We start from the raw sequence: 57435 nt of genomic DNA on the forward strand, positions 1-57435 counted from the left end.
GAGGCGTTGGACGAAGGTGGTGGGGTCTTTTAGCGGCACGCCTTCTAGTAGCAGCGCCTGGTCGAAGAGGAGCCAGGCGGCGTCGGCTACCTTGGTCTCTTCGGGGTTGGCTAGTAGCTTGCGGATGATCTCGTGGTCGGGGTTGATCTCGAGGGTGGGTTGCAGGTCGGGCAGGTTCTTCTGTCCCATGGCCTGCATCATCTGGCGCATGCGGGCGGAGGGTTCGTCTTCGTCCGACACGATGACCGAGGGGCTGTCGGCGAGGCGGGAGGAGGCGCGGACCTCCTTGACGCTGTCGCCGAGGGTGGCCTTGATCTTTTCGAGCAGGGGCTTGAGGGCCTCGGCCTTTTCGGCGGCCTGCTCGGGTGTGGAGTCGTCCTTGAGGTCGTCGGAGGTGGTGGACTTGTTGACGGCCTTGAGGTCGATGTCGCCGTACTTGGGGACGCTGGAGAAGACGATCTCGTCGATGTCGTCGTCGAGGATGAGGACTTCGATGCCCTTCTTCTTATAGACCTCGAGGAGGGGCGAGTTGCGGAGCAGGCTCTCGTTGCCGCCGGTGATGTAGTAGAGCGCCTTCTGTTCGGGCTGCATGCGCTCCCGGGCCTCGGCGAGCGAGGTGAGGCCTTCGACACTGGAGGACTTGAAGCGCACGAGGTCGAGGAGCGTCTCGCGGTTGGCGAAGTCGCCGTAGACGCCTTCCTTGAGGGGGCGGTTGTACTCGGCGATGAACTGCGCGTACTTGTCCTTGTCGTTGGCCGCGATGTTCTTCAGCTCGGAGAGAATCTTTTTGACGCTGGCGGTCTTGATGGTGTTGAGGACCTTGTTCTGCTGCAGGATCTCGCGGGAGACGTTGAGCGGAAGGTCTTCGGAGTCGATGATGCCGCGGACGAAGCGGAGGTACTGCGGGAGGAGCTCCTTGGAGTCGTCCATGATGAAGACGCGCTTGACGTAGAGCTTGATGCCGCCCTTGTACTCGGCCTGGTAGAGGTCCATGGGGGCCTTGGCCGGGATGTAGAAGAGGGTGGTGTATTCGAGGGTGCCTTCGGCGCGGGTGTGGAACCAGAAGAGGGGGTCTTCCCAGTCGCCGGTGATGGACTTGTAGAACTCCTTGTAGTCGTCGTCGGTGAGCTCGGACTTGGAGCGCTGCCACATGGCGGAGGCGGCGTTGACCTGCTCGGTGACGCGGGACTTGGTGGACTCCTTCTTCTCGGCGTCCCAGTCGCTCTTGTCGTAGGTGAGGAAGATGGGGAAGGCGATGTGGTTGGAGTACTTCTTGACGATCTCCTGCAGGCGCCAGGAGTTGGCGTAGGGCGCGCCCTCTTCGTTGAAGTGGATGAGGACGGTGGTACCGGCGGTGGCGCGGGCGTTGGAGCCGGTGGCCTCTTCGATCTCGAAGCCGGTCTTGCCGTCGGAGGTCCAGCGATACGTCTTGTCTTCACCGGCCTTGCGAGAGAAGACTTCGACCTTGTCGGCGACCATGAAGACGGAGTAGAAGCCGACACCGAACTGTCCGATGAGGTTGGAGTCCTTCTTGGCGTCGCCGGAGAGCTGGGAGAGGAAGTTCTTGGTGCCGGAGCGGGCGATGGTGCCGAGGTGAGCGATGAGGTCTTCCTCGTTCATGCCGATGCCGGTGTCGGAGATGGTGAGGGCCTTGGCCTCCTCGTTGAGGTCGAGGTCGATGCGCGGGGAGGCGATGGTGGAGCCGAGGAGCGCCTTGTAGGTGTCGTCGGTGAGGGTGAGGTGGCGCAGCTTGTCGAGCGCATCGGAGGAGTTGGAGATCAGCTCGCGCAGGAAGATCTCGGGGTGCGAGTAAAGGGAATGGACGATCAGCTGGAGCAGCTGGGAGACTTCGGTCTGGAATTGTTGCTTGGACATAGCTCTCTTATTTTGCCAAAACATGGAGATTGGCGTTTGGGGCGGGGTCTGTGGGCAGGGAGGCTGTGGTGGGGCTGGCCTTTTTGGTGGAGAAGCGGGTCTCTTCCACCCCAATGAGCAAAGCTCGCTGGGGACCAGCGGTCTCTCCGCTGCGCGGCGCTTTGCGCCTTCGGTCGAGATGACTTTTTAGAGGTAGTGGCGGGCCCACTCATGTCATGAATGGGGCACCCGGGTAGTGGCGGCGGTAGGATGAAGGGCGATGAACATGATGGCGGATGTTGAACCGGCAGTGACGTTTTATCCTGCGCGGCTTGCGGTTCTGGATGCGGCGTACAAGCGTTACTTCTCGCGGACGGACGCTCTGCAGAAGGCGATGATCGCGGGCTTTGTGCTGGCGGGCGTGTTGCTGTACCTGTTGCTGCGCGGCGTGGTGACGGGAACGCCACTGCTGGTGGTGCTGGCGGCGACGGTGGCGGTGATTCCGCTGTACCTGCACATGATGCGTCTGCGCGATCGCACGCTGCGGCTGTTTGTGCACTATGAGCTGGCGGTGGGGCGCATCGACGGGACGAAGACGCAGTCGGGCAATACAGGCGAGGAGTTTCGCGTGGAGGGCCACCTGTATGAGCGCGATCTGAATGTGCTGGGCGCGGACTCGTTGTTTGGCATGCTGGATACGGTGAGGACGGGCGTGGGGCAGCGGGGGCTGGCGAAGCTGCTGCTGTATCGCGATGCGGGGAAGGCGCGCGGGGCGGGTGGTGCTCGTGATGCGGGCGACATTCGGGATGCGATTCTGGCGCGGCGGGCGGCGATCGAGGAGCTGACGGGGAGGAACGATCTGCGCGAGCGGATTGCGATGCTTGGGCCGTCGCGATTTCAGCAGGTGCCGGCGGCGTTCTTCGACAAGTGGCTGGATGAGCCTGCGCCGGTGTTTCATCGGGCAGGCCGTGTGGGCATGGTGGCGACGACGACGGTGGTGGCGCTGCTGACGATCCTGGGGCTGGCGCATGTGCTGCCGTGGGATGTGGCGCGGCCGAATATTGTCTGCGCGCTGGCGATCCAGGCGACGATTGCGCTGACGCTGCGCAAGAGGGTGCTGCCGCTGCTGGAGTCGTCGAAGAGTATCTCGGCGCAGATGCAGCTGTTTCGCGATGGACTGGAGCTGGTGCAGGGCGAGAACTTCACGTCGCAGCGTCTGCGCGAGCTGAAGCAGGTGATGGCGACGCCGGGCGATGCGGTGCGGCTGCTGAAGAAGATTCAGCAGCAGTTCGTGATCGTGGAGCAGAGGACGAAGGAGTGGTTCCTGATTCCTTCGCTGCTGCTGTGCGCGGGGACGCATGCGGCCATCTCGATTGCGATGTGGAAGCGGAGAAACGCGGCGGCGATGATGTTGTGGCTGACGGCGTGGGCGGAGTTCGAGGCGCTGAGCGCGCTGGCGACGTATGCGTATGAGCATCCGGAGAACACGTATCCGGAGATTCTCGACGAAGGCACGGCGGTCTTCGAGGCGACGACGCTGGCGCATCCTCTATTGCCTGCGAACGCGGTGGCGAACGATGTGGCGTTGAACGCGGAGACGAGGGTGTATCTGATCAGCGGATCGAACATGGCGGGCAAGTCGACGCTGCTGCGGTCGGTGGGAGCGAATGCGGTGCTGGCTGCGACGGGCGCGCCGATTCGCGCGACACGGGCGAGGATGTCGCCGCTGGTGATTGGAGCGTCGATTGCGCTGAGCGATTCGCTGGCGGAGGGCAGGAGCAAGTTTCTTGCAGAGGTGGAGCGTCTGCATGCGATCCTCGAGGCCGCTCGCAGCGCGGGCGAGGTGCGGGTGCTGTTTCTGATCGACGAGATCTTCAGCGGAACGAACTCGCTGGACCGTAAGGTTGCGGCGGAGGCGGTGACGCGGGCGCTGGTGGGTCACGGCGCGGTGGGCGCTCTGTCGACACATGACCTGACGCTGACGGAGATGGGAGAGTTTGCCGAGCTGCGTGCAGTGAACGTGCATATGGCGAGTGCGGACGCGAGCGATCCGCTGGCGTTTGATTACCGGCTGAAGCCAGGGGTAAATCAGAGCTCGAATGCGCTGGCGATTGTGCGGATGATGGGGATTGGGGTTTAGTGGCTGGGGAAGCCGGCATACCGTCTGGGAAGCCGACTTATCGTTACCAATCCGGCTCGATGCGTGACTTGGCGATAACGCGCTCGTTAACGGAGTCTCTTTACAAGGCAGTAACTTCCGGGCGGGTGACCACCCCCAGAACACCGGGCATGAAATCATCAGGCTTTAGAATGCCCTGTGTGAACTCCCTGGGAGCTCGCATAGGGCATTCCTGAGGAGCCTTTGGATGAGTCCAACGACGAAGATCTCTCCTGATTCAACGAAATCCGCGGCTTCCGCCAACATCAATCGGGAGGAGACTCCTTTAGAGTCGTTGTCCAGCACCTGCACAGTCTTGGTGGTGGGCCTGTTCATTCTGACCTTCTTAGCCCAGAACTACCTCATTCCGTCGGGCTCGATGAAGAACACTTTGCTTATTGGTGATCATCTGGTGGTCGACCGGATCACGCTCATGTCACCCGCTTCGTGGATGCCGCTACCTAGGTATCGCGAGCCGAAGCGCGGCGATATAGTGGTGTTCTACAAGCCTGTTTATCAGCCTGGAATTGATCAGCCCAATGCGGATGGGACACCTCAATATACGACCCTAGTCAAGAGATTGATTGGTGTACCGGGTGATCATATTCATTTGCGCAACGGCATTGTGACGATCAACGGTGTCGCACAGCCTGTAGGATCCGCGCAGCCTACGACGCCGGATAATTTCAACAAGTTCCTCGATGATTTCCCCGCAGTGCCTCCAACCGGGGTGCCTGGGACAACTGAGTCGTGGGCCGTGAGCTTCTCGAATAGCGCCCAGGGCGGCGATCTGGTGGTTCCGCCCGGCATGTACTTCATGATGGGCGACAACCGGCACAACAGCCTGGACTCGCGTTTCTGGGGCTTCGTACCGCGTGCCAACATAATTGGCCGTCCTCTATTTAACTATTGGTCGTTCAATGCTACAGATGGGCAAATTGAACAAATAGGACTGGGTCGCGAACTCGTGTGGATTGGCCACGTTCTGATGCATTTCTTCCCAGACACTCGGTGGAAACGCACTTTCCATGTTGTTCGTTGAACCGAAATCGTAAGATCGCAATTCGGCTTTTCTGCGTTTAGGTCGAGTGACCACCGCGTCGGCAGAAACCTGATGCCAGGCCGGTCATGCGCCAGCAATCCGTCATGGCGAGCTTCTTGGTTGACGCAAAACAGGCCAATACCCCCATGAAGCGACGGGTTGAGCAGACTGGGCAACATGAGTCCTGTGAAACGCCTCTCGCGTCATCGACGATCGCACCCACAAGCCAACCTCCCGCTCCTTATGCAGAAGAACTCTTCAACGTTTCGAACGCCGGGTGTTCGGAGATGCTGAGAATATTCCCATCGGGATCGCGGAACCATGCGACCTTTGCCCCGGTAGGGGAAGACCAGATCCCCTGTTCGTCCTGGACGAGCCCATCGAAGCGTTCCAACGAAACTCCCGCCTTCTGCAGCTCCTCCACCACCACCTTGATTTGAGGAACCTGCCAGCCGAGCACGGTTCCATGGGCCTCGGGCAGCTTCTTCGCCATCCCCAGGCGCACCATCGTGCCGTTTGCGTCGAAGACCAGCGCGAAGGGCGGCTCTTCGTTCACCAGCGTCAGGCCTAACGTGTCGCGGTAGAAACGTTTTGCCCGCTCCACATCCACGATCGTGGCAAAAGCGATGAGTTGGCATGCGGCCAGCGGTCCGGTGCTTTTCATGCCAAGGATTTTCCATCTCGCACGCCGGATGGCGCAAGAAGATTAACGCGACATACCGCGCCATCCACGTGAGAGCGGACCAGGCTCATTGATCCAGCCCCACACAAGGTCCTTTCTGCACATCGTCGAACGCATCCGCCCAGGCAGACGATGCACCGGCAGCTCCGGCGCGTTCAAAAGCCGAGAGCCAAGGTCCCCGGTCAATCTCCCACCACCACACCACACCCCGCTCTACTCCCGCGTCAGCACAAACGCCGCAGCCTGAAAATCCCCTTTCAACATCACATCCACGCCATGATGCATCCAGTACCCGCCCGTCGCCTTCACCGGCGTCTCCTCGCTCGCCTTCCCCGCAATCGGCTTCAGCGAATACACCGCATCCTCCTCCAGCCCGCGCAGCTTCACCCGCGGAAACGGATAGTTCTTCGTGCTCGAGTGCAGAAACGCGAACAGCACCGCCTGCTTTCCATCTCTTGCAACCGATTCGGTTACAGATTGCTCGCCCGTCTCCGGCTCCATCAGCCGGTACAGCTCTCCGCGCTGCACCGTCTCACGAATCTCCTTGTACGCCGCAATCATCTTCGAGGCCGTCGCAAAGTCCTCATCCTTCCAGTGGTTCAGGTTCGCCCCCACGCCCAGCGAACCCTGCATCGACGACAGGAACCTGTACTCCAGGCTCAGCGTGCGATTGTTCACCCACGTCGGCGAATCCGTCACCCACGCCATCATCGCCGCCGGCGTGTACGCATACGTGAAGCCGTTCTGAATCGTCAGCCGGTCGTACGCGTCCGTGTTGTCCGACGTCCACACCTCGTCCGTCAGCTTCATCACGCCAAGATCCACGCGCCCGCCGCCGCCCGAGCAGCTCTCGATCTCTACCCCGGGATGCCGCTTTCGCAGCTGCTCCAGGATGTCGTAGTAGTTGCGGATGAAGTCCACATACACATTCTTCTGCTCCTCAGGCGAGACCGCAGGCCATCCCGGCTCCGCCCAGTTGCGGTTGTAGTCCCACTTCAGAAACGCAATCCTGTTCTCCGTCAGCAGCTTGTCCAGCCACTCCAGCGTGTAGTCGTGTACATCCTTGCGCGCCAGGTTCAGCACCAGCTGGTTGCGTCCCTCCGTGCGTGGACGGCCGGTAAAGTTCAACACCCAGTCAGGATGCTTCCGGTAGAGATCGCTGTCCGGGTTCACCATCTCCGGCTCCACCCAGATGCCGAAGTCCATGCCCAGTCCATGCACCTTGTCGATCAGCGGCTTCAGCCCCTGCGGAAACTTCTCCTTGTTTACATACCAGTCGCCCAGCCCGGCGTGATCGTCCTTGCGCTGACCGAACCATCCATCATCGATGACAAACCGCTCCACGCCCATCTTCGCGGCCTTCTCCGCCAGCGCCATCTGGCCCTCGGCCGTCACCGCAAACGTCGTCGCCTCCCACGAGTTGTAGAGCACCGGCCTGATCTTCTCGTGCGGATGATTCGGCAGAATGTTGTCCACCTCAAACCGATGCAACAACCGCGAAGCTCCACCAACACCAGCATGCGAGTAGCCGCCATAGAACCACGGCGTCTCGAACGTCTCTCCCGCCTTCAACTGGTAGCCGAAATCGAATGCATTCGACCCGCCCGTCACGCGGACATCCTTCACAACGTTCTGCTCGATCGCAATCTGCCACGACCCGCTCCACCCCAGCGCGCCGAACCAAACCTCGCCCGCATCCTGGTCCTCGCTTGTGCCGTCGTCGATCATGAACCACGGATTGTTCTGCGCCCCCGTCGTTCCTCTCCTGCTCTCCAGCACCGTCTTGCCGCCCTGCACCGGCTGCACCTTCAGGCTGTCCTCACCCGCCCAGCGGCCCGTCACATAGTGCAGACGATAGTGATCGCCGCGCGGCAGATTCCACGTCGCCGCCTGCACCTGCTCCAGCCGGATCGGCCCCTTCGTCTCGTTCTCCACCACCGCCTCGCGCGCCAGCACGCCCGTCGCCGCATCCATGCGATACACCAGCGTCACAAACACTGCGCGCTCGATGTCCTTCATCCGCACGCTGATCTCGTTCGCCTTCGCCTCGCTCGACACGTACTGCAACACCAGGTCGCGATTGCCGTCGGGAAACGTCACCTTCAGATCCGGCTCGACATACAGCACACCGCCCCAACCGATGTACTCATGCGGCGTCACCGTCACGGGCCCGTCGAACGACGCGACCTCCTTGCCCTGCTTCGGCGCGGCAAACTCCTGCGACGCAGGCAGACGATGCCCCCAGTACATCGCCTGCAGCTCCCTTGTGATCGTTCACGCCAAACACATACGTCACATCGCCGCCATCCAGGCGAAAGACCTTCGCCTCCTCACCCCTCGCAGCAACAACGCCCACCACACCCGCAAGCAACACCACCATGCCACGAAGACCAAACCCCATCGAACAACCCCTTTCACCACAAAGAAAAGCAGACAACATCACGCTGCCATCCTAATTCGGCGCAACAGGCATTGTCGTTCCGCCGCCACCAGCACTCCCCAACTCCACCCCACATGCACTACCCTGTCATCCAACAACCCATGAGCTTCGCCACCTATCCCTCCCTCCGCGACCGTATCGTCCTCATCACCGGCGGCGCCACCGGCATCGGCGCCGCGCTGGTCGAAGCCTTCGCCCAGCAGCACGCCCGTGTCGCCTTCCTCGACATCGACCAGGACGCCGGCATCGCCCTCGTCGAACGCCTCGCCACTGCCAACCTTCCCCAGCCCCTCTTCCTCGCCTGCGACCTCACCGACATCGACGCCCTCCGCGCCGCCATCGCCACCGCCGAACAGCGCCTCGGCGGCCTCGACGTCCTCGTCAACAACGCCGCCAACGATCAGCGCCACACCCTCGAAGACCTCACCCCCGAGGCCTTCGACCAGGGCATCGCTGTCAATCTCCGCCACCAGCTCTTCGCCGTCCAGGCCGTCGCGCCCGTCATGAAGGCCGCAAACCGCGGCTCCATCATCAACATGAGCTCCATCAGCTGGATCATCCCCAGCACCGGACTCCCCGTTTACATCGCCGCCAAAGCCGCCATCGTCGGCCTCACCCGCACCCTCGCCCACGAGCTCGGCCCGCACAACATCCGCGTCAACGCCGTCCTCCCCGGAGCCATCCTCACCGAAAAGCAGCAGCGCCTCTGGCTCACCGACGACTACAAGCGCGAGATCCTCGCCCGCCAGGCCCTCAAACGCCACCTCGACCCCGAAGATGTCGCCCGCCTCGTCCTCTTCCTCGCCGCCGACGACTCCTCCGCGATTACCAATCAGAGCCACGTCATCGACGGAGGTTGGGTCTAACCTCGCCCAGACTCTGGTCATCACAAACCAGAGCTATGTTGTCGATGGAGGATGGGTCTAGCCATCCCGACCATCAGTCATCACTGCTCAAGCAGCAGGCGACAGGTGTACGCTTTCTGGCAACGAGGAAGTACACGGTGACCAACAAGATCGTCTCTGCACTCATCTGGCTCTACGCCATCGCCTGCGCCCTGGTTCTGTTCCTGGTTCCCCCCACCCGCGAAGACCGGTTCGGCATCCTCCGCCATCCCCACGGCGGCGTCCCCGGCCTCATCCTCGCCCTGCCCTGGAGCCTCGCCATGCGCCTGCTCCACTACCACGGCACCGCCTACACCACCACGCTGGTCGTCTTTGCCATGGCCATGAACATCTACCTCTTCATCAGCCTCTACCGCTGGCTCACCAGCCGCCGCTCCAATCCATAGCCGCACAGCCCCTCGCCGCCAGCACTCCTTCCGTCCACCCAGGGCTCAGCCACCGAGCCCCCCAAAACCGCGCCTCCAGCATGGTTCACGCCAATTTATTCCCCGCAATACAACGAACGATGTAGTATCTTGCACTCAACACAGGGCCCACTTAAAGGAGATCTGCCATGCGTTCCAAACTCCTCGGCCTCTCTCTAGCAACCCTCGCCACCACAGCGCTATCAGCCGCCACATCGCTCTCAGCCGCAACGCTGAGCTCAAGCACCACGGCGTTCTCAGTCCCAACACACTCCACCACCGCCACCTCCGTCGTCTACGACAGGGGAGCCGGCTTCGGCGGAGGCCAGAGCTCCGTCATGATGAAGGGCACGCTCCGCGGCAGTAACGACGTCAGCTATCTCGTCGGCGCACACACCGGCCAGACCCTCACCGTCACCCTCAAAGGCAGCACCTGGGCCTACTTCGACGTCTACGCTCCCGGAGACGCCGACGCGGCCATCTATACCTCCGACTCCGCACCCACCCGCAACCACGCCACCCTCCGCCTGCCCGCCAACGGCAACTACATCGTCCACGTCTACCGCTATCGCAACGAGATGCTCCGCAAACCCACCAGCCCCTACACCGTCACCATCGGGGTCCAGTAGCGCAACTCAGCTACAAACAGGAGATCCCACGCCTCACCCTGGGACGTGGGATCTCCAAACATCTCCGCCACCACCGCGACCTACCCCCTCATCTCCCGCAGCTGATCCTCCACATCGCCGATCTTGTCCGTAATCAGGTTCAGCTTCCGGCTCAGCGCCTGGATCTCCGCCTCCGCCCTGCGGTTCACATCGAAGTCCAGCTCACTCCGCAGACGATCCTTCGTATCCTGCCGGTTCTGACTCATCATGATCACCGGGGCCTGGATCGCCGCCAGCATCGACAGGAACAGGTTCAGCAGAATAAACGGGTACGGGTCCCACATCCTCTGCTTCAGAAAGATGTTGATGCACGTGTACACCACCAGCACCACGAGAAACGTGATGATGAAGTTCCACGATCCCCCGAACCGCGCCACCCCATCCGCGATCCTCTCCCCAAACGTCTCCGCATCGTCGATCATCTCGTTCGCATTGCGCGACGCCCGCAGCTGGATCAGCCGCTGCGACGCATGAAACTGCCGCCCCAGCATCGTCAGCATATCCAGCCCGGCCATCGGCTTCCGCTTCAGCAGCTCCGTAATGTCATGGCGATCCAGCTCCAGGCACTCGCTCGCCTCCACCGCCATCGCATTCGACTGGTGCGGCGTCTCGTCCAGCATCGACGCGAAGCCGAAGAACCCGCCATGCCCCGGCTCCTCGATCAGCACCTCCTGCTGGTCCTCGTCCACCGTCGTCACCCGCACCACGCCCGACAGCATCACAAACGCCTTGTTCCCCGGATCGCCGATCTTGAAGATCCTCTGCCGCGCCGCAAACCGGCGGATCTCCACCTGCCCCGCCAGCACCGCCAGCTCCTCGTCATCCAACAGCTCAAACAGTGGAATATGCTTCAACTCTTCCGGCGCACACGGCATAACAGACCTCTCCTTCAGACACGCTGCAAAATCAACATTCGCGAACCGCAGATTAGCAGACGGCTCTTAAACCCGATCACTGCCCGACCATAGAAAATTCTTCTTGCCACCTCTGCCCGCACAACCATACGTTGTCGGCATGGCACAAAATGTGAAGGGCCGTTACGAAGGCCGCGCCGCGCTCGAGCTGCTCGACGACGGCCGCATCGCACGCCTGCTCGAGGCCTACGCCTACATCGACTGCTTCGACCAGCGCTGGGATGTCCCGGCCCTCGCCCAGGTCGACGGCGCCTCCATCCCCCGCGCCCTCTGGACCCTCATCGGCGGCCCCTTCGAAGGCCGCTACCGCAACGCCTCCATCATCCACGACTGGTTCTGCGACCGCCGCACCCGCCCCTGGCAGCGCGTCCATCGCATGTTCTACGAGGCCATGCTCACCTCCGGCGTCTCCGCCACCAAGGCCCGCATCCTCTACACCGGCGTCTTCCTCGGCGGCCCGCGCTGGTCCCAGACCGTCATCGACAACAACCAGCTCGCCGATGGCATCTCCGGCGCAAACAAGGCCGAGCTCAGCCGCGCCATGGCCGAAAAACTCGACCTCACCGCGCCCCAGACCTCAGCTCTCCTCGACCTGCTCGCCACCACCGCGGTCAAAGAGACAAAGACGACCGGCGAGTTCACCATCCCCGGCATCGGCAAGCTGGTCAAAGCCGAGCAGAAGGCCCGCATGGGCCGCAACCCTCAAACCGGCGAAGCCATCAAGATCAAGTCCAAGACCGCCGTAAAGTTCCGCGTCTCCCGCGCCGCACTCGACTCCGTCAATACACCCGCAAAGCCCATCGGCAAAGCAGCCAGGCCCGCCAGCTATCGCTACGAGTTCAAGCCAGACGACCTCGACACCATCCAGGCCATCGCCAAACAAACCGACGACCTCGCCGAGATCGAACGCCTCGTCGACCAGCAGCTCAAAGGCCGCAAGCGCAGGTAATCCCGCAGCATGTGGGTCTAAAGCTGGACATCAAACCGTAAGCGCCAGCCGTTCGCTCTGGCCGCTCTCCCACGCCGGCTTCACCTCGCTCAGAGGCCTCGCAGCCATCCCAGCGAACAAAGCAGCAGCAGCCCTACTCCACCACGGACGTCTTAATCTCGCGCGGCTTCCACCCCGCCGCCTCTTGCACCAGCCGCGTAAAGATCGCACGGCTCGCCGCCGAGATACCCCGGCTGCGCTCCGGATGCCACTGCACCCCCAGCACAAAGTGCGACTCCGGCCGATGCGGGTCCTGCCCGCCCTCCACCGCCTCAATCACGCCATCCTGCGGACACCGCGCCACCACCCGCAGACCGTCCCCCGGAATCCCGATCGCCTGATGATGCGACGAGTTGATCGGCAGCGACAGAAACGCATCCGCCTCCACCGCCTCCGGCGCGCCATCCGCCGCCTTGGCATCCGCCACAATCTCGCCCAGCGTCGACTGCGGAGCCACCAGCGCGTTATGCGCCACCGCCACCGTCTTGCCCGCCGGATGATTCACCGGCATCGGCGCCAGATGCTGCACCAGCGTCCCGCCCCGCCACACATTCAGCGACTGCGTCCCGAAGCAGATCCCCAGCAGCGGCTTGTAAAGATTGTGCGCATCCTGGATCAGCAGCTCGTCCACATTCTCCCGCGCCGGGTCCGCAGGCGAGGTCTCAGGCGCCGCCTCGTGCCCGAACTTCTGCGGATTCACATCCGCCGGCGACCCCGGCAGCAGAACCCCCTGGCACGTATTGATCAGGTCCGCGATCTCGCGCGGCGAAAGATCCAGCCGGATCTCCACCGGCTCCCCGCCCGCCTCCCGCACCGCCTCCGCATACTGCGGCCAGGACTTCGCGTTGTACTCAACATTCGTGCTCGTCGGCACCGGGATGGCAATTCGCGGACTCATCTTCGTTCAAACCCCACTCTCAACATGATAAGCCGCACCGCAACGAAGCCGGGTGCCCCATTCATGGCGCAAAGCGACATGAGTGGGCTCATTCGCGCGAAAGCGCGAACCCCACCCAAAACAAAAGAGGCACAGCCAAAGGCCGTGCCTCTCCAATCCAACCAAGAAATTTACCCCAGCACCCGCGCCGCATCCTTGGCAAAGTACGTCACGATAAAGTCCGCGCCAGCCCTGCGCAGCCCCAGCAGCGACTCCATCATCGTCCGCTCCGGCTCCAGCCAGCCGCGCTCAAACGCTGCATGCAGCATCGAGTACTCGCCCGACACCTGGTACGCGCCCATCGGCAGCTCAAACCGCTCCCGCGCCTCGCGGATGATGTCCATGTACGGCATCGCAGGCTTCATCAGCAGCATGTCCGCACCCTCGGCCAGGTCCAGCTCGATCTCCCGCATCGCCTCGCGACGATTCGCTCCATCCATCTGGTAGCTGCGCCTGTCGCCAAACTGCGGCGCCGAGTCCGCCGCCTCGCGGAACGGCCCATAGAACGCGCTGGAAAACTTCGCCGCGTAGCTCATGATCGGTGTCTCCTGCATGCCCGCCGCATCCATCGCCTCGCGCATCGCCGCCACGCGGCCATCCATCATGTCGCTGGGAGCGACAATGTCCGCGCCCGCCTTCGCCAGCGACGCCGCCGTCTTCGCCAGCAGCTCCAGCGACGAATCATTCTCCACATGCGCATGATCGCCATCGCGCGTCACAATTCCGCAGTGGCCATGCGACGTGTACTCGCACAGGCAGACGTCCGCAATCTGCACCAGACCATCCAGCGCGCGGTTGCTCTTCATCGCACGCAGCGACTGCTGCACGATGCCGTCCTCCGCCCACGCGCCCGTCCCCTGCTCATCCTTCTCCTCCGGAAGACCGAACAGCAACAGGCCGCCAAGGCCCAGCTTCGCGCACTCTTCGGCTTCCTTCAGCGCCTCGTCGATCGAGAGATTGAAGACACCCGGCATCGAGCCGATCGGCTTACGCACGCCCTCACCCGGGCAGATAAACAGCGGATAGATCAGTTGCGAAGGAGCCAGCGACGTCTCGCGCACCAGCGTACGCATGGCGGCCGTGCGGCGTAACCGGCGCATTCTTACAGCAGGAAAGTTCATGTCTTAAGTGTACGCAACATGGACATGCAACATGGACACGCTCATCGGACCCACAAACCGTACACACAAACTGGACGCCCGATTAAAGTCAAAACACACAAACAGATACGCTGAAGCGGACACGCGAAGTCGACACACAAATCAATGCCCTCCGCTACAACCATCGCTCAGTGTCGTCCATCAGGCAGAAGTCGTCCGCCCCCCAAAGACTCTTGGCAGCACACGTAGTCTGGCAGGGCAGAAACATCGTCAGGCTAAGTAACAACGACCACCGGTATTGGACGTCCTCCCGGGACGCTGAAAGCCGGCTGCCTGCCGCCATGCTCCCTGTCCCCCCAGACAGGTCGAGCCGGCGGCAGACAAACTCAATCCCAAATCGAATCGGCCGAGAACGTCACGCCCTGCACGCAGCGGAAGGAATCTGCTTTCGACCACGAATGCCCGAGCCACCCAACCCGTCACACCCCTTACCCCGGCTCCGCCATCGCGTCGTACTCCAGCGCCGAAGCCGCCGGCAGCAGCACCCACAGCGTATAGATCCCCACCGCCGTCCCCAGCGGCATCTTGAACAGCATCAGCACCGCGGCCACAATCGCCAGCACACGCCCATACGACCGCCGCGTCAGCAGGCTCCAGCCCACGAACGCCGTAAACAGTGCAGCCGCCACGGCAAAGCCCATGATCACCGGCAGCAGGTGCATCCACGGCGGCATAAATCCCATCCGATCCGGCCAGTCGCCGTGCCAGTGCCGGAAGACGAACACCTTCACGAAGAACATCCCCAGCAGCCCTTCAATCACGCGCCACACCGCCAGCACACACCACAACGTGCCCAGCGTCTGCAGATGCCGCTGCACCCTCACCGGAGGGGTATAGCTCATCGGCGGCGCATACATCGGGTACGCCGCATACTGCTGCGGAGGGGCAGCCGTCGGAGGCACAGCAATCACCTGCGCCCCGCACAGTGAGCAGAACCTCACCTCGGGAGTTACCGGACCGCCGCATGCCTGACAAACCATCTCGCACCTCCAACCGTCTCAGGGGCCCTGTTGCCGCACACTCTTCCTTACGCACACACGTCCACCAAGGTTCCATGCCTCCCTCCAAAACCGCCATTTCAACGAAAGCCGCGCAGCGGAGAGACCGACTCCTCGGCGAGAACACTCACTGGGGCGATAGAAACCCGTTGCCCTCCACCGCCAACACCCCCGCAGGTTTAAACTGAACCCGTGCCCCCACAAGAACTCACCGCGCACATCCCCGCGCCGCTCGCCGAATCCTCCTCCACCGCGCTCGAGTGGCCGCGCCTCCGCGAGGCCATCGCCGCCCGCACCTTCAGCCCCCTCGGCCGCGCCTGGACCCTCGCCCTCGAGCCCTCCGCCAACCTCCCCTGGATCGAGGCCCAGCACCAGCGCACCCACGAGATGCGCGCCCTCTACACCTCCGGCGGCAGCTTCGACTTCCACGGCCTCTTCGACCCCACCAGCCTCCTCGAAAAGGCACGCATCGAAGGCTCCGCCCTCGAAGCCCTCGAGATCCTCGCCCTCGTCACCGTCGTCGAACGCATCGCCGCCTGGCGCAAGCTGATCACGACCCCCGGCGAAAACGCCTTCCTCAACACACCGTCACCCCAATCGCCTGTCATCTCGACCGAAGCGAAGCGCAGTGGAGAGACCCGCCTCTCTACTGCGAATGTTCCCGCGCCACGCGAAGCAAGTTACACCCACTCCAACACCAACGGCATCGCCATCCTCTCCACCCCCATCCGCGACGCCTCCCTCGAACCCCTCCTCCGCAATCTCTCCGGCAAGATCGAGCCCGACGGCTCCCTCTCCGACGACGCCTCTCCCGAGCTCCGCCGCATCCGCCGCGCCATGGAGCAGCAGCACCGCGCCATCGAGGAGAGCCTCCGCCGCTCGCTGAACCGCCTCGCCGCCGAAGGCGCCACGCAGGACGCCGTCATCACCATCCGCGGCGAGCGCTTCGTCATCCCCGTCCGCGCCGAGTTCAAGCGCCGCATCCCCGGCGTCGTCCACGGCTCCTCCTCCTCCGGTCAGACCGTCTTCGTCGAACCCCTCGAAACCATCGAGCAGAACAACGAACTCGTCCGCCTCCTCGACGAAGAGCAGTCCGAGATCCACCGCATCCTCGTCGCCATGACCCGAGCCCTCGCCGCCGACGCCCCCACCATCCTCGCCGGCGCGCGCATCCTCGCCGAGATCGAGTCCCACGCCGCCCGCGCACGCTTCGCCAACGACCTCAACTGCTCCCGCCCACACTTCACCACCGCAGCCTCTACGTTCCCACCTGCAGCCTCTGCGTCGTCATCCAAAACACCCTGGTTGTCATCCCGCAACACAGCGTCATCACCCGACGTTCCTTCGCTGTCATTCCAAGGTGCAGCATCATTTCAAGGCGCAGCCGAGGAATCCGCTTTTCCTTCTTACCCACCCAAAAATCCAGTCATCTCGACCGAAGGCGCGCAGCGCCGCAGTGGAGAGACCCGCTTCTCTACCTCCACCCTCTCCCAGCCAAGCGAAGCCCACAGCCAACAATCCCACCTCTCCCTCACCGCCGCCCGCCACCCGCTCCTCGAACTCCGCATGATCGCCGAAGCCCGCGCCGCAGGCACCGAGCCCAAGGCCCCCACACCCCTCACCGTCGCCCTCGCCGACGACGCGCGCCAGCTCATCATCAGCGGCCCCAACACCGGCGGCAAGACCGTCTCCCTCAAGACCATCGGCCTGCTGTCGTTGATGGCCCAGGCAGGCGTCCCCGTCCCCGCCGACGAGGCCGTCCTCCCCCTCTTCACCGCCATCTACGCCGACATCGGCGACGCCCAGTCCATCGAGCGCAACCTCTCCAGCTTCTCCGCCCACGTCGTCAACCTCGACCGCATCTCCCGCGAGGCCACCTCCTCCTCGCTCGTCCTGCTCGACGAGCTGGGCTCCGCCACCGATCCCGAAGAGGGCGCCGCCCTCGCCGTCGCCGTCTCCCAGCACTTCCTCGACGCACGCGTCTGGTCCTGCATCACCACCCACCTCACCTCGCTCAAGATCTACGCAGCCAACCGCCCCGGCGTGCTCAACGCCGCCGTCGGCTTCGATCAGGAGACCCTCACTCCCACCTACCAGCTCCGTCTCGGCGTCCCCGGAGCCTCCGCCGGACTCAACATCGCCGCACGCCTCGGCCTCTCACCCGACATCATCGCCGCCGCCCGCGCGCAGCTGTCGACACAGACCGCCGACATCGCCGCCTTCCTCGACCGCCTCCATCAACAACTCGAAGCCGTCACCGAAGAGCGTGCCTCGCTACGCGAAAAAGAAGAGCAGCTACGCAAAGACAAGATCCTCCTCGACCTCGAAGGCCGCGCCGAGATCAAGCAGCGCACCCGCGATCTCGAAAAGAAGCTCGACTCCCTGCTCAACGACTTCGACTACCAGCTTCGCGAGTCCGTCAAAGCCATCGGCGACAAGGCCGTCGCAAAAAAGATCCAGCGCGACTCCGCCACCACCATGGCCCGCGCCCGCCGCGAGTTCGGCGAACAGTTCAAGTCCACCGTCGTCGCCCACATGACCGGCGCCGACAAGAACGACCCCAACGCCCAGCCCCACATCGTCAAAGGAGCCGAGGTCGGCGATCTCGTCAAACTCAAATCCCTCGGCCGCCAGGCCCGCGTCGAACGCATCCTCGACCGCACTCCCACCGGCGCAGCCAAAACGCTTGAAGTCTCCATGGGCGCGATGAAGATGAAGATCGCCGCCGAAGACATCGCCGACGTCGAAAAGGTCAAGGTCGTCACCCCGCTCGAAGCCGCACGCAAAAAGGGCGGCATCACCGTCTCCACCAACGAAGACCCCGACACCATCAGCTCCGAGATCAACGTCATCGGCCGCACCGCCGACGAGGCCCACGAGCAGGTCGCCCGCTTCCTCGACCGCGCCTTCCTCGCCGGACTACCCCGCATCCGCATCGTCCACGGAACCGGCATGGGCATCCTGCGCCGCACCCTGCGCGACTACCTCCGCTCCCACCCGCACGTAGCCAACATCACCGAACCCCCGCCAAACCTCGGCGGCCAGGGAGCCACCGAAGTCGAACTGCGGCAGTGATCCACCCCCAAAAACTGTCATCTCGACCGAAGCGAAGCGCAGCGGAGAGACCCGCTTCTCGACCGAAGCCCTCTCCCAGCCGCGCGAAGCCACGTGCCACAAACCGGGTGCCCCATTCATGACGCGACAGCGGCATGAGTGGGTCCATTCGCGCGAAGCGCGAACCACCCAGCCACACCTATAAAGCAGGCTCCCGCAGCATCTCCACCTCCAGCCGCTTCCTCTCCCTGTGATCCCGCAGCCAAAGAAACGGCCGCTCCACCCCCACATGCAACACCCACGCCGCAGCAAAACAAGTCACCGCATACAGCGCCCACGACGCAGGCCCATGCGCCGTCGTCACCCGCGAAAACCGCTGCATGACGAAATGCCCCACCGACTTATGCGTCAGATACAGCGCGAACGCCAGCGACGCCATCATCTCCGCGCCCGGCACCCGCACCCGCGACAGCACACCATCGCGGCTCACACTCGAAGCCACCACCATCCCCAGCCCCAGCGACAACACCGGCAGCCCGAAGATCATCCCCCACTTCGCCGGACCCTCGCTGCTGCCCACATCCAGCCCGCGAAACATCCATGCCACCGCGCCGACACACACCACGCCCGCGACCATCAACCCATGGCCGCGCTGCATCAGCCGCTCCCACCACAGCGGACGAAACACACGCACCACCGCCAGCGCCACGCCCACCGTCAGACCATCCAGCCGCGTATAGCTCGTGTAATAGACCTGCGCATACACCTCATCCGGAAACCTCCAGATCAGCCACGCGCGCAGCGCCACGCCCAGCACCACCACCGCCGCAAACATCGCTGCCGTCTTCTTCGCCGAAGGCCGACGCATCAGCCACGTCACCAGCAGCGGCAGCACAAGATAGAAGTGCTCCTCCACGCACAGCGACCACGCATGCGAGAACGCCCGCCGATCGAAGTTGAACCCGAAGTTCATCGTGAACGTCAGAAACTTCCAAAGCGGCGCCAGCCGCGGAGCCTCCCTCCACACCGGCACAAACACATACAGCGCCAGCACGACGAGATACGCCGGAAGAATGCGATACGCTCGTCTCCGATAAAACTCCGCAATCGAGTGCCGCTCGCCGCGCAGATACGGCTTCAACACCTGCTGGCCGATCAAAAATCCGCTCAGCACAAAGAAAAGATCGACGCCCATCCATCCGTGGTACGTCACCGGCAGCCAACGCATCGGCAGCTCGCCAAAGATCGTCAGGTGATACAGCATCACCGCCATCACCGCGAACGCGCGCAGGGTATCCAGGCCATGCAGCCTGATAGGTGCAGCAACAGTTTTCATGATTTGAAATTGCGAAGAAGGGAGCGAGAGCCAGCACAGACTACTACAGCACTCGCATCGCGCTGTTGTGCAAATCACAAACGCGCACAAAAAATTCGCGCAGCGTTCCAACCATTTCATTTCGACCGAAGCGGCAAAGCCGCGCAGTGGAGAAACCCGCTTCTCGACCTAAGGCGTCATCAAGCCAAGCACCACACTCCGCCACATTTGATACCCACCACCCCAATGCGCGATCATGGCCCACCATGCGTGTGCTGCCTCTCCTCGTCGCCATCCTCCTCGCCGCCGCCCTTCCCACCCACGCACAAACCTCCGGCTACGAGCAGCCCCTTCGCCCGCAGGTCCACTTCTCCCCACAACACAACTGGACCAACGACCCCAACGGCCTCGTCTACTTCCACGGCGAGTACCACCTCTTCTTCCAGTACAACCCCTTCGGCGACCAGTGGGGACACATGAGCTGGGGCCACGCCGTCAGCCGCGATCTCCTCCACTGGAAAGAGCTCCCCGTCGCCATCCCCGAGCTCAAAACCCCGCAAGGCACCGAGATGGCCTTCACCGGCAGCATCGTCGTCGACGAGCACAACACCAGCGGCCTCTGCACCGGCAACAAGCCCTGCATGGTTGCCGTCTACACCGGGCACCATCTCTCGCCCAACCCCGCAGACAAGACCACCCTCCAGAACCAGAACCTCGCCGTCTCCAACGACGACGGCCGCACCTGGCAGCGCTACTCCGGCAATCCCGTCCTCGACCTCCACCTCTCCGACTTCCGCGATCCCTCCGTCTTCCGCGACGAAGAACGCAACCGCTGGGTCATGGCCGTCGCCCTCTCCCTCGAGCACAAGGTCCGCCTCTACGCCTCCGCCGACCTCAAGCAGTGGACCCCCCTCAGCGACTTCGGCCCAACCGATACCACCGGCGGCGCGTGGGAGTGTCCCGACCTCGTCCGCGTTCCCGCCGAACGCAGCGAGGCCACCATGTGGGCCCTCAAAGTCGGCCTTGGATCCAACACCCCCCACGGCGGCTCCGGCGAGCAGTACTTCCTCGGCACCTTCGACGGCACGCGCTTCACCCCCTCCACCCTCCCCGGCGCCCACGGCTGGACCAACTACGGCAAGGACGACTACTGCGCCATCAGCTTCAACCACCTGCCGCCCGACAAGGAACCGCGCCCCATCCTCCTCGGCTGGATGAGCAACCTGCAATACGCGTCCAAGCTCCCCACCGCACCCTGGCGCGGCCAGATGAGCCTTCCCCGCCGCCTCTCCTACATCAGCGACGAGGACGGCATCGCCCTCCGTCAGCAGCCCATCACCGAGCCCCTCCGCGGCGCGCGCAGCACCATCTCCTCCGCACGCGACCTCAACCGCCTCCCACCCTTCGAGCTGTCATTGACCTTCGACGAGAAGGCCCCCGGTACCACCGGCCTCCGCCTCTACACCGACGACACCCACTACACCGAGATCGCCTACGACAACACCAGCCACGTGTTCTACACCGACCGCACCCGCTCCGGCGCCGACGTCGCACCCGGCTTCCCCGCACGCACCACCGCGCCCCTCGCCCCCAACCGCGCCCACGACCTCCGCCTCATCGTCGACCGCATCTCCGTCGAGTCCTTCGCCCAGCAAGGCACCATCGCCATGACCGACCTCATCTTCCCCACCGAAAAGAAGAGCCGCATCGTCTTCTTCACCACCACCGAACCAACAACTCCGGCAACCTCAACCAACGCCGCCAAACCAGCACCGGAAGCCACAGCCAAACCCACCGTCAAAGGCGACCTCTGGATCCTCAGATCCATCTGGCAGCAGCCATCACCACAGTCGTCGCAACCATAGCCGCTGTGGCAGGAAGCGGAATCTGCTTTCCTTCAGCCCCAAATCGCGTCATCTCGACCGAAGCATCGCTCGCGATGCGCAGTGGAGAGACCCGCTTCTCCACCGCAGACCATCCCCGCCACAACCAAACCTCATGCCGCAGGCATGAGCCTTCGCGCAAAACCGCGAACTCGCTTAAGGGCGCGGCTTCGTCCACTCGCTCAACCCTACTTCTTCGCCAATCCGCCGCTCACCTTGCAGACCCAGCTCGAAGCCTCCACCGCATTTCCTTTACCCGAGTACACCGCCATCTGCGGATACGGGCACAGCGGCCGCGACCGGTCCAGCACGCCCTCCGTATAGTGCGACGCCACAATCTTCTCCGGTGCCGTTCCCTCATCCACCCAGCGTTGAATCGCCGCCACTGCGTCGAATGCATCCGGCCCGGGGCCGCCGCCGCAGTGCTGCATCCCCGGCGCCAGAAACAGGCGAGCGAACCCCGGCGTCTGCGGCCCCACAATCTCCGTCACCCGCTGGTAGAAGTTGATCGTGTTCACCGCCGAAATATCCGGGTCGCTCAGCCCGTGATACAGAATCAGCTTTCCGCCACGCTTCATAAACGGCCGCAGATCCGCATCATCCGCGTTCAGCATCGGCGCCAGCCTGTCCAGCATCTTCCTGTCGTGCTCGCGGTTGTAATCGAAGTCCAGGGCGTCATAACTCTCATCGCCCATCACCATGTAGCGAAAGAAGCTGTCCGCCGCTCTCCAGTGCGTGCCATGGTACGGAGCCGAGCCCGTCACCCACGCCTGCCATCCATTCGCTCCACCCTCGCCGCCCGGCAGCAGCCCCGGAAAGAACTGTTTCCCGTTCTCCTCCTTCGAGCCCGCCCAGATCTTCTTCACCACCTCAATCTGCTTCGGCGTAAAGCAGCCGCCAACGTCCTCGCCCTCCTTGCACGCGATCTGGCTCAGATCCACCTTGCACGAGAACGGATCGTTCACCACGCCATCCGCAAACCCATCCTTGCCATCGCACGCGCGGTTCACCGCATCGGCCAGAATCTTTACCTTCGCCGGCTGAATATAGCTCTCCGGGTCCTTCAGCACTGCCTGCGAGTAGTACAGGTGCGCGCCCGCATAAAGATGCGTCCAGTTGTAAGCCGGGTCTCCCGCCACAATCCCGTCAAAGTCGTTCGGGTAGCGCTCCGCCTCCATCAGCCCCTGGCCGCCGCCCTTCGAGCAGCCCACATAAATCGAGTGCTTCGCCGGACGCCCATAGAACTCCCGCGTCAGTCGTTTCCCATTCACCGTCGTCAGGTGCAGCGCGCGATGCCCGAAGTCCTCCACCAGCTCCGGCTTGTCCATCGACCAGCTCGCATCGAATCCCTCGCCCGGCAGATTCGCATGACCCGTATTCGTCGAAGCCGTCGCATTGCCACGCCGCAGCCCACCCGCCAGCGAGCTGTAGTTGACCACGCCCGCCATGCCGCCGTTCCCCACCACCTCGTACCGCCCCGACCAATGCTCCATCGGCAGCCACACCTCAAACCGGATCGCAGGCCGCGTCACACCCACCACGCGACAGAAACGCGGCAGGTTGCGATACACCGCCGTCGAGTTCGGCACATTAAACCGCGGCGTGTCCACCACACCCGCCGCCTCAATCGCCGTATCCTCAATCTTCAGCGACCGCAGCCCCTCGCAGGCCTCCTTCGTGCCGGTCATCGGCCCCATCATCGTCATCACCGGAGGCAGCGGAGGAGCCGCAACCGTTGGAATCGTCTGCTGACTGGGCGGCACATTCACCGGAGCCATCGGTACCTTCGGCTGCTGCGCCCCACCCGAGGCACCAGCCTGCGCCTTCGTCGTCACCTTCGGCGAACCCAGCGCCACCCCGCCACCCAGCAGGAACACCAGCGCGAAAGCGCACACCCTCTCTCCGAGTTCAGCAGCCCAACGCGAGTTCATCGTCCTCCCATTGCGTTGCAGCCGATTGTATCGAATCAACTTCCTCTCCCCACCTACTTCATCAACGCCGCCATCGTCCTGGTAAACCGCTCCGGTGCGCCCATCGCCTCCAGAATCAGCGGATACAGCTTCTTTCCGTTCTCCCCGTTCGTCAGGATCACCGCGCCGCTCCCGTCCTCGCGCACCAGGTACGCCAGCGTATGCACCCCGGGATCGTGCCCCCCATGCATCATCACCGTCGTTCCGCCAAAGCGCATCAGCTGCCAGCTCAGTCCGCTGCCCGCAGCATCCGGACAAAGTCCCGCCGCCAGCCGCGAGCACATCTCCTCCCGCACATCGATCTGCATCCTGTCCCGCTCCGCCGCGACCTCCCGCGTGATGCCCGTGTTCGCCATCACCGCCTTCAGCAGCAACGCATAGTCATGCGCCGTCGTGTAGACCATATCGGCGGAGATGGGCTTGTCCGCGAATCGCGGCATCATCCACACGCCCTTATCGTCCGCAGGCACCGCTACCCTCCCGATAAAGAACGGCTGCGGCGTAAACGCCGTCTCCTTCATCCCCAGCGGATCGAAGACCAGCCGCTTTGCATTCCTGTCCAGCGGCACGCCCGTCTTCTTCTCCATAAACCGCGCCAGGTACTCAAAGCCCTCGCCCGAGTAGCCATACCGCGTCCCCGGCTCGAACTGAAACGTCAATTTGCCGCCCGTCATCGAACGCCAGTTCGCAAACCCCGTCTGATGCGTCAGCGCCATTCGCGGCGTCAGCAGATTCCTCCGTGCATCGTCCGCAATATCCGGGTCCGTCCACACCGGCGCCATCGGCTCATCCAGCGTGAACACCCCCTGCGAGAGCAGCCGCATCGCCACCTGCGCCGTAATCGGCTTCGTCAACGAGGCGATGTTGTACAGCGTGCGCGGCGTCGCCTTCGTCGTCGCATCCTGCATCCCATACGCCCGCTCCATCACAATCCGCCCATGCCGCAGTACAGCAATCGAGACGCCCGGCACATGGTTCTCCGCGAGCAGCCGGGGCACCTCGCGATCCAGCCGCTCCGCCACCCCGGCAGACTGCGCCATCGCCAGCACCCGCACCAACAGACAAAACAAAACCACCACCACGCGGCGAGCCAATATCCATCTCATGCCGCCGTTAGACAACCGCACCCCACCGAAGTTTCACCGGGCAACACTTTGTGACGAACGTCCGCGCCCTCAATACCGAAAACACCGGCCGGAATCCTGGGTGCCCCATTCATGGCGCGAAGCGACATGAGTAGACCAGCGACAAACTCTCAGGAAATCGTAGTCATCTCGACCGAAGCGAACCGGTCCCCGGCGAGTTTGCTCGCTGGGTCAGGAAGCGCTGTGGAGAGACCCGCTCTGAACCACCAAAGCCCCCCACACACACCATGTACCCTGATGGAAGGAGCCGCACCATGCCGCACACCGACCCCGCCATCGAACTCACCAAAGAGCAGCGCGCCGATGCCATCGACTCCCTGCAGCGCTACTTCGAAGAGAACCTCCCCGAGCCCATCGGCGAGATGCCCGCAGGCCACCTCCTCGACTACTTCCTCGAAGAGATCGGCTCCGTCATCTACAACCGCGCCGTCGCCGATGCACAATCCCGCCTCCACCTCCGCCTGGAAGACCTCACCGGCGAACTCCACACCCCCGAATTCACCTACTGGCAGCGCATCGACAACAAACGCCGCACCCGCCGCTGACCGGCTTTTCACCTGCAAGCATCCTCCTGGATGCGCGGGTGCCCCGCGTCCCGCCTCTGAGACGTAGGTTCACACCCATCACCACTTTGTGACAGAATGCAGCATCCCCCGGGCACACCCTCATCTCATACCTGCGAATCCATCGCATCGGGCCGCGCACCACCGAACCTCCACAGGAGTTCACCCGATATGAGCGCCACCACAGCAACACCTCCCCGGACCAACGTCTCCCCCGAACGCATCCTGCAGTTCGCCTGGGGATACGCCCCCACCCTCGCCATCGAAGCCGCCATCCACCACCGCGTCTTCGACGTCCTCAACGACACCCCACGCACCCTCGCTGAGACCGCCGCCGCCACCGGCGCCTCCGAGCGCGGCCTCCGCGCCATCATGAACCTCCTCACCGGCCTCGGCCTGCTCGCCCGCGAAGGCACACGCTACGCCCTCACCCCCGAGAGCGCCGCCTTCCTCGTCAGCACCAAACCCGGCTTCCAGGGGGGCTTCTTCAAACACACCTCGCAACAGCTACTGCCAAAGTGGCTAAAGCTCAATGAGATCGTCGCCACCGGCCACCCCGCGCGTTCCGTCAACACCGAAGGCGACGGCAGCGCTTTCTTCCAGCGCTTCGTCCACGACATCTTTCCCCTCAGCTACCCCGCCGCCACCACCCTCGCGAAACACCTCGCGCTCGGCGACAGGCAGGGAAGCATCCGCGCCCTCGACCTCGCCGCCGGCTCCGGCGTCTGGGGCATCGCCCTCGCCGAGCAGGCCCCCAACGTCACCGTCACCGCCTTCGACTGGGAGGGCGTCCTCCCCGCCACCGTCAACATGGTCGAGCGCTTCGGCCTCTCCCCGCGCTTCGAGTTCATCGCCGGCGACCTCAACATCACGCCCTTTGGCGGGGACTACGACGTCGTCACCCTCGGCCACATCCTGCACAGCGAAGGCGCCGCCCAGAGCAGGGAGCTGCTCAAAAAAACCTTCGCCGCACTCAACCCCGGCGGCACCGTCGCCATCGCCGAGTTCCTCGTCAACCAGGACCGCACCGGCCCCCCGGGCTCACTCATCTTCGCCGCCAACATGCTCGTCAACACCGACGACGGAGACACCTTCAGCTTCGAAGAGATCAGCCAGTGGCTCACCGCCGCAGGCTTCACCAAACCCCGCACCCTGGAAGCCCCCGGCCCCTCACCCCTCATCCTCGCCACCAAAGTCTGACACCACGCGAAGCGCATCAGCACCAACACACCAACCGGGTCCGGGTGCGGGTGCCGGGTGCCGGGTGCCCCATTCATGACGCGACAGCGGCATGAGTGGGCATTCGAGCGAAGCTCGAACCGTCCCGCTTAAGCGCACGACTTCAGCCGTGCCACAAACTCACCACAAAAGAAAGCGGTTTCAGCCGCCGAGGACACCGCACCCCGACCACTCCCTCTCTCGAAAAAATAAGCTCCTGAAACAGTTACAAATCCCCCACCCGCTTCTGCACCACCTTCACAAACCCCTCCACCGAACACCCATACCCTGGCGCACCTTCACTGCACCCCGGCACATACACCGGCGACACCGAAGGCCCATCGCCCTCGGTCAACACCGCAAGCGAACGGATCTGATCCAGCGTCTGCGCCACAAACCGCACCCGTACCACGTCGCCCTTCGCGCCGTGCCACAGCTCAAACACCATCGCCGACCCCGGAGGCGTCGCATTCTGCGTCTCGTCGCTCACCTTCCAGTCCATCTGCAACAACCCGCCCAGCCACCCCAGGTTCGCATCATGCGCCGAAAGATATGCCACCTTCGCACTCCCATCGCCCTTCGCCTGCACTTGCAGCAGCTGCGCAATCTTCAACGCCAGCGGCCCCGCCGCAGCCTTCGACCAGTACGGCGTCCGCAACATGAAGTCGTGATAGCGCGTATTCATCTCCATCAGCTCATCCAGCTTCGCGCGATCCACCCGCCCCCAGCCCACATCCTTCATGGGCATCCCTTCGATGTACTGCAGCAGAAAGTTCTCCGCGAAGTCCGCACCCGGCGCCACCGCATTCTCTCTGCGCGCATCGCGAGCGACCACCTTCACCGCAGCATCACGCGCCGCCTCGCCATGCATCATCGCAGGCACCTCTCCCTCGATCATCATCGTGCGAAAGTCCGGCACCGTCCTGCATCCCGCACACTGCGTCAGCACGTCATGCATCGTCTCCAGCGGTCGCGCGTACGTGCCCGTGAACCACAACGGATCGTCGCCCATGCGGCCATTCACCGCATCCCCCAGCTTGCCCTTATCCAGATCCGGAGGGTCAGTCGTCAGAGACATTTCAATACTGTGCGCATCGCACTGCGGCATCTCGTGGAACAGCTCCCCAATCACCACTACCGCCGATGCAAACGCCCGCGGTGATTTCGTCGAATACGCCAGCACACTATGGCAGTTCGTAATCAGCCCGCCATACTGCTGCCTGTAGTACTCACCCATTTGCTTCAGCGCATCGATGCCATGCGGCGTCAATAGCCCCGCCTGCACCGGCCACTTCGGCCACGGCTGCGCGTTGAACACGCCGCTTCGCATCTCGCTCTCGATCGGCGCCCTCAATCCATGCCGCGCCACAATCACCACACCGCGCAGCTCTTCCTTCGCAGCAGGAGCCGCACCCTGCGCCCGAACATCGCCAGCTGCGCACGCAGCCAGCAACAGAAGCATCAAACTTCGTCGCAACATCGTCGACCTCACCCGCTACCCGTCAAAAACTGATGCCGTACGCAACATGTGCGCATGCTCGTCCTGAGGCACCGCACGCCGCAGGTGGATACTCGTTGCTGCTGCGCGGTAAACCCGGTTTTCGGTGCCCACATCATACAGACGTAACGATCAAAGGATGATGCCCTCCATGCGCGCAGTGCCTCAACACCTAGCCTCTTCCTCACGATGTGCAACGCCCTGCGCGACCATCTCCCTCCGCACAACTCTCTGCCTCTGCACCTCACTCTTCTTCCGCACAACGCTCTGCCTCTGCGCAGCTCTCTGCCTAAGCACCGCAGCTGCCGCACAGGCGAAGCAGGCATCCGCACAACAGCATTCCGCACAGCTGATCTCTGCGCAACAAACATCACCATCGGCACAACAGCCGCCATCCTCCGCCACGCAACAACCCGCCGGACCACCGCCCGTCAAGATGGGCCTCTGGAACTCCACCACCGTCACCACCATCAGCGGCCTGCAGCTGCCGCCCGCGGTGCTCGATCAGCTCAAGTCCATGGGCCGACCCGACCCCACCGCGCCAAGAACCATCAACTCGCAGTCCTGCCTCACCCCCGAGAAGTGGAAGGAGATGTTCACCGCCGCACAGGACCGCAAAAACTGTACCGTCGCCAACCTGCACCAGGACGACCATGGCATGTCCGGCGACATCACCTGCCAGTCCGGCAGCGGAGGCACCGGCAACGCCAAAGGCCATCTCGAGATGACCTTCCTCAACCCCGAAAAGGTCCACGGCACCATGCACATGGAGGCCGTCACCTCCCGTCAGACGCAGCCCATCATCGTCGACATGCTCATCGACTCCGCCTACCAGGGCGCCGACTGCCAGGGCATCTCCCCCGACACCCCTAAAGTCATCATGAAGTAGCCAAATCTAACTCGGCCTCACGCTTGCTCTTTTGGCTTGTCATTCCGTAGCGAACCGGATCCCCGGCGAGCTTGCTCGGGGCAGGAAGCGCCGTGGAGAGATCCGCGTCTCGAACCAAACACCGACCACCGGGTGTCGGTGTCCGGGTGTCGGGTGCCCGGGTGTCGGGTGCCCCATTCATGGCGCAAAGCGACATGAGTGGGCCAGCCACAACCCCCTCAAGCAAAGCCCCTCTCTCAATAGCTCAGATAAACACCCTTCCGCACCCACTCCCGTCCTTCCACCTGCCGCATCATGAACTCCGCCACATCCTCCCGCGAGATCCACCCTCCATTGCGCGGCAACGCCTCCCCATCCACCCGGTAGCTCCCCTTCGCCCTCCCATTCGTCAGCATCGGAGGCATCACCATCGTCCAGTCCAGCCCGCTCGACGACAGCCGCAGATACTGCACCGTCTGCTCATGCACCGGCCACTTCAGCGCCGTCCGGTAGACCACCCTCTCCACCAGCCACCGCCGCCACGCCGGCTGCAACTTCAGCGAATCCCCCCGCGCCCCCGCCGAGCCCAGCGCGATCACCCGCCCTGGACCCTTCTCCCGCATCACCGCCACCAGCACCGGAATCGCCCTCGGCAGCACATTCTCATTCCGCAGCGGAGAGTGCGCCCCCAGCGCGCTCAGCACCACCTCCGACCCCTCCAGCGCCCTCGCCACATCCTCCGGCTCGAACACGCTGCCCTGCACCACACGAACTTTTTCTTTAAATCGAAGCTCCGCCGGACGCCGAACCAGGGCCGTTACCTCGTACCCGGCCGCCAGCGACCGCTCCGTCAACAGGCCTCCGGTCGCGCCGTTAGCCCCCAGGATCGTCACACGCACGCGATCTCTCCCTTTTCACCTGTAACCGGATATTGGACGAGTTATCCTCGGTTTCCGCATGCCGCTGTTGAAAAATAGCTTTATATAAATCCCTCTAGAAAAACCGCTTGACCGCTTAATTCATTAAGCGCGGGTAGATTTCCGCACCGGTTTTCCGCACCGCCTGTGGAAACCGTGGATAATTTCGGACGCTTTTCCGGGTTTCCCTCCCACTTTCCCCTTAATGCTTTCGGGGGGGCCACGTTTTCTAAAACGGGACACGAACCTTAAGTGCTTTAAATAAAAGACATTGGCACGTTATCCACTTTTCAGCAGACAACGGTTACGGAGACGATCTCTATATCCCCTTTTAAAGTCTTTTCTTCTTAATCTTCCCTCGCGCTGCGCTTCCGTTTTCCTCGCCGCTTCGCTCAGCCGCGCCCCGCACCCCATCCCGGCCCTTCACACATCGTCAAACGCCTTCCTTATAAGAGGAGCGGATCTCCTCAGTTTCCGCATTGGGCCTCCGTTTTGCACATCGCAGCGCACCCTTCCCGCGCCCTAGAATCAGCAAGGCAATCAAACACACTCCTGCCCACCCGATCCGCGCTCTGCCCGGCCTGTTTCGGTGTTACATTTTGGGCAGGTACTGCTTTTCAACAGCCTGCGATGGGGGATCACGTGACGACAGCAACCCAGGACTCCGAGATGAACGCCAACACTGCCGCTACCGGCAACCTCGAGATCACCGTCTCCCGCGCCGAGCTCCTCCGCGAGCTCACGGCAGCCCAGTCCGTCGTCGAGCGCAAGACCACCATCCCCATCCTCTCCAACTTCCTCTTCGAAGCCACCGAGGAAGGTACCCTCACCATCACCGCCACCGACCTCGACCAGTCGCTCAAGACCTCCTGCGCCGCCAAGGTCAAGAAGCCCGGTGCCTGCACCATCCCCGCGCGCAAGCTTTACGACTACATCAAGCTCCTGCCCGAAGGCGACATCTCCATCAAGCTGATGGACAACCACTGGGTCCAGATCCGCGCCGGCCGTTCCAACACCAAGATGGTCGGCATGGCCCGCGCCAACTACCCCCAGGTGCCCGAGTTTCCCGCCGCCGGCTTCGTCAAGCTGCCCACCGCCAGCCTCAAGAACATGGTCTCGAAGACCATCTTTTCCATCTCCAGCGAAGAGTCGCGCTACACCCTCAACGGCGCCCTGCTGGTCCTCAAGGCCGAGTCCATGGCCATGGTCGCCACCGACGGACACCGCCTCGCCCACATCGAAAAGCTCGGCGAGAACCTAGAAGGTATCCAGGGCGAAAAGAAGACCCTCATCCCCCGCAAGGCGCTCGGCGAGCTGCAGGGCCTGCTCAACAACACCGAGTCCACCGACATCGACTTTGCCGACGACGACCAGACCCTCTTCTTCAAGGTCGGCGGCCGCGTCCTCACCAGCCGCAAGCTCACCGGCCAGTTCCCCAACTACGAGGCCGTTCTTCCGCGCGACAACAACAAGTTCGTCATCGTCCGCAGCGAAGACCTCATGAGCGCCATCCAGCGCGTCGCCCAGTTCGCCGACGAGCGCTCCGGAGCCATCAAGATCCGCCTCGAGCAGAACGAGCTCAAGCTCAGCTCCTCCTCCACCGACGCCGGTGAGTCCGAGGACTCCATCGAGACCCCCTACAACTACGACCCCCTCGTCGTCGGCTTCAACAGCCAGTACCTCATCGACTTCCTCAAGGCCATCGGCAACACCGGCGAGGTCCGCCTCGAGTTCAAGGACGCCCAGTCCGCCGGCCAGATGCGCCCCGAAGACGGCAACGAAGAGGTCCGCTACCGCTACATCCTCATGCCCATGCGCATCTGATTCCTCCGTGGAGGACGGTAAACAACATTTCAAGGCGCGCCAAACGGCGCGCTTTTTCCTTCGATAAATCGGCACTTCCTGTTGTCATTTCGCCGCGCAGCGAAGAAATCTGCTTTCTTCCACCCAACCCAAAATCCTGTCATCCCGACCGAAGCGAAGCGTTGGGGTTGAAAGAAACGGTTTTTCGAACTTCGGACTCCTCCCTGACCCTCAATCCCGGAAAATCTCCCCGGAAGAAGATTAAAATCAATAAGTAACCCTCATGATCACGACCCCGGAAATCGTCTCCTCCCCCGAACAAACAGTCGCGTACATCCACCTCCTCATCCCCGGCCAGGAGATCGCCACCGCCCTCCCCGCCGCGCTCAACGAGCTCCGCGACACCCTCCACGACCAGCAGATCGCCATCACCGGCCCCTGGTACTCCTGGCATCTCCGCTGCCCCCGCGAGACCTTCGACGTCCGCATCACCATGCCCATCGCGCGCGCCGTCCAGCCCACCGGACGTGTCGAAGCAGGCACCCGCGAAGCCGCCACAGTCCTCCGCACCACCTATACCGGCAACTACACCAGCCTCCCCGGCGCCTGGGGCGAGTTCCACGACTGGATCGACAAAAACTCCTCCCACCAGAAGCTCCGTGCCGACCTCTGGGAGGTCTACCTCGTCTGCCCCGACACCAGCCCCAGCCCCACCGACTGGCTCACCGAGATGAACCGCCCCATAGCCTGACCGGGCACCCCGGCACAAATTCCCGTAACGGTCCGTATCCCCCAAAAAGGTAACTAACCCAGCAGGGTACTGTCGGTTACAATTCATTCAATGTAAATGGCGATCGTTGAATCCCATTCGCGTCCCCGCATCACCCGTTCGTGAATCCACCCCAGGAGACCGTCAATTTTGGCCTTGACGCCTTCATCTCTTCGTTCCTTTGTCTGCACCCGCAGACTCGCCGTCCTGTGCGCCGTCCTCCTCATGGGAGTGCTCCCCTCCTCGGCTGCCACGCGCAAGTCTTCCGCCCGCAGACACCCCGGACTGCACCGCCTGACGCATGCCTTCGTCAACGTGGCGCTCCCCGGCGCAGGGCTCCTCCCGGACGAGGAAGATGATCTCCCCACCGACGGCCAGCAGTATGAGCTCAAGCTCGTCCGCGCCTACACCGGCGAGGTCATCGACGTGGTCTACCGCATCGGCGACACCTACATCCCCGACGCCCTCGACAAGCTCAACCAGTTCCTGCGCGACAGCCACAACGAGGAGGTCACCTCCTTCGATCCGCGCACCTTCGACGTCCTGCACACCATGCTCGCCAAGGTCGGCAAGGCCGGCAGCAGCGTCAACATCCTCTCCGCCTACCGCACCCAGGAGACGAACGACACGCTGCGCGAGAGCGGCAGCACCAACGCCGCCCTGCACTCCCAGCACATTGAGGCCAAGGCGCTCGACATCCGCGTCCCCGGCGTCTCCGCGCCCACCCTGCGCGACGCCGCTCTCTCCCTCGACGCCGGCGGAGTCGGCTACTACCCCCGCAGCCAGTTCATCCACGTCGACGTAGGCCCCGTCCGCCAGTGGACCTACTCCCCCCACGCCCACCGCGTCTCCCGCCACACCCATCGCCGCTCCAGCCACTCCAAAAGCAGCTAGGTAAGCCAGAAGCAACCAGGTAAGCGAGAGCAGCCAGGCAAGGCACGCCCAAAACTAACCCACCCTCACCATTCAGCCGATAAATCCCGCAGCAATGCCTGCGACCCCACGAGAACGCCGCCGCTCCCCGCGCCACCGCGCCCAGGGCCCGGTCGAATTCCGCATCGAGAACTGGCACCTCCGCCGCGGCCGCATCCTGAACCTCTGCCTCCAGGGCTGCCTCATCGAACCGCAGCACGCCACCGACTGCATCCCCGGCGACACGCTCGATCTGCGCTTCGAGATCCATCGCCTGGCCTTCCGCGCGCGAGCCATCGTGCGCAGCCATCACCCCGGCGGCCGCCTCGGCGTCGAGATCACGGAACTCAGCCCACGCAGCCACGTCCGCCTGCAGCAGCTCATCGCTGAACTCGCCGAAGCGAAGCAGAACAATCCTGGTTAGGAACCGTCAGCCTCCCACTGGAAGGCCTCATTTAAAGGCACATGGAACACATGGGCTATACGAAACGCAGCCTCCAGCGAAGGCGAGTCCTGTCACTCCACAGCGTAGAGGTGGAATCTGCTTTCTTCGACCAAGCCCCCCTGCGGTATCCCACCCGCACCGGCAAAGCGTTTAAACTCAAAGCATGACCCCGCTCATCTTCCGCCTGCGCAAACACGCCGACTACCAGCGCGTCTACCAGGCCAGCCGTAAGCAGTTCTCCAAACAGATGAGCTTCTTCGTCGCCGCACGTCCGGCCGACTGCACCTTCACCGAGCCCAGCCCCCGCATCGGCCTCACCGTCGGCAAGGTTATGGGCAAGGCCCACGACCGCAACCGCATCAAGCGCCGCATGCGCGAGGCCGTGCGCAAAAACCTCCCCGAACTCACCGCCCCGGTCGACGTCATCCTGCACCCCCGCCGCTCTGTCATCGATCTCGACTTCGCCGCCCTCACCCGCGAGGTCGCCCAGGTCTTCCGCACCATCCAGAAGACCGCCACCAGGTAACTCCATCCGACTTACTACCCCTTGTCATTTCAACGCGCGCCTGCGCAGACAACAGTCAGTCTCAAGGCAGCGGAATCACTTTATGTCGGCTTGTGAAAGCGATGAGCTTGGATGAGAGTGTTGGACAGGAGCCGTCGTGCCTAAACCAAGTCGGCATCCGACGACGTGTCTTCTTCGCCGTCAGCGTTGGTTTTGCGGCGGCGACCGAAGAGTCTGCGAGTGATAGACACGGCAAGCACGACGAGCAGCAGGCCGGCGCAGGTGAGGAAGAGGGCGGCGTGTTCATCGAACTCCCGATGAACAGTGTGGATGATGGTTGCGCCGTAGACGACGGCGATGATGGAGACGAGCAGGAAGCGGAGGAATTTTCCGCAGAAGATACCGGCAGCGTAGGGAAGGGGCTTCACCTCGAAGACACCGGCTGCGAACTCGAAGACCTTCAGCGGAAAGGGTGTGGGCAACATCGCGGCAATGGCGATGACGAAGAACTCCTGCCGGGCGAAGCGGTCGCGGAGTTGCTCGTATCGCTTGCGGTTGATGCGTTTGAGGAGGAAGATCTCTCCTCCGGCCCGTGCGATGTAGTAAGGGATAAGGCTGCCGAGAGCAGAGCCGAATGCGGCCACGAGCGCGTAAAGGACAAGCCGGGGGCGGTTTCCGTTCACGTAACCGATGAGGACGAGGTCGAAGGCGGGCGGGATGGGAAAGATACCGGAATCGATGAAGGAGAGGCCGCCCAGACCCCAGATACCGAAGGGTTTGAGCACCGCCATGATCCAAATCGCGGCTTTGCGGAACCAGATGACAGGATGAAGTTTCACGGTATCGCTTTTAGTCTACCGGGGCTGGCCGGAAGGCTTTCGAGGAGGGTGTCGTTGGAGGTGTAGTGAGGACGGAAGCTCAATCCTCAGGCTTCCATTCCACCGTTTGTCGCCAGGAACGAAAATCCCGGCCGAAAAAGTAGGTCGCTGGCATCGAATTCGCCCATTTCAGGCTGCAGAAATACACTCGATAGAAGTCATCCACTCAGCGCCATGCCCGAAGAACCCTCCCCAGCCGCGCTCGCCATCTTCCGCTTCTACAAGAACGTCCTCTCCCCCGTGCTGCACACCCTCAGCCCCTCGCAGTGCCTCTATCTCCCCACCTGCTCTGAGTATGCCTACATCGCGCTCACCCGCTTCGGCCCCGTCCGCGGCACCTGGCTCGCCCTGCGCCGCCTCGCCCGCTGCCACCCCTTCGCCAAGGGCGGCCTCGACCCCGTCCCCGACCGCTGACGCTTCAGATAATCGCTGAGGCTTCCAGATAATCGTTGAGGCTTTCAGATAGATGACGCTTCCTGACCGCTGAGGCACACACAACCCAGCCGCTGATCACGCAACGTATTGAAGCCGCTCCCCGGAGAGGCCATAATGTCCCATGGCGTCCCCGCTCCACATCGTCTCGTCGCCCGATCCGGCAAAGCCTCCCGTCACCCTGCCCCGCGACTGCAGCTTCTCCGAGTCCGACTGGCGCGCCCTCGCACCCCACTGGTTTCCCGTCGCCTTCTCCCACGAGATCACCCGCCAGCCCTACGCCGCGCGCCTCCTCGACGAGCGCGTCGTCCTCTACCGCCTCACCGACAACACCATCGCCGCCGCCAAAGACATCTGCTACCACCGCGGCGCGCCCCTCAGCATGGGACACGTCGAAGGCGACGAGATCATCTGCAAATACCACGGCCTCCGCTACGACCCCACCGGCCGCTGCACCTGCATCCCCGCCCATCCCAACGGAGCCATCTCCCCGCGCCTTCGCCTCCACATGCTCCGCGCCCGCGAGGCCTTCGGTCTCGTCTGGGTCCAGCTCGTCGAAGACGACACCACCACCCTGCCCGTCATGGACGAGTGGAATGATCCCGACTACCTCCAGGTCCTCCCCAACAGCGTCCCCATGGAAGCAGCCGCCGGTCGCCAGATAGAAGGCTTCCTCGACGTCAGTCACTTCGCCTTCGTCCACCTCGAAACCTTCGGCGAGTCGCAGAACCCCGAAGTCCCCGACTATCCCGTCACCCCCACGCCCCACGGCTTCGTCGCCGACTACATCTCCACCGTCAGCAACTACTCCGTCGACTTCAAGCACCTCAATCCGCCCGGCTTCCTCTGGCGCCGCCGCTTCGAGGCCTTCCTGCCGTTCACCGCCAAGCTCACCGTCTTCTTCCCCCAGGGCGGAGAGCTGCACATCCTCAACGCCGCCTCGCCCGTCTCCGCCCGCAAGACCCGCCTCTTCGTCCCCATCTGCCGCAACTTCGACAAGGACGGCCCGCTGCAGGACACCCTCGACTTCAACCACACCGTCTTCGCCGAAGACCAGGCCATCGTCGAGCAGCAGTACCCCGAAGATCTCCCCCTCGACCTCCACGCCGAGGCCCACTTTCCCGCCGACCGCAGCTCCATCGCCTACCGCCGCGGCCTCGCCGCCCTCGGCCTCGGACGCACCTTCACCGCCTGACCCCACCCAACACAAGCCCACCACCCACTGTCGTCATCTCGACCGAAGCCGGGTGCCCCATTCATGGCGCGAAGCGACATGAGTGGGCCAGCCACATCCTCTTCAAGAATCCTCTTCAAGAAAAGCAGTCATCTCGACCGAAGCGCAGCGGAGAGACCTGCCGTTCAACCCCGTGGAGACCCCTGCTGTTCGGCCAACCCAGCCCCACCCTCCACTCCGGGTTCACCCGCTTATCTCAAACATCAAAACAATCGATACCCCAACCCTCCCTCCGCAGGCTCATAATGGACGCACCATGACACGGCATCTCTGCTCGACCCTGCTCCTCCTCGGCGCATCTCTCGCGCCTGCCGCTCTGCACGCCGCCGACCCACTCACCCAGATCACCCTTCCCGGCGACCACCTCTACACCGAGAGCATCACCTCGCTCAAAGACGGAACCCTCTTCATCGGCTCCCTCGGCAAAGGCACCGTCAGCCGCATCCCCCACAACTCCACCGACGTCACCGTCTTCATCCCCGCCGGCACCAACGGCCTCAACTCCGTCTTCGGTGTCTACGCCGACGAGAAGAGCAACACCCTCTGGGTCTGCTCCGACAAGAGCGACAAGTCCCCCGACGTCGCCGCCAAGTCCTTCGACCTCAAGACCGGCGCCGCCAAGGGCAGCTACCCCCTCAGCCCAGCCTCCTTCTGCAACGACTTCGCCGTCGGCCCCAAAGGCATCGTCTACATCGCTGACACCTCGCTCGCCACCGTCATGATGCTCCGCCCCGGCGCCACCACCCTCGAAGTCGCCATCAAGGACCCGCTCCTCGAAGGCATCGACGGCCTCGGCTTCGGCGACAAGCACACCCTCTACGTCAACAGCGTTCGCAAGAACAAGCTCCTCCGCGTCGACCTCGGCCCCGACGGCAAAGGAACCAGGGTCACCGACCTCAAGCTCTCCCGCGCCATCTCCAGGCCCGACGGCATGCGCGCCCTCGGCAAGAACCGCTTCCTCCTCGCCGAAGGCGACGGCCACATGGACATCGTCACCATCGGCGCCGACAAGTCCAGCGCCGAGATCACCACCCTCAAGGACGGCATGGAACTGACCCCCGCCGTCACCGCCACCAAAGGCATGGCCTGGGTCGCCGAAGGCAAACTGGCCTACCGCAACACCCCCGACAAAGACCCCGGCGCCTTCCACCTCTACGCCGTCCCCCTGCCAAAGAAATAGCAAAGCAGCGCAAACAGAAAACTCGCGCAAACAAAAAAGGGGGAGCGGCGCAAACCGCTCCCCCCTTTTTGCTCCCATAAAAGTTACAAATAATCCCGCTCCCCCAACACCCTGATTTCCAACCCCAAACCACCCCACAAAGCAGAACCACTAAATACCCCACCAAGCACAACCACTAAATACTGTCATCTCGACCGAAGCGGCGTAGCCGCGCAGTGGAGAGACCTGCTTCTCAACCACCAAACTCCACCCAGCCGGGGCCCCATATCTGGTCACGCCAGATGTGGGTTTGCAGGATGCCCATGCACCCACAAAAGCAGCGTGTGGCAACTAATCCCCACCCACCAAAAATCCCCCACCAAAGTTACAAACTCAATCCGTCTCCGAAGAATCCTTCTTCAGCGCCCCACCCGTATGCCGCCACGCACTCCCCGCGGCATCGCGAACGCTGTTTGCACTCTTCCCCAGCGCCTTGCCCGTACTGTGCGCTGCAGTGTCCAGCGCCGCACCCGTCTTGTTGTTCGCCAGCACCAGCGCCGTATTCGTCTGGCGATCGCTCAGGCTCAGCGCATTCGCCGTTGAATTCGCTCCAACCAATGTCCCGTCGACACCTGCATTCCCCCCGCGGATCGCCGCCTGCACCGGACGCTTTGAAGGCTCCGCCCACGCCACATCGCTCTCCGGCAGCGCCTCCAGGCGCTCCACCCTTGCCGCCGAAAAGTCGCTGCGCTGCATCTTCTCCAGCAGCGGCCACTGCGACGACTTCGCCCATATCGCGCCGTTCATCAGTGCATTCGGCTCGCCCACATTGATCACCGAACGCACCGCCATCCGCTTCATCGACTCACACCGATCCCCGCCGCAACCCTTCCGGCACAGCTCATGGTTCAGAAACGATCCATGCTTCCCATACGACAGCCACACCCGCGCCCCATGATCCTCCGCGCCCAGCGCCGAGGCCCGCGTCAGCTGGCTCGCATCGCATGCCGTATCCTCATGCGCCGCCGCATACCAGTACACCGCGCGCCATCCCTCCGCCGAATCGCCCGTGCCGCCCGTCAGCAGCACCGACACATGCTCCGCATCCAGCGCATGCCCCAGGCGCCCACAGTCCGTGCGCCACAGAAAGTAGTAGTGCAGCTCGATCCTTCGGCCACGCAGAGAACCCAGTGCCACCACCGACGACGCTCCCGCCGTAGCCGATGAGGCTGCCGCTGAAGGCGTAAACGCAGCCGCCGACGAGGCCGAAGACACCGCCGCCGCCTTCAGCGCGCCGCGTCCCTTCTCCTCCAGCAGAGTCGCCTGTCCATACAGCGTGCCGTTATCGGCCAGCACATACGGCGTCGCCGTATTCGTCAGCAGCTCGCCCGGCATCGCCGAACAGTCCTGGCCACTCACCATCACCTCGGGCACAAACTTGTCCAGCAGCGTCTGCTCCAGCGCATCGCTCAACCCATCGCCGTCGCTGTCCACCCGACTGCCCGGAACCTGCGCCTGCGCGATGCCGCCCATCACGCAGCCCAGCGCCAGCACGCACATCACCCCACGCGCCCGCCTGCCGGCAACGCCGGAAGCCATCGGCACGCTCGAAACCATCAACAAACGCCCAGTAAACAGATTGCGCATCGAAACTCACCCATCCTTCAGCAAACCGCAATTACAGCAAACCGCAATTGCCAGGCGAAACAACGAAACAAGCGCAAGCAACCCAACCGCCCGCAAGTAATGACGCACAACCCCAACCCATAAGACATCATTCATTGCCACCGGCGATGCCTGCCCACTCCGCATTTCCCGCCCCTGCGCCCCACCTCATCAGCAACCGCATTCATTGCAACAACTTCACCCAGCCACCTCGACAACCCCTCTCGTTTGTCATTCCCCTTCGTTTGTTATCCCTTAGCGTAGCGGAGGAATCCGCTTTTCTTACCACCCAGCCATGAACCCACCCCACCCCTGCCCAAACAAAAGAACCGTCATCCCCACCGAAGGCGAAGCTGCAGTGGAGAGACTCCGCCTTTCGACCACGGAAGCCCCACAGCCCAAAACCCCCTTCCAGCATTCCACAAAAAAACTTGCATACCCAGTCGCCATTCGATATAGTCGGTTTCCGACCATGAAACCCGACGCCCCGCTCTCGACCGCCGCTCTCTACATCCTTCTCGCACTGGCCCGCGAAGACCTCCACGGCTACGGCATCATCCAGGAGATCGCCCGCGAGTCCGACGACAACTACCGCATCGGCCCCGGCACCCTCTACGACAACCTCAAGAAGCTCATGGACCAGAAGCTCGTCATCGACGCCCCCCGCTCCGCCCGCGCCAAAGACGACGACCGCCGCTTCTACCGCCTCACCACCGCCGGCAAGGCCGCGCTCTCCACCGAGGTCGAACGCATGCACAGCATCGTCCTTGAAGCCCGCCTCCGCCTCACCGGAAGGAGCCCGCGCAAAGCATGAGCCAATCACTCCGCCTCGCCTACCGCGCCATCCTTCGTCTTCACCCCATCGACTTTCGCGCCGAGTTCGGCAACGAGATGCTCTGGATCTTCGACGAAGAGGCACGCAGCGGCCACGCCCTTCCGCTCTTCTTCGACGGCCTCCGCTCCATCCTCGTGCAGAACATCCGCCCCTACTTCCAGCAGCCCGAGCCCGCCGGCCCCATCTACATCGAGATCGACTCCTCGCTCCCCTCCGAACGCATCGCGCAGACCTGGCTCGTCATCATCTGCGGCATCCTCTGCATCGGCCTCTTCCTCAGCATGGTCGCCCCGCGCGTCGTCCTTCCCATCAGCGATCTCTTCTTCACCAGCAGCCATCAGCAGCACCACCACCTTCATCACGCAGACCGATAGACCACGACACGCACAGCGCGCAGAGGGAGGGAGAGAGCATGAAGAAGTTCATCGCAGCATCATTCCTCCTCGTCGTGACAACGACGCTGCATGCACAGCAGATCACAGGCACCTGGCAGGGCACAGGCGACACAGGCGAAAAGCTTCGCGTCGTTCTGAACATCGACAAAGGCGCCGGCGACGCGCTCCACGGCACCCTCTACAGCATCGATCAGACGCCCGACCCCGCGCCCGTCACCGCCATCACCTTCGATAGCAGGACATTGAAGTTCTCCATCGACACCTTCCACGCCTCGTATGAAGGCAAGCTCAGCGCCGATGGCAACACCATCACCGGCACCATGACGCAGGGCGAACCCAAACCGCTCGTCTTCCAGCGCGCCACCGCGAACACGGTTTGGAAGACCGATGCCCTCGCGCACAGCTCGCAGATGATCGCCGTCGACAAAGACGTGAAGCTCGAAGTCCTCGATTGGGGAGGCACCGGCCGTCCACTCGTCCTCCTCACCGGCCTCGGTGACAATGCACACGTCTTCGACAAGTTTGCTCCAAAGCTGGCCGCGAAGTATCACGTCTACGGCATTACCCGCCGCGGCTTCGGCAACTCCAGCAAGCCCGATCCGGTCACCGCCAACTACAGCGCGGCGCGTCTCGGCGACGACGTGCTCGCCGTCATCGAGGCACTGCATCTCGACAAGCCCATCGTCGCCGGACACTCCATCGCAGGCGAAGAGCTCAGCTACATCGGCGCCCGGCACGCAGACAAAGTCGCAGGCCTCATCTATCTCGACGCCGGCTACCCCTACGCTCTCTACGATCAGCTCAACGGCGCTTTCTTCTTCGACGTCAGCGACCTGCGCCAGCAGCTCAGCACCGTTGTTCCCGGCGCAGCGCCGCCGCAGGATCAGAAGAAGGCGCTCGACGATCTCATCGCCGCACTCCAGCAGGTGCAGAAGGAAGCGGCCTCCATGCGCCACACGGTAGAAGACCTGCCGCCGCCATCGCCCGGCCCGCGTCACCCACCTCCGCCTGTAGGCGCCGCCATCATGAACGGCGAGCAGCGCTTCGACACCATCAGCTCTCCCGCACTCGTCATCTTCGTCTCGCCGCACGACCTCAGTTCGATGTTTAAGGGCAACCCCAAGGGACAGGCCGCCATGGAAGCCAACGACAAGCGCAGCACCGAGAATCAGGCCCTCGCCTTCGAGCGCCAGGTCCCCTCCGCCCACGTCGTCCGCATCCCCAACGCCAACCACTACGTCTTCCGCTCCAACGAAGCCCAGGTCCTCAGCGAGATCGACACCTTCATCGCCACGCTGCCCGCTGCGAACGAACGGACGCAGTCAACAAATTAGCTGGCTAACTCATTTCGCCAAGCCGTCTCACCTACTCAATTTCAGGAGCTCATCCATGCTCGAGCTGGTCAACCTCACCAAGTCCTACTCCGGCCTGCACGTCGCCTCCAGCATCCGCTTCACCGCGCGTCCCGGCGAGGTCACCGGCTACCTCGGCCCCAACGGCTCCGGCAAGTCCACCACCATGAAGATGATCACCGGCCTCATCGAGCCCTCCAGCGGACACGTCTCCTTCAACGGCCAACCCATCCGCGACGACCTCATGGGCTTCCGCCGCGTCATGGGCTACGTTCCCGAAGAGCCCTACCTCTACACCCACCTCAGCGGCATCGAGTATCTCGTCATGGTCGCGCAGCTCCGCGACATGGACCGCAACGTCGCCAGCACCCGCATCCGCGGCCTGCTGCGCCTCTTCGGCCTCTACTCCGACCGCGACGTCCCCATGAGCAGCTACTCCAAGGGCATGCGCCAGAAGATCCTCCTCTCCGCCGCCCTCATGCACGACCCCGAGCTCATCCTTCTCGACGAGCCCTTCTCCGGACTCGACATCGGATCTTCCCTCATCCTCCGCTCGCTCATCGAAGAGCTGGCCCGCTGCAACAAGGTCGTCCTCTTCAGCTCCCACGAGCTTGAGACCGTCGAACGCCTCTGCGCGCACGTCGTCATCCTCCACCGCGGCAAGGTCGTCGCCGACGACTCCATCGACAACCTCCGCAATCTCATGCAGCTCCCCTCGCTCGAAGACATCTTCGCCCAGCTGGCCATCGAGCAGGACTACCTCGCCGTCTCCCGCGAGATCGTCAACCTCATCCACACCTGAGAAGGGAAGCGCACGCACCACACCATCAATCCCCTCGCTCTTCGTCGTTTGTCATTCCGAGCGCCGCGATCCAGGGTGCCCCATTCATGGCGCGGAAGCGACATGAGTGGGCCCGCCACAAAACGCTGAAGAAAACCACATGAGCAGGTCCACCCACAAACTCTCAAGAAGCGCAGTCACCTCGACCGAAGCCAAACGAAAGCGCAGTCACAAACTTTAAAGAAACCGCAGTCATCTCGACCGAAGCGAAGCGAAGAGAGACCCGCTTCTCAACTTCCGAATCACCCCGACCACCACCCCAAAGACCGGAGTCGCCCATGAACCCGACCCTCACCAACCGCTGGCATCCCCTCCGTGTCCTCTACCGCGTCTTCCTCCTCCGCGTCATCGACCTCGAACTCCTCTCCGCCGACGGCGACCCCTCGCGCCTCATGGGACAGTTCGCCGCCGTCTTCGTCACCATCAGCTTCTTCTGCAGCTTCCCCGTGCCCATCTTCCTCGTCGGCCGCACCGCCATCCCGCATCCGCTCGCCTACATGTTCGAGCACTTCCTCATCGAGACCTCCATGACCATCGCGGGCATCATCGCCGTCCTCGGCTGGGACTCCGCCTTCCCCGACCGCCGCGACATGCTCGTCCTCGGCCCGCTTCCCGTCCGCTCCAGCACCCTCTTCACCGCCAAGATAGCCGCCCTCTTCGCCGGACCCCTCCTCGCCGGCTGCCTCCTTCAATCTCTTCACCGGCTTCAGCTGGCCGCTCGTCTTCGCCGTGGGAGTCGGCAGCAGCTTCAGCCTCCTCCGCACCCTTCCCGTCTACTGGCTCACCATCGCGCTCGCCGCCGCCTTCCCCGTCCTCTGCCTCCTCGCCATCCAGGGACTCGCCGCCAACCTTCTCCCACGTCAGATCTTTCTGCGCCTCTCCGCCTTCCTGCAGGCCGGCCTGCTCTGCCTGCTGATGACCAACTACTTCCTCGGGCCTTCCTTCAACTCTCCCGCCGCGCTCCTCGCGCCCGCGAACCAGCACACCCTGCACCTGCTCCCCGGCTACTGGTTCCTCGGCCTCTTCAACCAGCTCAACGGTTCGCTGCAACCCGAGCTCGTCCCCCTCGCCCACCGGGCCTGGGCCGCCCTCGGCATCGCCGCCGCAGGAGCCGTCGCCGCGCTCCTGCTCTCCTACCTCCGTATGCTGCCCCGCATCGTCGAGCAGCCAGAGATCGTCCCCGCCATGCGCAGCCGCTCGCTCCCCCTCGGCAACTCGCTCGCCTCCGTCGTCACGCTCTTCAGTCTGCGCACCCTCACCCGCAGCCGGCTGCACCGCATGATCCTCAGCGTCTACCTCGGCATCGGACTCACCATCATCTTCGGCTTCCTGCACACCCGCTTCGCCAACACCGGCCTCCGCTTCGCCGAAGGGCACACCCAGCCCCTCCCGCTCAGCCTCACCTACCTGCTCTCCAGCATCCTCACCATCGCGCTCACGGCCCTCGCCCTGCGCATCGTCGTCGGCATCCCCATCACCCTCCGCGCCAACTGGATCTTCCGCGCCACCCAGGTGCGCCCCGCCTGGCGATACCACCACGCCACGCGCCTCTCCTTCTTCACGCTTGCCACCGCGCCCGCCGTGCTTCTTCTGCTCGGCGCCGGGCTGCTTCGCGGCCGCGGCACCATCCTCGCCGTCGCCGAACACCTCGCCATCATGGCCCTCTTCGGCGCGCTCCTCGTCGAGCTATGCCTCTTCACCTTTCGCAAGATCGCCTTCGCCTGCTCCTACCTCCCCGGCAAGGCCAACCTCCACTTCGCCTTCTGGATCGCCCTCTTCGCCTCCATCGAGTGGATCCGCGACGCCGCAGGCTACGAGGGCCGCACCCTCACCCACCCCTCCAACACCACGCTGCTGCTGCTGGGCCTCGCCGCTGCCGCAACCCTCATCCACGCTCTCTCCAACCAGCACTCCCGCCGTACGGCAGACCTCCTCTTCGAAGAAGAAGACCTCACCGCAATGGTGACCCTCAACCTCCGCTGAAACTCACTCTGAGACGTTCGCTACCATCACCACCAAAACCGTCATCTCGGCCGGGTGCCCCATTCATGGCGCAAAGCGACATGAGTGGGCCAGCCACAACCGCCGGGCGCTCTACGTCTCACCTCTAAGACGTGGCTTCACCACCACCACCGCCCACTCAAAACTGTCATTTCGACCGAAGCGCAGCGCAGTGGAGAAACCCGCTGTTCGACCCCGCTGCTACCTCAATGGCCACCATACCCGGCCCACACATACTCCAGCGCCTCACCCAGCGTCTGCGCCCGCACTGCCCTCGCCACATGCGCCGCATTCCTCGCAAACACAAACTGGTAGGGATACCCCTTCGCCTCCAGCACCTTCGCCATGCGCTCATTCGCCTCCACCCAGTCATGCATGTTGTCGCGCATCGCATTCGGGTTCAGCAGGTCCATATCTCCCACCTCCATCCAGATCCGCAGCGGCTTCTTCGGCGAGTTCGGAATCAGCGTCTCGTGAAATCCCCACGCCCCATGTGGTGTCGCCGCACTCCACGGCCATTGCTGGTTCACATATGTACCCGAGTACGTCAGCACCCGGTGATACAGCTCCGGGTGATACCACGCCATCGCCAGCGCCGCCGACCCGCCCGAGCTGTTGCCCGTCACTGCTCGTCCCTCCGGGTCCTTCGTCAGCGTCACGCCATACCGGCGCTCCACCTCCGGCAGCACCTCCGCCTCCACAAACTCCGCATACTTTCCCGACATCGTGTCGTACTCCAGCCCGCGCTCCGACCCCTGCGCATCGCCACTGCCATTGCCGATCGAGATCGCAATCATCGCCGGAACCTTCTTCGCCGCAATCAGGTTGTCCAGCACCGTGAACAGCAGAGCATCCGGTCCGTCCGCGCCCACGATCAACGGAGCCGCCGTGCCCTTCACATACTGCTGCGGCACATACACCGTCACCGTCCGCGTGTAAGCAGCCCTGTGGCTCGACGGCACCATCATCCGCTCCGCATGATTCGGGTCCGGCGCGCCATACGTCCCCGGCGTCCGCGCAATCCCCGGGTAAAAGTGGCTGTCCGCTGAGTTCATCGTGAAGTGCTCCACCCTGCCGTGCGGCACGTCGCCCGACACCGTCGCTTCCTTCGCCGCATCATGCGTCGGTCCCAGGATGAAGTTCCCATCCTCGCGCGGAGAAGGCACCACGCCGTCCGGCAACTCCTTCGCCTCCACCATCCCCGATGCATGAGGATCGCGCACCGGCATCTCCGGACGAGCCGGATGATCCGCCGTCGCAGGCTGCGCCGGAACCTGCCCCCGTAACCCGCTGCACGCAATCAGAACCGCTGCAACCACTGCCGCTAACCCCGCAATCCATCCCCGTCGCATCGCTCACCTCGCCGTAACCCGGCATATCCCGAACGCGCGAAATATAACACTCCACAGGTCTTATTTGGAGTATTCTGACAACACTTCCCCGACAATCAAGGGCCCCCCTCCCTCCAGCTCGTTTCGGAGTCTGCATGCACGTCGTCACAAATCAATCCGTCGGAAGAAGTGCACGCCCGCTGCGTCAGCAACTCGCCCATCTGTTTCTCTTCGCCATCGCCTCGCTGCTCACCCTCGGCATCCTTCTCTGGGCCGCCGACCGCGTCAGCCCCTGGCCCGGAGCCCTCGTCGCCCGCATCTTCCTCGTCCGCAGCGCGCGCGGCTCCTACCACCGGCTCGAAAACCGCATCCCCACCAATCTCTACGATCAGCGCGATCAGCACTACGATGCCTCCGACCCCGACGCCTACCTCGACGTCTACTCCACCGCCCGTTACGACGGCGCACCCCACCCCGCCCCCACTCTCATCTGGCTCCACGGCGGCGGCTGGATCTCCGGCGATAAAAACGACATCGCCAACTACGCCCGCATCGTCGCCTCGCACGGCATGACCGTCGTCACGGTCAACTATCCTCTGGCGCCCGCCAACCTTTACCCCGCGCCTCTGCTCGGCCTCAACACCGCGCTCAACTACATGCTGGCCAACGCCGACCGTCTCCACATCGACGCCTCGCACATCTTCCTCGCCGGCAACTCCTCAGGCGCGCAGATCGCCGCGCAGATGGCCAACATCGTCACCTCCGTCCACGAGGCCGATGCCCTCCGCATCCGCCCCGCCCTCCACGCCGACCAGCTCAAAGGCGTCCTGCTCTTCGGCGGCGTCTACGACTTCAACGCCCTCGATCTCCACGGCATCCACGGCTACTTCGTCCGCAACGCCCTGCGCTCCTACACCGGCAACCGGAACTTCGCGAAGACGCCCCTCTTCGCCCGCGCCTCCGTCCTTCACCACCTCACCCCCAGCTACCCGCCCACCTTCATCGTGGCAGGCGACGCCGATCCCCTCGCCTCGCAGTCCGCTGACCTCGCCCGCGAACTCACCCGCCAGGGCGTTCTCGCCGACACCCTCTTCTACCCCTCCGGCAACCACCTCCACCACGACTTCCAGTTCAACCTCTTCACCCCCTCCGGCGACGAAACCCTCACCCGCACCCTCCGCTTCATCGATAACCACTAAAGCAGGACCCTGCTTCTCGACCGCTACCGGTTGACCGCTACCGGCTCCCCAGGGCACGACAACCCTTCCCAACCCGCCCACGGCTCTCTATCATTAGCCCCATGACCCGGATCCCAGCCTGGTTCGAACGCCGCTTCGACTTCACCTTTCCCGCTGAACTCCTGCCCAACCTGCTTGCCCGCCTCCGCGGCACCCCCGCACGCCTCGACGAGGCACTCCGCAACCGCCCCCACGCCACCATCACCGCGCAGCCCTCCGGCGACACGCGCCCCGGCTGGTCTCCGCAGGAGCACGCCGGCCACCTCCTCGACCTCGAGCCTCTCTGGCTCGCCCGTGTCAACGACTTCGTCGCCGGCACCGACATCCTCACCCTCACCGACCTCCAGAACCGCCGCACCGACGACGCCCACCACAACGCCCGCCCCCTCGAAGACATCCTCTTCGACTTCCGCACCCATCGCATCGCACTCCTCAACCGCCTCGCCGCCCTCGACGACACGCCCTACACCCGCACCATCCCCCACCCGCGCCTCAAAACCCCCATGCGCCTCGTCGACCACCTCTACTTCGTCGCCGAACACGACGACCACCACCTCGCCCGCATCTGGCAGCTCGTCAACAAAGCCCTCTAAGCCCCACGCGTCGAACGTCTTTCAATCCCACGCCTCGTGTCCGGCGAATATGTAACCGCGTCACGAGCATTTGCACACCGCAAGCCTCTCCCTGCGCAAGCAATTCCCTGCGCAAGCAATTCATTGACAAACCCCTCGCCCGATGGAACGCTGAACCCACTCACCCGATCGATCTATCCCCTGATCCACTTCCATCCGAGGAGATCCCCGTCATGAAACGGACCATCGCCACGCCCGGCTATACCATCCGGCTCGCCCAACCCGGTGACGCCTCCGTCCTCGCACTCCATCGCGCCCTCATGTTCCGCGACATGAACGCCCTCACCGAAGCCGCGCTCGATCAGCACACCTTCGACCAGCTCCTCCACTCCAGCACACCCTGGTTCGAGCGCCTCCTCGTCGACCGCGAATACATCGGCTGGCTCACCCTGCACGACGAAGCTCCGCACAACGAGATCGTCGTCTCCAGCGGAGGCATCCACCTCCGCGAACAAGGCCCGCTCCCCGCATGCCTCCGCACCGGCCGCTGGGGCCACATCGCCAACGTCTACACCGCCCCCGAACACCGTGGCCGAGGCCTCGCTCGCGCACTCATCTCCGAGATCCTCTCCTGGGCCAAAGCTGAAAGACTCGACCGCATCACCCTCACCGCCTCCAAAGACGGAGCGTCCCTCTACCGCTCCCTCGGCTTCACCCCAACCGCCGACATGGAGCTCCGCCCCAAAGACAACTCGTCGTCAGTAGACTGATTCGGCTTCCAATCGAATAACCCCCTGCACCTGCGCAGGAAGGCAGCAGGCCTCCTGACCGGCGCAACTCCACTCCATGCGACAATCTCCCCAACCCCACCACACCGGAGTTCGAGCAAGAATGGTCCCCCGCATCCTCCTCTTCTTCGCCGTAGTCCTCACCCCCATCGCCGCTGTCGCACAGGGAGCCAGGGTCTCCTCCCCCGTCGAGCTCGCCCGCATCGCCGACGGCCTCAAGCCCGGCGAATGGGTCTGGGCCTCGCAGCGTCGCACCCTCCGGCCCCGTCCTCATCTACGTCGACCTCTCCCGCCAGCGCGCCACCGTCTACCGCAACGGCATCCGCATCGCCGTCTCCACCATCTCCTCCGGTAAAGAAGGACACGAGACCCCCATCGGCGTCTTCACCATCCTGCAGAAGGATAAGAACCACCACTCCAACCTCTACAACAACGCGCCCATGTACTATCAGCAGCGCCTCACCTGGGGCGGTGTCGCGCTCCATGCCGGCGGCCTGCCCGGCTACCCCGAAAGCCACGGCTGCATCCACCTGCCCTACACCTTCTCCCAGCAGCTCTTCACCATCACCACCCTCGGCGCTACCGTCGTCGTCGAAGGCAACGCCGTCAACCACATCACCACCACCGACGCCAGCCTCCTCGCACCCATGGACGCCAAAGGCCAGCAGGTCACCTTCGAGCACCTCGACAACGCCCAGTTCCGCTGGCAGCCCGAGCTCGCCCCCACCGGCCCGCTCACCATCATCATCTCCAAGAAGGACCAGCGCATCGTCGTCCTTCGCAATGGCATCGAGATCGGCCGCTCCGTCGCCCAGGTCAACGACAACGACGAAGGCTCCCACGTCATCACCCTCTCCAAAGGCGCCGACGGCAAGCTCCGCTGGATCTACATCGGCCTCCCCGGCCACGACGAGGACAAGGGCCGCGCAGTCGACGAAGCCATCCTCAACCGCGTTCGCATGCCGCGCCAGTTCTACGACGACGTCCACGCCGAACTCAAACCCGGCACCACCGTCCTCGTCACCATGTCCAGCGTAGGCACACAAACCACCGGCGAAAAACTAACCATTCTCGACGCCGTCTCCCCCACCCAATAGACCGCCACACGGCGCAAACGCGTCACTAGGCATCGATACGAATCCTTCCCGAGAACCCGAATCGTCGGGCGTGTCGGGCCGGGTGGTAAACAGAAGCGTGTTTGTCGGTATCTGTCGCAGATGGAATTTTGAAGAGCTGTGGTCGAGGGTCCGATCTCGTGGACATAGCCGGGCATCAATCGTGACGATGACATGAGTTGTATTGCCATGTCGTGTGTACAATCAGGTAGACGACCAGTCTATTATTAGAGCCATGGCCACGACGTCCACAACCCGCGAGCATCTCCTCGAAGTTGGTCTAAGGCAACTCCGCGCCACTGGTTATACGGCAACTGGAGTGAAGGAGGTCCTTGATCTCGCTCAGGTGCCGAAGGGCTCCTTCTATCATTACTTCCCAAGCAAAGAGTCATTTGTAGGCGAGCTCTTTGAGCGCTATGCCAGGGAAGAAGGAGAGCGGGCGCAGAGGCTTTTGGGAGACACCTTTGTCCCTCCGCTTAAACGGTTGCGAACATATTTTGAGGAGTTGATCTCAGTGTATGGACAGCCGGGTGAGAGCGCAGGATGTCTCATCGGCGCGATGAGTCTGGAGATTGCGGACCATATCCCGAGGCTACAGGCTCAACTTCAATCGATGTATACCGGCTGGCAAGACGGAATCGCAGATGTGCTTCGCCAGGCGATCAGGCAGGGAGATCTCCCGAAGTCGACAAAACCCGGGCCGCTTGCGGAGTTCATTCTCAATAGCTATGAAGGCGCACTGGTTCGGATGAAAGCCGAGCAGAACAGCAGCCCGCTGAAGAACTTTCTTCATTTCATCTTTGACGTTCTGCTTAAAAAGTAGAGTTCAGGATCAAAAAAAGGAGAAGGTTTTTGAATCTACTAACCAACCGGTCTACTCTTATTCCTGAACCGCCAAATCGGTCCGCCTCATTTCAGTTCCAAGGAGATCCAAATGTCGAACTCAAGCACTTCCTCAAAAGGCACAGCCCTTATCACGGGAGCATCCACCGGCATCGGTGCCGTCTACGCAGACCGTCTCGCGAAGCGCGGCTACGATCTGATCCTGATCGCACGCAACGGCAAACTGCTGACCGAACTCGCGACCTCACTTTCCGTTGCTACCGGGCGCAAGGTCGAAGCGCTCCCTGCCGATCTTACGAATAAGGCTGACCTTCGCAGGATTGAGGAGCGCCTGAAGACGGATGCATCCATCACGACTCTCATCAATAACGCCGGTTTCGGCGGGGTCTCGACGCTGCTCGATTCCGATGTGGACCAGATGGAGAACATGATCGAACTAAACATCACGGCGCTCCTTCGCTTGACCAAGGCTGTGCTTCCCGGTCTTCTGGAACGCAGGAACGGTGCCATCATCAACATCGCATCGATCGTTGCACTGAATCCAGAGTTATTGAATGGCGTCTATAGCGGCACCAAGGCTTTTGTGCTCAACCTTACCCAGTCGCTTCACAAAGAAGTGTCAGACAAGGGCATCCAGCTTCAAGCGGTTTTGCCTGGAGCAACGGCATCGGAGTTCTGGGATCGCGCTGGCATTGGCGGCCATCAGAACCTTCCGTCCGAGATTGTCATGAGTTCGGAGGAGATGGTGGATGCTTCTCTCGTTGCATTCGATCGCGGTGAGCTGGTGACCATTCCGGCATTGCCGGAGGTCGCGGACTGGGATAAGTTCAACGCGGCACGAATCGCATTGGCTCCGAACCTGTCTCACAAATATTCAGCCGAGCGTTACGGCGTTCGCGGTCTGGCGACACGCTGAGCCCGCATGTTGATGCCCATCCCCTCAATTTGCCGGGGCGGATGGGCGTCATAAGATACGCTGGGCCGGCTTTGGTGGCCGATCACCCACCTTGTGCGCGACCTCACAGAATTGTCCACGGTCAGGCATCCCGTTCCCGAACACGATCCTCCGCTCCCGTCTCCGCGCGCGAAAACAGCTTGTAGATCTGCGTGCGTATCCAGCGAATCCCTCGATCCTTCTGCGTGCGTTCGTGCCAGATCAATCGATAGCCAAACTCCGTATCGGCATGAAGCGCGACCTGTACCACCGGCGCCGACTTCGTCAGCGTCCGCGCCAGCAGCGAAGGCAGCAGAATCATGTTGTCCGTGTTCGACAGCAGAAGAGGTGCCGATGTGAAGTACGGTGTCCTCATCGCAATCCGCTCCGGAGGATGACCCAGCTGCGTAAGAACATCCTCGCCAACTAACTGGTCGCCGTCCGGGTACAGCAGCACGATCTGCGGGTAAAGCGCAGCGGCCCTTGGATTCATACTGCCGTCGCGCCGTAGTTTGCTCAGCACGGGATGGCCGCGACGAACCAGGCAGGCGTACTTGTCTCGAAACAGCGCGCGAGAATGAAAGTTCTCCGGAAGCTTGCTCTCCGCGTACAACGCCAGGTCCAATCGGCCACTCTCCAGGGCGGTCAGCGTCTGCGCACTCCACGGCGCAATCTCGATGGTGACAGCCGGAGCCGACACGGCCAGCTGCCGCGCCAACGGTGCAAGTACCGTTGCGGCTCCATAATCGGTCGTCGCAACCCTCAGCCGCAGCTTCGCGCTCTTTGGTTCGAACGCATCCTTCACAAACAGCGTGGAGACGGCATCGAGTGCTTCCGCCACCAGCGGACGCAACGCCTCCGCTCTTGGCGTCAGCGTGTTGCCGCGCCGTCCCCGCACCAGCAACGGATCTCCCAAGGCAAGCCGCAACTGTGCAAGCACGCGGCTCGCAGCGGGTTGGCTGATCGCCAGCGCCTCTCCTGCCTTCGTCACGCTCGCCGTCTCCAGCAACACGTTCAGCAGACGCAGGGAGCGGAAGTCAATCTTATCGAGCTCCAGATTATCCATTTCTTGCATGAGCCTTATTCATCTATGGCTATGGTACTGATAATTACTTCTCGTCATACTACTCATCAGAACAAGAGTGTTGCGCTGCCGGGCCCATCCCGCGGCAGAAGAAAAGAGATCACGCAGATGAAACTGATCGCTATCGAAGAGCACTTCGTAACCACTGAAATTCGCGCAGCGTGGGCAGCATCCTCCATCGGACAGGAGGGCGTCGCAGGCTTCGATCGCGGTGACATCGAGGAGCGCCTCAACGATCTCGGACAAGGTCGAATCGCGCTCATGGACGAAGGCGGCGTCGACGTGCAGGTCCTCTCCGTGACCACGCCGGCTCTGCACAACCTCGAACCGGAAGAGAGCGTCACCCTCGCGCGGCGCACCAACGATCTCGTCGCCGCCACCATCGCGAACCATCCCACTCGCTTCCAGGGCTTCGCCACATTGCCCACTGCCGCACCAGCCGATGCTGCGCTCGAGCTTGAGCGATGCGTGCAGCGCCTCGGATTCGCCGGTGCAATGCTCTGTGGCCGCACCCGCGAAAAAAACCTCGATCACCCTGATCTCCGTCCTCTCTTCGCAACCGCTGCAAAGCTCGGTGTTCCCCTCTTCGTGCATCCTCAAATTCCGCAGCGCGCCGTCAGGGATGTTTACTACTCCGGGTTCGGCGAGTTGACCGACACCGCATTCGCGACCTTCGCCCTCGGATGGCACTACGAGGCCGGCATCCAGTTCGTGCGCCTGATGCTCGCCGGCGTCTTCGATCAGTATCCCGATCTCCAGATCGTCCTCGGCCATTGGGGCGAGGTCGTCCTCTTCTATCTCGAGCGCCTGAACTCACTCGCCCGCGTCGCAGAACTGCAACGGCCCGTCTCCGATTACGTCCGCCAGAATCTCTACGTCACTCCAAGCGGGATGTGGAGCCAGTCCTACCTGCAACGCACACTCGAGCTCGTCGGGCCGGAGCGCATTCTGTTTTCCACCGACTATCCCTACCAGTACCGGCCCGGCGGCGGAGCACGTTCCTTCCTCACCGACGCTGCCCTCTCGATCGAGCAGAAAGAACTGTTCGCTCACGGCAACTGGGAGCGTCTGACGCACTCCTCCTCCTCGCCGCGCTCATTGCAAACTAACCAGCAGACGCCTTGATCGCAATCGATCTTCAAGCAGCCGGGCATCCTCTGTGCAGCATCCTCATGGCCCCTCGTCTCATCTCCGCCGGACGGGAAAGAAGCCCTCATGCAGCCGCTCCTGCGTGAGACCCTATCCACAAGGCCCATCGCCCAAGGAGAGCAACACCCAGGTGCAGGACCAACCGGCAGCAAACGCGAACTCCGCGCTCACCACAAAACCCCACTTCGTCGTCCTCGACGGCCTGCGCGGCGTCGCCGCTCTCTTCGTCGTCATCTTCCACTTCATGGAGATGGCCATCTGGGACTACAGCAAGCTCTGGATCGGCCACGGCTACCTCGCCGTCGACTTCTTCTTCTGCCTCTCCGGCTTCGTCCTCGGCTATGCCTACGACGACCGTATCGCCACCATGGGCCTGGGACGCTTCTTCAAGTCGCGCCTCATCCGCCTGCACCCGCTCGTCATCCTTGGCTCCGTCCTCGGCCTCATCGCCTTCTACGCCAACCCCTATGGCATCATCCCCGGATACGGCCCCGGCAAAGTCGCGATGATCTTCCTCGCCTCCATCCTCCTCCTCCCCTGGGGAGCCATGCCCGAGCGCAGCAGAAATCTCTTCACCCTCAACGCGCCCGCCTGGTCCCTCTTCTGGGAGTACATCGCCAACATCGTCTTCAGCCTCGTCCTCTATCGCCTTCGCCGCAACACCCTCGCCGTCCTCACCTTCCTCGCCGCCATCCTGCTCTGCTACGCCGGCCACCTCTCCGGCAATCTCTCCGGTGGCTGGAGCTCCAGCAACTTCTGGGATGGCGGTGCCCGCGTCGCCTTCTCCTTCCTCGCCGGCCTCCTCGTCTACCGCATGAACTGGCGCCCGCGCACACGCCTCGGCTTCCTCGCGCTCAGCCTCCTGCTCGTCCTCGCCCTCATCTCGCCCTACGTCCGCGGCGCCTGGGTCCGCGAGGCCGCCATCATCATCCTCTACTTCCCGCTCCTCGTAGCCCTCGGCGCAGGAGCCACCATCTCCCCCCGCATGCACCGCCTCGCAAAGTTCTCCGGAGAACTCTCCTACCCGCTCTACATGACGCACTACTCCGTCATCTGGATCTGGGGCGACCTCGCCCAGAAACACCACCTCGCCACCCAGGGCCACGCCATCACAGGCTTAGGCCCCACCGTCGCCTGCGGAACCCTCCTCATGCTCGCCGTCGCCTACGTCGTCATGGTTGCCTACGACAAACCAATACGCGCGTGGCTCCGCACGAACGCGTAAACCCCACCCGGCCTCACCCACCCACCAGCCTCACCAAAAAACCCCACCCAGTCACCAAGCTGTCATTTCGACCGGAGCGGCAAAGCCGCGCAGTGGAGAAACCCGCTGTTCGACCACCACCCGCAAACCCACCCGCAACCGCGCCACAAATACGAGCGCCCACGTCTCGATTCTGAGACGTGGATTTGCCACCATCAGCCATCCACAAAAAGCCGCACCGAGATCAGCCCTTACGCTTCTCCCGCTCCAGAGCCGCCCACCGCCCCCAAAGCCACACTGCGAACCCCACATTCGCCACCACCACCACCACATAAGCGGCCCACAAAAAATGCATAGTGTTTCCCGTCGCTTCCATGCTCAGGCCTCCAGCGCATTCATGGCCGCCGACTCCGCAGCCTCTTCCTCACGTACTGCAATCGCATACCGCGCCCAGATCAGCGTGCATCCCCAGAAGAACCACGCTGCCATATTCCACAACAACGCCGGCCACATCGACCGGTCCAGCGAACCATCCCCCGTCAGCACAGGCGCAGGATGCTGCGTTCGCCACCATCGAATGCTCATAAACACAATCGGCACATCGATACCCGCGAACACACTCAGCACCGCCGCAATCACCGGCGACTGTTGCGACGAGAACCGGCGCACCAGCAGGTAGCTCACATACAGTAGAAACAGCATCAGGAAGCTCGTCAGCCGCGCATCCCACGTCCACCAGATGCCCCACACCGGCCGACCCCACAGCATCCCCGTAATCAGGCCCAGCCCCACATACAGCACCGTCACCTCGGCCGTCGCCACCGCCAGAGCATCCAGCTTCGCTGCCAGCACCGGCCGCTTCCCGCGCACACAAAGAAACGCGATCGACGCCAGCATATTCACATACGGAAAGATCTCCGCCGAGATGTTGATCGGCACATGCCAATAGAAGATCCGATAGATCGAGCCCATCGTCGCTTCCACCGGAGCAACGAAGACAGCCTCATAGAAACCGATCAACAGTAGAGCGATGCTGAAGCCAAACAGCATCCAGAACAGGCGTCTCATAATCCATCCAGTCTATCCGTTGCCACCGCGAATCAAACGGAAGCGCCATTCAAGCCCTCAGCACCACTCAAGTCGAGAGCGCCGGTTCAACCCGGAAGTGTCATTCCGAGCGAGCGCAGCGAAGCCGGGGAATCCCCGCATTCCGTCCGCATCTGCACTCTACCAACAGGCCCCCCACCCACAACGCTGTCATTTCTATCGAAGGATCGCAACGCGATGCGCCGTGGAGAAACCGGGGTCCCCGGCGAGCCTGCTCGCTGGAGTTGTAGAAACCCGCTGTCTGACCCCAGCTTCCACCCCAGCCACAACCCACCCTTGCACGATCACCCCAGCCCCCACCATCACCGCCCCACAAAATACCGCGCACACCCGGCCTTCACATCCACCGGCACAATCCCATCCTTCGTCACCTGCACCACATCCACGTGCCCGCCCACGGCTTCGCTCCCCGCTGCAATCGACCCAATCGTCTTCTTCAGCGCCGCCGTCCTCTCCTCCGTCGTCTTCGCCGAGAGCAGCAGCGTATTGATCTCCGTCTTAACCCTGCCGTCCGAGCCCGTCTGCAGCGGCTTCATCTCCCCCACGCCGCCAAACCCCTCGCCCTCCACCGCATTCGTGTGCACGCGAATCCCCACCCCCGGCGCATATGAGGCCTCCGACGTGTAATGCAGCAGCTCGCCCTTCCAGTCGAACAACACAAACGTCGCCTGCAGAAACACCCCGTTCCTGTTCCGCTGATTGCTCTCCGCAAACCCCTTCGGATCATCCTCAATCGCCTGCTCATAAGGCTTCTCCACCCGCTTCAGCCACGCCGCAATCCCCGCCACCAGCTCCTCACGGCTCTGCGCCCGCGCAATCTCTTTCATGTCGAGATCGAGAACGCTCGTTATCCCGCTCACGCCCACCGTCCCTGCAACCCCCACCACCGTCCTGCCCATCGCACGCAGCTTGCAGGCGTCATACGTCGCCGCCCGCGCAATCGGAACCACCGTGCCGTCCCCACGCACCACGCTCGTCGAAGGAATCACCTTACTGTCCGCGGCGATCACGATCTCTTGCGCATCGTTGATCCACAGGATCGCCGTGCCATGCCGCGACGTCTCACCCCACGCCACCCCACTCGCCACCAGCAAACAAACCGCAACACCCCGGAAGATCCCCATACCGCAAGCCCTCATCACACCAACAATTCTTGCACCGCATCCGCGATACGTCCCAGCCATTCCCCAGCGCAGCGAAGGAATCCACGCTCAACCGGCAGCGCCGCAGTCAACGACAGCATCGCTGCCAATGCAGTGCAGC

53 protein-coding genes and 2 pseudogenes are annotated in these 57435 nt (G+C 63.0%); 34 read left to right on the forward strand and 21 right to left on the reverse strand.

Features of this window, described 5'->3' with window-relative positions; translation table 11 throughout:
- Positions 1-1875 (reverse strand): molecular chaperone HtpG (htpG, locus tag PW789_RS04485; protein ID WP_299372049.1); only part of this gene is annotated, 1875 nt, incomplete at its 3' end.
- Between the two features lie 259 nt (positions 1876-2134).
- On the opposite strand from htpG, the gene PW789_RS04490 reads away from it, so the two are divergent.
- On the forward strand, positions 2135-3994 hold the full coding sequence (locus PW789_RS04490; RefSeq protein WP_299372052.1) for a hypothetical protein: 1860 nt from the start codon (positions 2135-2137) through the stop codon (positions 3992-3994).
- Positions 3995-4220: 226 nt separating this feature from the next.
- Entirely contained in the window at positions 4221-5054 is an 834-nt protein-coding gene (gene lepB / locus PW789_RS04495; RefSeq protein WP_299372055.1) for a signal peptidase I, read from the forward strand.
- A 241-nt stretch (positions 5055-5295) separates the two neighbouring features.
- On the opposite strand, the gene PW789_RS04500 is transcribed toward lepB, so the two are convergent.
- The 3 genes from PW789_RS04500 to PW789_RS04510 form a co-directional block, all read right to left on the reverse strand.
- Positions 5296-5718, reverse strand: coding sequence for a VOC family protein (locus tag PW789_RS04500; RefSeq protein ID WP_299372058.1), 423 nt, complete (start codon positions 5716-5718; stop codon positions 5296-5298).
- 231 nt (positions 5719-5949) lie between these two features.
- Positions 5950-7986, reverse strand: a complete 2037-nt coding sequence (locus tag PW789_RS04505; RefSeq protein WP_299372061.1) for an alpha-galactosidase — start codon at positions 7984-7986, stop codon at positions 5950-5952.
- Positions 7883-8137 carry a hypothetical protein gene (locus PW789_RS04510; RefSeq protein ID WP_299372064.1) on the reverse strand — a complete coding sequence of 85 codons (255 nt, stop codon included), beginning with the start codon at positions 8135-8137 and terminating at the stop codon, positions 7883-7885. The genes PW789_RS04505 and PW789_RS04510 overlap by 104 nt, the downstream gene beginning before the upstream one ends.
- A 71-nt stretch (positions 8138-8208) precedes the next feature.
- On the opposite strand from PW789_RS04510, the gene PW789_RS04515 reads away from it, so the two are divergent.
- From PW789_RS04515 to PW789_RS04525, 3 genes are all read left to right on the forward strand, one after another.
- Positions 8209-9042 (forward strand): SDR family NAD(P)-dependent oxidoreductase, encoded by an 834-nt coding sequence (locus tag PW789_RS04515; protein ID WP_299372066.1) that lies wholly within the window; start codon positions 8209-8211, stop codon positions 9040-9042.
- 44 nt (positions 9043-9086) lie between these two features.
- On the forward strand, positions 9087-9467 hold the full coding sequence (locus PW789_RS04520) for a hypothetical protein (RefSeq protein ID WP_299372069.1): 381 nt from the start codon (positions 9087-9089) through the stop codon (positions 9465-9467).
- Between the two features lie 167 nt (positions 9468-9634).
- On the forward strand, positions 9635-10114 hold the full coding sequence (locus tag PW789_RS04525; RefSeq protein WP_299372072.1) for a hypothetical protein: 480 nt from the start codon (positions 9635-9637) through the stop codon (positions 10112-10114).
- A gap of 80 nt (positions 10115-10194) precedes the next feature.
- On the opposite strand, the gene PW789_RS04530 is transcribed toward PW789_RS04525, so the two are convergent.
- Positions 10195-11028, reverse strand: coding sequence for a DUF1003 domain-containing protein (locus PW789_RS04530; protein ID WP_299372075.1), 834 nt, complete (start codon positions 11026-11028; stop codon positions 10195-10197).
- A 139-nt stretch (positions 11029-11167) separates the two neighbouring features.
- Here PW789_RS04530 and PW789_RS04535 point away from each other — a divergent pair.
- Together PW789_RS04535 and PW789_RS04540 are read left to right on the forward strand one after the other, a co-directional pair.
- A pseudogene (locus PW789_RS04535) lies at positions 11168-11500 on the forward strand (DUF1353 domain-containing protein); the annotation flags it as partial.
- Between the two features lie 72 nt (positions 11501-11572).
- Positions 11573-11848: pseudogene (locus PW789_RS04540) on the forward strand (HU family DNA-binding protein); the annotation flags it as partial.
- A gap of 301 nt (positions 11849-12149) precedes the next feature.
- On the opposite strand, the gene PW789_RS04545 reads toward PW789_RS04540, so the two are convergent.
- The 3 genes from PW789_RS04545 to PW789_RS04555 form a co-directional block, all read right to left on the reverse strand.
- Positions 12150-12953: a gamma-glutamyl-gamma-aminobutyrate hydrolase family protein gene (locus PW789_RS04545; protein ID WP_299372078.1), complete on the reverse strand. Its 804-nt coding sequence runs from the start codon at positions 12951-12953 to the stop codon at positions 12150-12152.
- A gap of 170 nt (positions 12954-13123) precedes the next feature.
- Positions 13124-14113: a porphobilinogen synthase gene (hemB, locus tag PW789_RS04550; protein WP_299372081.1), complete on the reverse strand. Its 990-nt coding sequence runs from the start codon at positions 14111-14113 to the stop codon at positions 13124-13126.
- A 467-nt stretch (positions 14114-14580) separates the two neighbouring features.
- Positions 14581-15132 (reverse strand): hypothetical protein, encoded by a 552-nt coding sequence (locus tag PW789_RS04555; RefSeq protein ID WP_299372084.1) that lies wholly within the window; start codon positions 15130-15132, stop codon positions 14581-14583.
- A gap of 210 nt (positions 15133-15342) precedes the next feature.
- Here PW789_RS04555 and PW789_RS04560 point away from each other — a divergent pair, with 210 nt between their 5' ends.
- Positions 15343-18225 carry a Smr/MutS family protein gene (locus PW789_RS04560; protein WP_299372087.1) on the forward strand — a complete coding sequence of 961 codons (2883 nt, stop codon included), beginning with the start codon at positions 15343-15345 and terminating at the stop codon, positions 18223-18225.
- A gap of 178 nt (positions 18226-18403) precedes the next feature.
- On the opposite strand, the gene PW789_RS04565 is transcribed toward PW789_RS04560, so the two are convergent.
- Entirely contained in the window at positions 18404-19540 is a 1137-nt protein-coding gene (locus tag PW789_RS04565; RefSeq protein WP_299372090.1) for an acyltransferase, read from the reverse strand.
- A 245-nt stretch (positions 19541-19785) separates the two neighbouring features.
- Between PW789_RS04565 and PW789_RS04570 the strand changes: the two genes are divergently transcribed.
- A complete protein-coding gene (locus tag PW789_RS04570) occupies positions 19786-21384 on the forward strand; it encodes a glycoside hydrolase family 32 protein (protein ID WP_299372093.1) in 1599 nt (532 codons plus the stop codon).
- 206 nt (positions 21385-21590) lie between these two features.
- Here PW789_RS04570 and PW789_RS04575 read toward each other — a convergent pair whose 3' ends face one another.
- Together PW789_RS04575 and PW789_RS04580 are read right to left on the reverse strand one after the other, a co-directional pair.
- Entirely contained in the window at positions 21591-23333 is a 1743-nt protein-coding gene (locus PW789_RS04575; RefSeq protein WP_299372095.1) for a tannase/feruloyl esterase family alpha/beta hydrolase, read from the reverse strand.
- Positions 23334-23386: 53 nt separating this feature from the next.
- A complete protein-coding gene (locus tag PW789_RS04580; protein ID WP_299372098.1) occupies positions 23387-24478 on the reverse strand; it encodes a serine hydrolase in 1092 nt (363 codons plus the stop codon).
- A gap of 293 nt (positions 24479-24771) precedes the next feature.
- On the opposite strand from PW789_RS04580, the gene PW789_RS04585 reads away from it, so the two are divergent.
- Positions 24772-25062 carry a DUF2164 domain-containing protein gene (locus tag PW789_RS04585; RefSeq protein WP_299372101.1) on the forward strand — a complete coding sequence of 97 codons (291 nt, stop codon included), beginning with the start codon at positions 24772-24774 and terminating at the stop codon, positions 25060-25062.
- Between the two features lie 189 nt (positions 25063-25251).
- Positions 25252-26280: a methyltransferase gene (locus PW789_RS04590; protein ID WP_299372104.1), complete on the forward strand. Its 1029-nt coding sequence runs from the start codon at positions 25252-25254 to the stop codon at positions 26278-26280.
- Positions 26281-26524: 244 nt separating this feature from the next.
- Here PW789_RS04590 and PW789_RS04595 read toward each other — a convergent pair whose 3' ends face one another.
- Positions 26525-27778 carry a histidine-type phosphatase gene (locus tag PW789_RS04595; protein WP_299372107.1) on the reverse strand — a complete coding sequence of 418 codons (1254 nt, stop codon included), beginning with the start codon at positions 27776-27778 and terminating at the stop codon, positions 26525-26527.
- Between the two features lie 169 nt (positions 27779-27947).
- Here PW789_RS04595 and PW789_RS04600 point away from each other — a divergent pair, with 169 nt between their 5' ends.
- Positions 27948-28685, forward strand: a complete 738-nt coding sequence (locus PW789_RS04600) for a DUF3617 domain-containing protein (protein WP_299372110.1) — start codon at positions 27948-27950, stop codon at positions 28683-28685.
- A 236-nt stretch (positions 28686-28921) separates the two neighbouring features.
- Here PW789_RS04600 and PW789_RS04605 read toward each other — a convergent pair whose 3' ends face one another.
- Positions 28922-29563 carry an NAD(P)-dependent oxidoreductase gene (locus PW789_RS04605; RefSeq protein ID WP_299372113.1) on the reverse strand — a complete coding sequence of 214 codons (642 nt, stop codon included), beginning with the start codon at positions 29561-29563 and terminating at the stop codon, positions 28922-28924.
- A gap of 687 nt (positions 29564-30250) precedes the next feature.
- Between PW789_RS04605 and dnaN the strand changes: the two genes are divergently transcribed.
- From dnaN to rnpA, 5 genes are all read left to right on the forward strand, one after another.
- A complete protein-coding gene (gene dnaN, locus PW789_RS04610; RefSeq protein WP_299372297.1) occupies positions 30251-31405 on the forward strand; it encodes a DNA polymerase III subunit beta in 1155 nt (384 codons plus the stop codon).
- 262 nt (positions 31406-31667) lie between these two features.
- Entirely contained in the window at positions 31668-32135 is a 468-nt protein-coding gene (locus PW789_RS04615; RefSeq protein ID WP_299372116.1) for a GyrI-like domain-containing protein, read from the forward strand.
- A 168-nt stretch (positions 32136-32303) separates the two neighbouring features.
- On the forward strand, positions 32304-33047 hold the full coding sequence (locus PW789_RS04620; protein WP_299372119.1) for a DUF882 domain-containing protein: 744 nt from the start codon (positions 32304-32306) through the stop codon (positions 33045-33047).
- A gap of 94 nt (positions 33048-33141) precedes the next feature.
- Positions 33142-33489: a PilZ domain-containing protein gene (locus tag PW789_RS04625; protein WP_299372122.1), complete on the forward strand. Its 348-nt coding sequence runs from the start codon at positions 33142-33144 to the stop codon at positions 33487-33489.
- 184 nt (positions 33490-33673) lie between these two features.
- The gene (rnpA, locus tag PW789_RS04630; protein WP_299372125.1) at positions 33674-34036 is read left to right on the forward strand and encodes a ribonuclease P protein component; all 363 of its coding nucleotides are present in this window, start codon (positions 33674-33676) and stop codon (positions 34034-34036) included.
- Between the two features lie 140 nt (positions 34037-34176).
- Here rnpA and PW789_RS04635 read toward each other — a convergent pair whose 3' ends face one another.
- Positions 34177-34854: a VTT domain-containing protein gene (locus tag PW789_RS04635; protein ID WP_299372128.1), complete on the reverse strand. Its 678-nt coding sequence runs from the start codon at positions 34852-34854 to the stop codon at positions 34177-34179.
- Positions 34855-35067: 213 nt separating this feature from the next.
- Here PW789_RS04635 and yidD point away from each other — a divergent pair, with 213 nt between their 5' ends.
- From yidD to PW789_RS04650, 3 genes are all read left to right on the forward strand, one after another.
- Positions 35068-35307, forward strand: a complete 240-nt coding sequence (yidD, locus tag PW789_RS04640) for a membrane protein insertion efficiency factor YidD (RefSeq protein ID WP_299372131.1) — start codon at positions 35068-35070, stop codon at positions 35305-35307.
- Positions 35308-35449: 142 nt separating this feature from the next.
- On the forward strand, positions 35450-36520 hold the full coding sequence (locus tag PW789_RS04645; protein ID WP_299372134.1) for a Rieske 2Fe-2S domain-containing protein: 1071 nt from the start codon (positions 35450-35452) through the stop codon (positions 36518-36520).
- A 295-nt stretch (positions 36521-36815) separates the two neighbouring features.
- On the forward strand, positions 36816-37739 hold the full coding sequence (locus PW789_RS04650) for a hypothetical protein (protein WP_299372137.1): 924 nt from the start codon (positions 36816-36818) through the stop codon (positions 37737-37739).
- Between the two features lie 372 nt (positions 37740-38111).
- Here PW789_RS04650 and PW789_RS04655 read toward each other — a convergent pair whose 3' ends face one another.
- Positions 38112-39365 (reverse strand): hypothetical protein, encoded by a 1254-nt coding sequence (locus tag PW789_RS04655; protein ID WP_299372140.1) that lies wholly within the window; start codon positions 39363-39365, stop codon positions 38112-38114.
- Between the two features lie 490 nt (positions 39366-39855).
- On the opposite strand from PW789_RS04655, the gene PW789_RS04660 reads away from it, so the two are divergent.
- From PW789_RS04660 to PW789_RS04675, 4 genes are read left to right on the forward strand one after another with little or no spacing between them, the layout of a single operon-like run.
- Positions 39856-40197 carry a PadR family transcriptional regulator gene (locus PW789_RS04660; protein WP_299372143.1) on the forward strand — a complete coding sequence of 114 codons (342 nt, stop codon included), beginning with the start codon at positions 39856-39858 and terminating at the stop codon, positions 40195-40197.
- On the forward strand, positions 40194-40592 hold the full coding sequence (locus tag PW789_RS04665; RefSeq protein ID WP_299372146.1) for a hypothetical protein: 399 nt from the start codon (positions 40194-40196) through the stop codon (positions 40590-40592). Before PW789_RS04660 ends, PW789_RS04665 begins: the two co-directional genes overlap by 4 nt.
- 38 nt (positions 40593-40630) lie before the next feature.
- Positions 40631-41947 carry an alpha/beta hydrolase gene (locus PW789_RS04670; RefSeq protein WP_299372148.1) on the forward strand — a complete coding sequence of 439 codons (1317 nt, stop codon included), beginning with the start codon at positions 40631-40633 and terminating at the stop codon, positions 41945-41947.
- A 55-nt stretch (positions 41948-42002) separates the two neighbouring features.
- The gene (locus PW789_RS04675; RefSeq protein WP_299372151.1) at positions 42003-42767 is read left to right on the forward strand and encodes an ABC transporter ATP-binding protein; all 765 of its coding nucleotides are present in this window, start codon (positions 42003-42005) and stop codon (positions 42765-42767) included.
- Positions 42768-43048: 281 nt separating this feature from the next.
- Here PW789_RS04675 and PW789_RS04680 read toward each other — a convergent pair whose 3' ends face one another.
- Positions 43049-43507 (reverse strand): hypothetical protein, encoded by a 459-nt coding sequence (locus tag PW789_RS04680; protein ID WP_299372154.1) that lies wholly within the window; start codon positions 43505-43507, stop codon positions 43049-43051.
- Between the two features lie 28 nt (positions 43508-43535).
- Here PW789_RS04680 and PW789_RS04685 point away from each other — a divergent pair, with 28 nt between their 5' ends.
- Entirely contained in the window at positions 43536-44789 is a 1254-nt protein-coding gene (locus PW789_RS04685; RefSeq protein ID WP_299372157.1) for a hypothetical protein, read from the forward strand.
- Positions 44790-45013: 224 nt separating this feature from the next.
- Here PW789_RS04685 and PW789_RS04690 read toward each other — a convergent pair whose 3' ends face one another.
- The gene (locus tag PW789_RS04690; RefSeq protein ID WP_299372160.1) at positions 45014-46159 is read right to left on the reverse strand and encodes an alpha/beta hydrolase-fold protein; all 1146 of its coding nucleotides are present in this window, start codon (positions 46157-46159) and stop codon (positions 45014-45016) included.
- 134 nt (positions 46160-46293) lie between these two features.
- Between PW789_RS04690 and PW789_RS04695 the strand changes: the two genes are divergently transcribed.
- The 7 genes from PW789_RS04695 (at position 46294) to PW789_RS04725 (ending at position 51610) form a co-directional block, all read left to right on the forward strand.
- Positions 46294-47337, forward strand: coding sequence for an alpha/beta hydrolase (locus PW789_RS04695; RefSeq protein WP_299372163.1), 1044 nt, complete (start codon positions 46294-46296; stop codon positions 47335-47337).
- A 101-nt stretch (positions 47338-47438) separates the two neighbouring features.
- Positions 47439-47969: a DinB family protein gene (locus PW789_RS04700; protein WP_299372166.1), complete on the forward strand. Its 531-nt coding sequence runs from the start codon at positions 47439-47441 to the stop codon at positions 47967-47969.
- Between the two features lie 212 nt (positions 47970-48181).
- The gene (locus tag PW789_RS04705) at positions 48182-48718 is read left to right on the forward strand and encodes a GNAT family N-acetyltransferase (protein ID WP_299372169.1); all 537 of its coding nucleotides are present in this window, start codon (positions 48182-48184) and stop codon (positions 48716-48718) included.
- Positions 48719-48839: 121 nt separating this feature from the next.
- Positions 48840-49091, forward strand: a complete 252-nt coding sequence (locus PW789_RS04710; RefSeq protein WP_299372172.1) for a hypothetical protein — start codon at positions 48840-48842, stop codon at positions 49089-49091.
- Complete coding sequence (locus tag PW789_RS04715) at positions 49009-49833, forward strand: L,D-transpeptidase family protein (protein ID WP_299372300.1); 825 nt, start codon at positions 49009-49011, stop codon at positions 49831-49833. Before PW789_RS04710 ends, PW789_RS04715 begins: the two co-directional genes overlap by 83 nt.
- Positions 49834-50047: 214 nt before the next feature.
- A complete protein-coding gene (locus PW789_RS04720; protein WP_299372174.1) occupies positions 50048-50674 on the forward strand; it encodes a TetR/AcrR family transcriptional regulator in 627 nt (208 codons plus the stop codon).
- Between the two features lie 111 nt (positions 50675-50785).
- Positions 50786-51610: an SDR family oxidoreductase gene (locus PW789_RS04725; RefSeq protein WP_299372176.1), complete on the forward strand. Its 825-nt coding sequence runs from the start codon at positions 50786-50788 to the stop codon at positions 51608-51610.
- Between the two features lie 121 nt (positions 51611-51731).
- Here PW789_RS04725 and PW789_RS04730 read toward each other — a convergent pair whose 3' ends face one another.
- Positions 51732-52703, reverse strand: a complete 972-nt coding sequence (locus PW789_RS04730) for a LysR family transcriptional regulator (protein ID WP_299372178.1) — start codon at positions 52701-52703, stop codon at positions 51732-51734.
- A 117-nt stretch (positions 52704-52820) separates the two neighbouring features.
- Here PW789_RS04730 and PW789_RS04735 point away from each other — a divergent pair, with 117 nt between their 5' ends.
- A complete protein-coding gene (locus tag PW789_RS04735) occupies positions 52821-53837 on the forward strand; it encodes an amidohydrolase family protein (RefSeq protein ID WP_299372180.1) in 1017 nt (338 codons plus the stop codon).
- Positions 53838-53943: 106 nt separating this feature from the next.
- Positions 53944-55086, forward strand: coding sequence for an acyltransferase (locus tag PW789_RS04740; protein ID WP_299372182.1), 1143 nt, complete (start codon positions 53944-53946; stop codon positions 55084-55086).
- 223 nt (positions 55087-55309) lie between these two features.
- On the opposite strand, the gene PW789_RS04745 is transcribed toward PW789_RS04740, so the two are convergent.
- From PW789_RS04745 to PW789_RS04755, 3 genes are all read right to left on the reverse strand, one after another.
- Positions 55310-55441: a hypothetical protein gene (locus tag PW789_RS04745; protein WP_299372185.1), complete on the reverse strand. Its 132-nt coding sequence runs from the start codon at positions 55439-55441 to the stop codon at positions 55310-55312.
- Positions 55442-55443: 2 nt separating this feature from the next.
- Positions 55444-56133 (reverse strand): cytochrome c biogenesis protein CcsA, encoded by a 690-nt coding sequence (ccsA, locus tag PW789_RS04750; protein ID WP_299372187.1) that lies wholly within the window; start codon positions 56131-56133, stop codon positions 55444-55446.
- 341 nt (positions 56134-56474) lie between these two features.
- Entirely contained in the window at positions 56475-57296 is an 822-nt protein-coding gene (locus tag PW789_RS04755) for a hypothetical protein (RefSeq protein ID WP_299372190.1), read from the reverse strand.
- Between the last annotated feature and the right edge of the window lie 139 nt (positions 57297-57435).

The organism is Edaphobacter sp. (assembly GCF_028283685.1).
Taxonomy (GTDB): Bacteria; Acidobacteriota; Terriglobia; order Terriglobales; family Acidobacteriaceae; genus Edaphobacter.

What these genes read in the sequence shown, in the direction of transcription:
- PW789_RS04665 (WP_299372146.1), top strand. Translation starts at nt 40,194, where the DNA reads ATGAGCCAATCACTCCGCCTCGCCTACCGCGCCATCCTTCGTCTTCAC.
- PW789_RS04725 (WP_299372176.1), top strand. Translation starts at nt 50,786, where the DNA reads ATGTCGAACTCAAGCACTTCCTCAAAAGGCACAGCCCTTATCACGGGA.
- PW789_RS04745 (WP_299372185.1), bottom strand. Translation starts at nt 55,441, where the DNA reads ATGGAAGCGACGGGAAACACTATGCATTTTTTGTGGGCCGCTTATGTG.
- PW789_RS04575 (WP_299372095.1), bottom strand. Translation starts at nt 23,333, where the DNA reads ATGAACTCGCGTTGGGCTGCTGAACTCGGAGAGAGGGTGTGCGCTTTC.
- PW789_RS04755 (WP_299372190.1), bottom strand. Translation starts at nt 57,296, where the DNA reads ATGGGGATCTTCCGGGGTGTTGCGGTTTGTTTGCTGGTGGCGAGTGGG.
- PW789_RS04670 (WP_299372148.1), top strand. Translation starts at nt 40,631, where the DNA reads ATGAAGAAGTTCATCGCAGCATCATTCCTCCTCGTCGTGACAACGACG.
- PW789_RS04505 (WP_299372061.1), bottom strand. Translation starts at nt 7,986, where the DNA reads ATGTACTGGGGGCATCGTCTGCCTGCGTCGCAGGAGTTTGCCGCGCCG.
- rnpA (WP_299372125.1), top strand. Translation starts at nt 33,674, where the DNA reads ATGACCCCGCTCATCTTCCGCCTGCGCAAACACGCCGACTACCAGCGC.
- hemB (WP_299372081.1), bottom strand. Translation starts at nt 14,113, where the DNA reads ATGAACTTTCCTGCTGTAAGAATGCGCCGGTTACGCCGCACGGCCGCC.
- lepB (WP_299372055.1), top strand. Translation starts at nt 4,221, where the DNA reads ATGAGTCCAACGACGAAGATCTCTCCTGATTCAACGAAATCCGCGGCT.
- PW789_RS04525 (WP_299372072.1), top strand. Translation starts at nt 9,635, where the DNA reads ATGCGTTCCAAACTCCTCGGCCTCTCTCTAGCAACCCTCGCCACCACA.
- PW789_RS04510 (WP_299372064.1), bottom strand. Translation starts at nt 8,137, where the DNA reads ATGGGGTTTGGTCTTCGTGGCATGGTGGTGTTGCTTGCGGGTGTGGTG.
- PW789_RS04520 (WP_299372069.1), top strand. Translation starts at nt 9,087, where the DNA reads ATGGAGGATGGGTCTAGCCATCCCGACCATCAGTCATCACTGCTCAAG.
- PW789_RS04555 (WP_299372084.1), bottom strand. Translation starts at nt 15,132, where the DNA reads ATGGTTTGTCAGGCATGCGGCGGTCCGGTAACTCCCGAGGTGAGGTTC.
- PW789_RS04675 (WP_299372151.1), top strand. Translation starts at nt 42,003, where the DNA reads ATGCTCGAGCTGGTCAACCTCACCAAGTCCTACTCCGGCCTGCACGTC.
- PW789_RS04590 (WP_299372104.1), top strand. Translation starts at nt 25,252, where the DNA reads ATGAGCGCCACCACAGCAACACCTCCCCGGACCAACGTCTCCCCCGAA.
- PW789_RS04545 (WP_299372078.1), bottom strand. Translation starts at nt 12,953, where the DNA reads ATGAGTCCGCGAATTGCCATCCCGGTGCCGACGAGCACGAATGTTGAG.
- PW789_RS04660 (WP_299372143.1), top strand. Translation starts at nt 39,856, where the DNA reads ATGAAACCCGACGCCCCGCTCTCGACCGCCGCTCTCTACATCCTTCTC.
- PW789_RS04710 (WP_299372172.1), top strand. Translation starts at nt 48,840, where the DNA reads ATGGTCCCCCGCATCCTCCTCTTCTTCGCCGTAGTCCTCACCCCCATC.
- ccsA (WP_299372187.1), bottom strand. Translation starts at nt 56,133, where the DNA reads ATGAGACGCCTGTTCTGGATGCTGTTTGGCTTCAGCATCGCTCTACTG.
- PW789_RS04500 (WP_299372058.1), bottom strand. Translation starts at nt 5,718, where the DNA reads ATGAAAAGCACCGGACCGCTGGCCGCATGCCAACTCATCGCTTTTGCC.
- PW789_RS04695 (WP_299372163.1), top strand. Translation starts at nt 46,294, where the DNA reads ATGCACGTCGTCACAAATCAATCCGTCGGAAGAAGTGCACGCCCGCTG.
- PW789_RS04700 (WP_299372166.1), top strand. Translation starts at nt 47,439, where the DNA reads ATGACCCGGATCCCAGCCTGGTTCGAACGCCGCTTCGACTTCACCTTT.
- PW789_RS04530 (WP_299372075.1), bottom strand. Translation starts at nt 11,028, where the DNA reads ATGCCGTGTGCGCCGGAAGAGTTGAAGCATATTCCACTGTTTGAGCTG.
- PW789_RS04645 (WP_299372134.1), top strand. Translation starts at nt 35,450, where the DNA reads ATGGCGTCCCCGCTCCACATCGTCTCGTCGCCCGATCCGGCAAAGCCT.
- yidD (WP_299372131.1), top strand. Translation starts at nt 35,068, where the DNA reads ATGCCCGAAGAACCCTCCCCAGCCGCGCTCGCCATCTTCCGCTTCTAC.
- PW789_RS04615 (WP_299372116.1), top strand. Translation starts at nt 31,668, where the DNA reads ATGATCACGACCCCGGAAATCGTCTCCTCCCCCGAACAAACAGTCGCG.
- PW789_RS04690 (WP_299372160.1), bottom strand. Translation starts at nt 46,159, where the DNA reads ATGCGACGGGGATGGATTGCGGGGTTAGCGGCAGTGGTTGCAGCGGTT.
- PW789_RS04585 (WP_299372101.1), top strand. Translation starts at nt 24,772, where the DNA reads ATGCCGCACACCGACCCCGCCATCGAACTCACCAAAGAGCAGCGCGCC.
- PW789_RS04565 (WP_299372090.1), bottom strand. Translation starts at nt 19,540, where the DNA reads ATGAAAACTGTTGCTGCACCTATCAGGCTGCATGGCCTGGATACCCTG.
- PW789_RS04625 (WP_299372122.1), top strand. Translation starts at nt 33,142, where the DNA reads ATGCCTGCGACCCCACGAGAACGCCGCCGCTCCCCGCGCCACCGCGCC.
- PW789_RS04600 (WP_299372110.1), top strand. Translation starts at nt 27,948, where the DNA reads ATGCGCGCAGTGCCTCAACACCTAGCCTCTTCCTCACGATGTGCAACG.
- PW789_RS04655 (WP_299372140.1), bottom strand. Translation starts at nt 39,365, where the DNA reads ATGCGCAATCTGTTTACTGGGCGTTTGTTGATGGTTTCGAGCGTGCCG.
- PW789_RS04595 (WP_299372107.1), bottom strand. Translation starts at nt 27,778, where the DNA reads ATGTTGCGACGAAGTTTGATGCTTCTGTTGCTGGCTGCGTGCGCAGCT.
- PW789_RS04580 (WP_299372098.1), bottom strand. Translation starts at nt 24,478, where the DNA reads ATGAGATGGATATTGGCTCGCCGCGTGGTGGTGGTTTTGTTTTGTCTG.
- PW789_RS04705 (WP_299372169.1), top strand. Translation starts at nt 48,182, where the DNA reads ATGAAACGGACCATCGCCACGCCCGGCTATACCATCCGGCTCGCCCAA.
- PW789_RS04490 (WP_299372052.1), top strand. Translation starts at nt 2,135, where the DNA reads ATGAACATGATGGCGGATGTTGAACCGGCAGTGACGTTTTATCCTGCG.
- PW789_RS04735 (WP_299372180.1), top strand. Translation starts at nt 52,821, where the DNA reads ATGAAACTGATCGCTATCGAAGAGCACTTCGTAACCACTGAAATTCGC.
- PW789_RS04570 (WP_299372093.1), top strand. Translation starts at nt 19,786, where the DNA reads ATGCGTGTGCTGCCTCTCCTCGTCGCCATCCTCCTCGCCGCCGCCCTT.
- PW789_RS04730 (WP_299372178.1), bottom strand. Translation starts at nt 52,703, where the DNA reads ATGCAAGAAATGGATAATCTGGAGCTCGATAAGATTGACTTCCGCTCC.
- PW789_RS04650 (WP_299372137.1), top strand. Translation starts at nt 36,816, where the DNA reads ATGACACGGCATCTCTGCTCGACCCTGCTCCTCCTCGGCGCATCTCTC.
- dnaN (WP_299372297.1), top strand. Translation starts at nt 30,251, where the DNA reads ATGAACGCCAACACTGCCGCTACCGGCAACCTCGAGATCACCGTCTCC.